The organism is Paenibacillus sp. GCM10027629 (assembly GCF_042676425.1).
Taxonomy (GTDB): Bacteria; Bacillota; Bacilli; order Paenibacillales; family Paenibacillaceae; genus Paenibacillus_K; species Paenibacillus_K terrigena.
This window is the reverse complement of record NZ_JBHTGZ010000003.1, coordinates 681,527-739,197: the sequence shown is the minus strand read 5'-3', so window position 1 is coordinate 739,197 and position 57,671 is coordinate 681,527. Positions and strand designations below refer to the sequence as shown.

Genomic DNA, 57,671 nt, shown 5'->3' with positions numbered 1-57,671 from the left:
AAAAACGTATTGAACATATATCGCGAAATCGGAACCCATGAGTTAGCAAAAATGTTAAACAAATCGAAAAAGTTGTTCAACGTCGGATTTCGTACGAGAATGGTCGGCGGGAACAGAAACATCTCATCAAGCGGCTTGAGGGCCATGCCGATCATATAGACGAAGGGTATCGCCATAAATGTCCCTAGGCCAGCCAGGATGATGATCAGTATCATATCAACAGGCAATGAACGGTTCACTTTCTTCTGTCTGCGCAATTGTATGGCAAGCTTCATTTTATCTAGTCACCCACTTTCTTGAGAAGCTTCTGTACGAGCTGATTTGCACCAAGCATGATGATGAACAGTACAGTTGCAATCGCGCAAGCGTATCCCATTTCAAAGCGGAGCGTTCCGTAGTCGATCAAATGGTTGACAATCGTATGCGCCGCATATTGCGGACTCGGAAATCCGACCAATTGTGTCGCAATATCGGCGACGGCAAACGATCCCGTAATTTGCATAACAGCACCGAACATGAGCTGCGGCCGCATGGAAGGCAACGTGATAAACCACAACTCCTGCCAACGATTCTTGATCCCGTCGATTGCACCGGCTTCAATCAACGTTCTATCCATGCTCTGCAGACCAGCGATAAACGCCAGGAAAGCCGTACCGAGACTGAGCCATAGCTGCACGAGCATCAAGACAGCAAGCATGTATTTGGGATCCGTCAGCCACTGAACTGGTTTAAGAATAAATCCCCATTTGAGCAAGAAGGCGTTAATATAACCAAAAGAGTCTCCAGAAAACGCAATTTTCCAAATCAAATACGCATTGCCCGAAAGCGAGGGTGCGTAGAAGAGCAGCGTGACAACAGCGCGAACTTTCGGCGACAGCTCGTTGATTAGCCAGGCTAGTAGCAAACAAGCGATATAACTTAACGGTCCGGTAATAACCGCAAACAGGATGGTATTCTTCACCGCAATTAAAAATATTTCATCCTTGATGAATAGATTGGCATAATTATCCCATCCGATCCACTTCGGCGGCTCCAATATGTTGTAATACGTGAAGCTAAGTACAAAGGCCATGGCGACAGGCAAAACAGTAAATACGAAAAACAATATGAAAAATGGAGTAAGCAGCACGTACGCTTGTTTTTGCTGTTTCAAGGATATGACGAGTTCCGCCAGCTTACCGGTCCGTTTGTTACGGACCGGCGATGGAGCAACCTGGTTTTTTTCCGGTAGACCAGCGTTTAATTTGATCGAATCAGAAATGGATTCCGCCCCCTTTGTCTAGTTTGGCAAACCAAACTCATTACGTTTTTTCTTAATTTCATCGTTAATAAATCGGGTAAACTTGACAATCGCCTCGCGTGGATCCTCATGTGAGACGGCAACGCTTTTGAAAGCATTATCGATATGACGCGCGGCGAAATATCCGCCGGGTACTTCCGGTATGCCCTTCACCCATTTCCATTGCTCCATCAACGTTTTATAATCATTTATTTGCCATGGAAGTTGGGCCATTGCATCTAGGTTACCCATTGCCAATCGACCCGCTGTGCCAAGAATCGCTTCGTTCTCCAGACCGAATCTAGCTTGAGCATCCGTGCTTGCCCACCATTTCATAAAATCCCACGCATCGGACTTATGCTCGCTTCCCTTCAGCATTACGGTGGCGGTTCCCGCACCTGGGGCGTCGTGGCGAACAGTGCCGTCCGGCAACTTCTTGCCTGGGACCTGCGCAAATTCCCACAGTCCTCTCAATTCGGGGGCGGTCACGCTAATCGTTTGAAAAACCGTATAATCGGCAATTCCGATTGGCATTTCTCCGCTGCGGAATCGGTTCGTAAAATCGATTGTGAGAGGAAGCTGATAGGATGTATATAGATCCGTCCACTGAATAAAGGATTTAATCGATTTCTCTGAATTCAGCGCGATCGTCTTGCCGCCGTCATTGTATATCTCTCCATCATCCTGGTAAAGTAACATTGCTAACATAGAGAATGATGTAGCGGATGATTCAGGAAAACCGAACAGCAGATTTTGCTTCTGGAGCTCAGGGAGAATCGCATAAACATCATCCCAAGTTTCAGGCACCTTCAACTTCAATTCATCCAATATATCTTTGCGGTAGAAAAGAACCGGAAAGGATTGTTCCATAGGCAGCGCATAATACCCGCCGTTAAAGGCATACGGCACTAGTGCGCTTTCGTGAAACTCTTTCTTCACTTCTTCAAAACCAGGGTATTTGGATATATCTTCAACACCACTGCGCAAGGCATAATTGACTGGTCTATCGTTAGGAACGGAGAAAGCGACATCAGGTCCGCGTCCCGCAAGCATCGCTTGCAGCAATATACCCTCGCTAACAACTTGAAAATCGACGGCAATCCCTGTCTCGGGCGTAAAGGATTCTTCGACCATTCGCTTTAAGATTTTCGCTTGATCCATCCCCAGCGTGATCCAGACCGTGATCTTCTTGTCAGTTTTTGCCGAAGAACCAAGCTGATTGTAGTCTGTAAAGAACGATAAGAAAAACGTACCGACTTGATGTTCGACAGATTGCCATAAAGTCGCACTAGCGCTTGGCATTTCCACCTCCGGCGAGGCTACGGCAATATAATCAATCGACAGCGGCATATTATTGGTTTGATAAATCCAAGTGCCAAGCGAGCTGATATTGGTTTTAAACGATTCCATCAAGCTCGGCACAGTGCCGGGATTATTGGCCATTTCGCGAAGCTGAATAGCAAGCCGGTCTAACGTCGCCGTACGGTCGCTGTTTCCTCCTGTCGCTTGCGCGAGCAGACTGGATATCGTCTCAATCACAGTTGCCTGTTTCGTCATCGTTCCAACCATTTCCGGCAATTTCAACTCAAGCTGATAATCGCGGTTTGTGTCTGGTACCGTGCCGGTAACCATGACAATACGACGGTACAGCGTATTCAGATCTAAAATGCTGGATTCTATCGTTCGTACATAGTCCGACATTTCACCTAGTGATACTTCCATCCGAAGCTCATGCTTGCCTTTCGTCAAGTAAAACTGATAAGGTTCTTCTCCATCTCCGAGTTCCTTCAGATCCCATCCGTTTGAAAATTCAAATGCGACCGTCTCCATCTCTTCAAAAGGCACCTTGCCGTCAATCGTCAACTTCCGATACGACGTAATGCCGCGTGCAAAATTTTGATTAAACTTCACGCCGATTTTATACAATCCGTCTTCGGGTACGTCGATGTCCCAAGCGAGCCATTGCCCCGCTTTGGACCAGTTGGTAGATCCAATCGTGTTCATTCGGATTTTGGATATATCGTATGGTTCTGTTGCCGCGCTGCTGCGGTCCATCACGGGATAAAGCGAAGAATTCGACTTCCTCGAGGCAGCCTCGCCTTGAACTTTGATGAACACGCCACTCGCCGCCGCCTTGTAGCCTTGTTCCTTATATTGCGCCGCTACTTCCTGATAATTTAAAACTTTGTCCACTTGACCCAGCTTTATATAATCAATCATCATCGGTTCTTTATCGGAAACGAGTGATATGGAGTGTTTTCCCTTTGAAAAATAAAACGAATACGGATCTACATGACTTCCGTCAGAGCTTTGTAGAAACGCTTCCTGCCACATCGGATCTTCGATCTGCGGCGTATACGAGTCGTTCCCCTTCTCATCGCGAATGGTCTCGCCTTTATTTTTCCACACCCTGTTAAATGTGAAACTATTCGCCTCAGCAAATGGCAGCTTGCCATCAATTAACAATTTCCGGTCAATACTCGAATGCTTGCCCTCCATTTGATAATATCGAATCGCGATATTATACAAACCATCCACTGGTATATCGAGTTCCCATGTTATTGTACCCGTTTCTCCCGTCTCTGCCGCCTTGCCGCTGGCTCCGGGAAAATCACTGACTGCACGAGCATCCATCCCTTCCGCCTTAGCAAACGCTCCGCCTTGGATTAACAATTCGCTAGCCGGTCGGGACACATTACTATATTGAGCAATATATCTGTCGTATCCATCCTTTTTGGTCGAACCCATTTCGATCTTAGCAAGCTCTGGGGCAGACGATCCATTCTTAGAAGCGCTTACAATAGGACTATTGAGAAAATGAACAGGCTGCGCAAAAGTAACACATAATACGGTTACAACAAGTACTAGCGCTATAAAGATTTTTTTATACTGCGTCACAACATCCCCCTCCTCCTGCCATCTATCACGAAATGCATATGCTAAAGTCAACAGCGGCATCCTAATCAAGGGGACATTTTCCTTAGCAAATGCCCATTGACAGCGTTTCCGTGTTCGACTTTTTTGCAACTACTATAGCGTAACCTATGACATGTTCATAACGGTATTCACTAGAAGTGTCTTTTTAGTACATAAGAAAGCGTTCTATCCGCCTCGCGGCGGATAGAACAGCTAAAAAAATTCCAAACAATCTCATATAAATGTACTATACATCCTTATGAGATTATTTTTTCAGTGTTACATCGATCGCCGCTTGAGCCATTGGCTTGATTCTCGCCAATTCGGCTGTTGCTGTCGCTTTACCGGACATAATATTTTTGATCGCTTCGTCAAAAACACCTCTAAATCCAATATAGGATCCATATTTAATCGCAGTTACGTTGCCCAACATCTTTCTTAACGTGTCTAACGATTCTTTGTTTCTAAAGTTAGCTTCTTCACCCTTGATTACACCATCATAACCCTTTTCAGCATCCATCTCGTACAATTCTTTCCATACGGCCATAACTGCTTTCGGACTCTTCACGCTGCTGGACAGGTGCCAGAGGTTGATTTCAGAAGGAACGACGTAGTCTGTACCCTTAGGTCCTTTCGGGAAGAATACATAGCCCCAATCGTCCGCCATGCTAGGGTTAAAGTCATACGCACTCCAGCGGTAGCCAGGATAGAACAAAGCGGTTCCCTTAGCAAAGTTGCCTCCAGCCACTTTGTGGACATTGAACAGGTCGGATACAAATTGAATCGCTTCCATCGAATTCGGGCTGTCGAATCCGATTTGATTATCGGCAGTCGTAACCGATCCGCCATTCGCATAAATAAAGGCAATCGCCAAGTCGAGTTGATTGTCCGTAACACCAAACTTGTCATCCTTCGTCGCTGCCTTTGCCATCTCAAGGAATTTATCCCAAGTCCATTCGCCTTTCTCCTGAAGAGCATAAGGATCCTCTAGTCCTAACTTTTGCAACATCGTCTTGTTGTAGAATAATCCGTTTCCGTTATTGTCCTTATCTGTAAAGCTATACTGCTTGCCGTCATAGACACCGTTTGATTTCATTACTTTGTTCCAGATCGGCTCATTCAAGTCCACGAGGTCGTCGATCGGACGGATGTAACCATCGACCGCGAGCTTCGGAAGCGCATCGACCAGCGGAATCATGATCACGTCAGCGAACGGTTGGCCAGCAACAGTCGAAGTGATAAGTCTAGGAACAATTTGATCGAGCCCAACAGTTACGTATTCGATCTTCACGTTGAATTTTTCTTCTGCCTTCTTCTGACGTTCCTTTTCTTCTTCCGACAGATAGTTCTCCATTCCCCACCATTGACCGATACGAATTGACTCTCCTTTGAAATCGATTTTTCCATCCGCACCCATAGCAGGTTCGGTAGGAGTATCTTCTTTTTTCGGTTCTGTTGTCGTTGTCGTTGTCGTCGTGTCCGTCGTCGCAGCCGTATCCGCTGGCTTCGTCGTATCTTGCGTCTGTTCCGTTGCTTTGTTCGCGCCTGAACATCCGACGATGGTGATGATCATCGACAGGATGAGGATCATGGACCATGCTTTAAACTTTTTCAATTCATTTCCCCCTCGTACTAGATTTACAAAACCTCGACAACTTGTAATCGCTTACAATTTACTTGTATTAACTATAGATTAATTTCCGTACATCGTGTATTCACACAATCTCGTTGTTTTTATACATAGGAAGACATGAAAAAACAGGGAATGCCTGTCTCCCTGTCACAACATCTAATATTCATCCATAGGAATGCTAAGATTTGTACATACCGAATGGATGGCAAGATCGGGTATATATCCCTACCTGACCATTTGTTCACGGAATTGCGTAGGCGTGTGGCCTGTAATCTTTTTGAACATGCGCGTGAAATAAAAATAATCCTGGTAACCCACCTTCTCGGCAATTTCAGTGATCCTCAAATTCGTATTCTCCAGCAACCCGCATGCGCTCGTTATTCGAAGCCGCGTCATATAGGAGGTGAACGTCTCGCCCACTTCTTTTTTGAACAATTGACTCAAGTAATTCGGGTTAATGTAATATTTCTGTGTCAAGCTCTGGATCGTAATCGGACTGCGGAAATTCTCATGCACATCATGCAAGATCGATAGGAAGGTCTCGTTGGTCGTCTCGATCGTCTCGTATTCCGGTTGCCTGCGGATCAACTTGATGGATAGCGACTTCAGGCTGGAGATCATATCCGTAACATGCTCGAAGGTATCGATCAATTGCTCATAGCTCATCACCATTCGCTCCTGCTCATCCTCATCAAGGATATAGAGGAAGGATAACGTCACATTGTACAGACGCAGCGCATCCTTGATCGTATAACCTTCTTGCAGGAACAATCCCTTCACTTCATCATAGAGCTGATTCAGCGCATTGAAATCCTGGTTCGCGATCGCTTGCCCGATTCGCTTAATCGCTTCCTTCAGCGGTCCCCGTGAAGCGTTGCTCCAGGCATATATCCCTGGCGTACCTGTAATAAAATATTGGTTCGTGAGCAGATTGGCATGTTCGAGTTCCTCGGCAATCTTAGAATAGTGATCGATTCTTCCGCTGATGCCGATACCTCTCACCTCTGTCGGCCAATGCACCGCAAGCTCTTGCACGATGTGCTCCAGTTGATCGTAGGTCATCACGTACAGCATTTTGGATTTGCCGATGTTGATCCGAATCGCATCCTTCGATAGGAATGGATCGTCCTCCCCCTCTAAGGTGCACACCATCAGCCCACCGCCTTGCTGTTCATCCATGTGCAGTCCCCGATGCTCGAATGCCTGCCGGATCATGTCCGGACTTCCTCCCGGCTTCTCCGCAAGCAGCTGAATGAGATGTGTCTCCGTCCGATCCCGCTCCATATCCAGCGTTTTCTTCAATCGCTTCAATAAACCTGAAATTTCCTCATCATCATAGGGCTTGAGGCAATACGCTGTCGCGCCATAATTCAATGCCCGTTGCGCATAAGCAAATTCCGCGTAACCACTCACAACGACAAACTTAGGAAGGACGGGGAGCTCAGATCCCTTCTTGATTAATTCAAGCCCGCTCATCCCCGGCATCCGAATATCGGTAAAGACGACATCCGGCTTCAGATCCCGCATGAGTTGCAGCGCCTCCAGCCCGTTATAGGCCTCTCCGACCACCTCGAAGCCGTACTTTTTCCAATCCACGCTTACCTTCAGACTCTCAACGACCCAGCTCTCGTCATCGACGATGAACACGCTATATCTGTCCATGTTCTCTCCCCCTCGTTGGCATCAGCAATTGAATCTGTGTTCCTTCCCCATACGTGCTATGGATCGACAACCCATATGGATGGCCATAAGTCAGCTTAATACGATTATTGACATTGGCAAGACCTATACTGGAAATCTGGGGTTCTTCCGGATCACGCTCCGTATTCTCATATTGATTCAGCGCATTCTGAACCTGACGCAGCCGCCCGGGCGCAATGCCGAGCCCATTATCTTCAACGGTAATGACTAATTCCTGCCGTTCGTTCATGACACTTCTAACCGTCAACATCCCTTGATCTTCCTTCAATTCTAGACCATGAAATACGGCATTCTCGACCAGCGGCTGGAGAATCATCTTTGGAATTTGACACATCAATGTGTCTTCTTCGATCGCATAGTGTACCTGGAATCGATCACCAAATCGAATTTGTTGGATTTGAATGTACGACTCGACGATCCCCATCTCTGTCTTGAGGGACACCGTGTCTCCCCCTTTAATGCTGTATCTGAAAATCTGCCCCAGTGCTTTGGCGATTTCTCGAATTTCATGGGCACCATTGACAGCGGCCATCCCTTTGACCATTTCGAGCGTGTTATATAGGAAATGCGGATTGATCTGACTGCGTAAGAACAATAACTCGGATTTCTTCTTCTCCAGCTCCGCTTCATAGAGCATCGCATTCGTCTCCAGGAGCTGCCGCGTTAACGTATCCACCTCATCCAGCATATTGTTAAGCCCGTTCGACATCACCGTTATTTCGGCGTAACCCTGCAGATGAACGCGATTTTTCAATGTATCCAGATCCCCGCGTTTGATGTTATTAATGAAAGCCATGAGCTTCTTGAGTGGGTGCAGAATATTACTGATGATCAACCTGAACAAGATGAACATCATAATGGCACCAATGATACAAATGATCAGTTCTAACTTGCGTACTTTGGAAATATCGCGCAGAAGCTCATCTTCGGGCATAATGCTGATGATTGCGCTGTTGATTTCCGGCAAATCTTCCGTTTGCACGATATATCTGGTCCCGTTCAATTCCACATTCCTCGGTTTCCCAGACGGGGCATCACTCGTAATCATCGCATTAAGTACACTGCCGACCTCCTCTGGATCATTACTACTTGAGAAGATTTTATTATCCCGATCTACCAAATACGATTGCATCGCATATTGCTTCGAGATCGAACTAGAGGCGACGATTAATGCTTTCGGATCAATCACGAAGAATAGGGTTCCGATCACTGATGTAAATCGATCCCCCGATTGGAAGGACTTGATCTTCATCCCGACGAGCAGGCTGTTCTCCACCTGATAGGCACCTTCAAAATGCTGCAATCCGTAATAATGAATCGAATCCTGCGGAGAAATTTTATCAGTAAAAGGTGCCGTCCATCTTCCCCCCCCGAATAGGTCGTACCAACGCCCATTCTCGCCGTGAATCACAATATCCAGAATGCCTTCCTTCAACGTGGTCGTGTTAATGAGCAGACTATTTATACGCTTGGAATATCCATACACTTGCACGTTATTCTGTTCAATTAGAAAATTCTGCACATCTTGGTTGTACGCAATATTGGTCATTAGACGATCAATGACATCCCTGTTCGCTTGCACCGTCTCCTTGATCTGCGCGCTCATATCTTTCGTGTACTGTTCGTTATAATTGCTGATAATGCTAGACATTTGAACGTACGTCATCATAATAATGAATAACAACACAGCTGTAATCAGTAGTGCGATGAACAGCAGCTGCGAGCGAATCGATAGTTTACGATAAAAAACCACTGCTTGTCCCCCCAAGCGTTACACGAATGCGAATGGTAGCATCAATTATGGATATCTTATCATAAATATTGCCATTTGCTTATCGAAACTCTTTACTCTAGCAAACTTTTCCATTACTATTTTTTTAATAGAATGTATGCAGGGAGTGATGGAATGGTCCGTATCAAAGCTTACGTCATACTACTATTCACAACCCTATTCATCATGACAGCCGCCGGATGCGAGAAGACAGACGTCGACGAGGCGGCATCGCCAGAACCAACGTCTGATATCGGCAACCACCTCACCATTTCTATCTCCTTCTGGGACATTGGCAGGGATTTCGAGAAGAAGGATGCCGTGCTGCAGAAGCTCGAACACGACTTCAATATTACCTTCAAACCCATTCAAGTGAGTCAGACAGACTATGAGGAGAAATTCAAGATATGGGCCGCTCTAGGTCAATTCCCCGACTTATTCGCCCACTCCCTCGTCATCAATTCACCTGGCATTTACGCAGACTGGATCAAACAAAATCTTATTCGGCCGCTGCCGAGCGACTTATCCAAATACCCAAATGTCTATAAAGTTGCACAAATCCCCGATACGCTCGCACTCCGTCGAGAGAAGAAATCGTATATGCTGCCGCGCATTGCTTATCCGACCAACGATCTATGGATGATGGAACGTGTCGTATTTGTCCGCAAAGACTGGATGGATCAATTGCATCGCATCGACCCACGAAATTTCGAAGAGTTCTCCACTCTACTCGAATCGTTCACCAAAGATGATCCTGATGGCAATGGTCTGCAAGATACCGTCGGTCTGACAGCAGCAAGCATTAACTATCTCTCTTGGGTGTTCAGTCCGACATTCCCGCAATTTGCAGCCAATCAATGGGTGCAGGAAGACAACCAATGGATCCCTTACTATGCCTCGCAGAAAATGGAGCAGGTTGCATCGCAGTTCCGTCAATTGTACGAGAGCGGCGGGCTGGACCCGAATTTCTTCCTCATGAAGGAAGATGATGCGTTGATCAAATTTGCGCAAGGGAAGGCTGGCGCATTCGCGTATAAGGGGACGCCGGAGAGCATGAGCAAGGTGGTTGCGCTGTGGAACAAATATCATCCGAACCAAGATTTCTATGATGCGGTGAAAATCTTGCATTTGTGGCCCGCGGAGGACGGAAATCGATATTTCTATGTCGCACCAACCTACTGGACTGAAAGTTACTTCAGCGCAAAAATGAGTGATGAGAAGATGGATCGCATCTTACAGCTCTATGACTACCTCCTCTCACCCGAAGGAAAAAAATTAATGCAGTACGGCATTGAGGGCAAAGATTACGTGGAAAGCAGCGATCAGATCGTCATTACACGCCCTCGCGAAGCATCAGGACAACCAGTCAGCATTCAGAAGCTGTATCCATCAACGAACACCCTGCATTCCCTCGCTTCCTGGGGATTGGAACGAACCTACCGTCTCGATGAAATGAACAAAATCAATTATGGGGAACGCAATATTCTCGCTTGTCTGGAGGAAATGCGATGGCTGCTCAACAATGCACGGGCAACCCCTTTCAAATATCCAATCATCTCGCTCTCTACGCCTCACAAGGACATCATCAGTGCTGCGATCAATCCGCTGGAGGATTTGACGGAAGTCGTGCTTAGTAAGGACGATCCGATCAAGCTGTGGCGAGAGAACGTCAAAACATACAATCAAATGGGCTTACAACAAGCGATCAAGGAAGTGAATGATAAGCTACTCCACCCGGATTCTTGAGAACATCCCGCAAAGGAAAGTAAATACAAAAAAACCACCCCGCGAACCTCTCAAGGAGAGATCCGGGGTGGTTGTCATACTTTCGCGTAGTTAATTGTAAGGTTCAGCTTTCAAAAACCACATGAAGATGCAGCATACCTTTCTCTTCGAGGCTTATCATCAAAGTGTTATTTTGAATGCCGGTTATCTCAGATTGGACTTCTTCCAAAGCATTCGTCCTATACGCAGTTTTTATCATTCTATTCGGAAATTGGAGCTGAGCGCTAGCTTGCTTGGTCGTGCAATTGCTTAAACGCACAACAATACCTGATCCATCTCCAGATGGCATAACATCAAACGCCTGAATCCCGCTACCGATGATCTGAATAAATTGTCCAGTCTCCTCTTCCTTACACGCAACGACCGGGACTGTGAAAACTGGCGATACAGCCTGAACAGCCGTTGGCATCACTACTTCGGGCTCAAAGGATTGAATGCTGGACAGTAAATAGGTAAACGAAGAATAACCCGGTTGACGAGCCTGAAAATTAGTGTCCCAGTAATTATTCATCGGCCATGCCAAAAGAAGAGGATTTGGACTTCTAGCGATGCTTTTTTGCTCTTTTCCGAAATTAAAGCCTCCTACCTGCACTAGGGGTGCATCGGGACAAACCAGGGTGATTCCATGCAAATCATCGTAGACCGAAACACTTTTATCTACTGTGATATAGTCTCTGCAAACACCCGGCAACTGCTGTGAATCAAGTTCAACGAATTGTCCGGCCGTATCGTAATGACAGCGCCATTCCTTCACATTCAGAGGAATTGCGAAATATATTGCCTCCGGTGTAGTAATGTCCTGCTTATGATAAGAGACCTTCATTTCAATATCTGTACGGTAGTTAAAAAAGGTAAACTTCTGTTCCAGATCGTCCACACCGGGCGCATCCCAACATACGAATAATGAAGCTGAATGTGCGTTACGCTCCACACGACATGATTTCATTCGTGAATAAGACTGCCTTCTGGCCTGCCAATCGTGATTCCAAACACTAATGCTATTATTCCCTTTCTCCACATCTCTTGGAAAAATAGTACTGCGGTGATTCGATTGATAGGTTGGGTCGATCGTTTCTTGCACATATTGGAACAAACTCCAGGGACTTGACTGATCAAGCACTTCCCAATTCGTTATTTTGTCGAACAAGCTTGTGATGCGGCCCGTCGATGGATCGAAGGAACATTTGTGGAAAGGCGTTTCTATACTTCCTTCAGTAATTGTAATATCTTTGGACCACTCCGCTTCCTGCAGCGTGTGCAGCGGAATCTTCCGCCAGCTGAAAGGGGGGAGTTCAATGACCCCATAACTCGTCGCTTCATGCTTCAATTCAATATTCGTAAGTGCTTGACGCATACGATCTGCGCTGAGATGTCTACCTTGCGTAGTGAAGCTTGCAGGAATATGAATGTCATGCATTACTGTTGCGGATGATGAATTCAGTATCATTATCCCTTCGGGTTCTTCCGATTGCAGCGGGTTATTCGCCAACTTCTCCATTTGAACTCCTAACAAATAACTCGTCAAGCTGTTGGCCAAATATGCATAATGCGCTTTATGCATCCACTGGATACGCACATCCAAATGGTCAGGATCAGTGACAGAATTGAAAGCCCCCCATGTATGCTCATCGTATAAGTGAATTTGTTCCCACGCTTGCTTCTCGACTTGAATATAGGACGGATCATTCTCCTTTTGAAAAGCGTTTAACAAGTCTACAGCTTTCATTCCCTGCTTGGTGTGGCGATTCAACTTGGTTTCTTTTGCCGAGCTGCCTGAACCGAAGTTCCAATAATCCGTCCAATCACCTGAGTGAACACTTAACTGAGCCTCATGCTTTTTGACTCTTGTATATAATTGCTCTGGTGTTACGAACGAAATTGTCTGTTCCCGGCTCTCCTCATTCCAACGCTTGATTAATCCGGCAAGCTCGCGGTCGGGAGGATTGTTATCATAAAGCGGTAGATTTGTCGCCGTCAAATAGACAAAATCAAACGGATAATCTGGATTTGAATCGATTTTCTCAAGATACTTCGCGAGACCCTCGGCCATAATGTTCGTATCCTTAGCATTTACATTACAGATTTGGCTAAACAGTGAATAATGCTCGCCATTAAACGTAAGCAGCTTTCTGGCATCCGGTGTTTGCCAATGAAATGCGCTTGGCCGAGTCAGAGGAATTCCCCCGAAGTGAATATTGATACCCATAATAAAAAATTCTACACCGGCATCCAACAACAGTTGGCTATAAGGCCAAGGTTGGCCATTTACGTCATGATGTATTGCTGTTTTGATGTCAATACCGAACTGGTTACGTAAAGTTTTAATAGGATACAGCATCTTGGCGAGCTGCTCAGCTGTTACAAGAGGTGTAGTATGCATGAACGAAGCTGAGATGCTCATTTGACCGCCCCGCAAGTAACGGCCAAATTTTTCAATCTGCTCCTCATTCGCAGTTTCTAACCAGCGTATAACAGGATAACTAGATTCGCAGGTCCATCGGAATTTATTTTCCTCCGCCCAATCCTCGGTTAATTCGCACATATGTATCGCTTGATCGATATATTTCTTTTGCATTTCTAGTAAGACAGGCTGAGGATGTGTGTAACCGACATCCAAGTGACTATGATGGAGCACAAGCACTTCTTTAATTCGAGACATCAACCTTCACCCTTATTGGTTATGATTTTGCATATTACAGCTTAGGGTATAACACTTGCCTGCTTCAGTTGAAAAAGATATAACGTTATCAATGAACTGCCAATCGATTTGCATTTGACGTTCTCCGTCTGATTCTGTTATAGTGATTTCCCCATTGACCCATGGGTTTATTATGCGGCACGTTCTGCCTTTTTCACTTCGAATCGTGACGTAGGTAATATTTTCGTTGGATAGCTCACTCGATACAACGAATGCCCCGACGGCTCTCAGGTTTACAAAGCTAGCATCTTTTTGCCTTGGCCATACAGGGAACAATCGAATGACATGCTCATGACTTTGCAACAGCATCTCATTAATTGCCGAAGGTACGCCGCTGCAGCATTCAATGCCACCGCCTCCGAAGAAGATGAATAAATTAGGATAGCTGTGTTCAAAGCACTGACGACGCAGCTCGCGCAAGATGATTTCAGGATCATATCCGACTCGCGCCGCAGCAGTAAATATCGTTGGAAACCCATTGTAATCCGTCCAGCGGTTTAGAACGGTAATTGTATTTTGGGCAATTTCAAGAAGCTTGGGATCAGAATCAAGTCCGATCGCTCCCGCAGGCCAAATATGCTGAATGGCTAGAGTATTATCCGGCCACCAATCTCGACCCTGCTCCGTTAATCGAAATATCGTCTTCCCGTCTCGTTCATACGTTGGAAGATCGCTTATATGTTCCAGAATATGTAACCACTTTTCACGTCGCTCGGAATTGAGACCCAATTCTTTTGACATATCGAGCAGCCCTTTGAACACTGCCCGGACAACGCCTAATGAAAGAAGTGGATTCATGTCCTCGAATTCCTGCAGCCATTCATCATCGGGATGTGAATCTGCCCACGTTGGGACTTCATGAATCGCATCACGATAAATGACGTAACGGTTGCCTTCGAAAGTTAAATAGTCTTCCCAAAAATTAGCTACCTCAATGAGGTACGGGTACGCAACTTGACTGGCATATTGCAAATCATAAGTATAGTAGTAACGCATCAGCATATTCACGGCACTTAGGGCCGTATTGCTCTTCTGCCCTAGGAACAAATGACCGTGTTCATAGGTAAGACTTGCATTCGTATTGGACAGGACAGTGGGAAGTCCTTTGGGTCCGATACCAACATCGTAGTAGATCCCGCTGCATTCTAAGTATTGTTCAGCATACTTTCTACCGTTCGACATATATTCGAGCAGCGGCGTGTCATACGGCTCACTCAATTCGATATGATTGGATGTATAAACTCCCCACCATGGAGCTTGATAATTGTAATTCAAGTGATAATCTCCGGCCCATGCGGGGGTATCTGTCGTTATCCAGTTGCCAAATAAGCCGGGAGCAAACGCTTTGTTACGACTGCAGCAGGCCATGATGTAATGAGAGCCATACCAAAATTTCTCAAGCAACTCGTCACCGATCTCAACCGAAGACTTCGCCCAAAATTGATTCCACCAGTTCTCATGCTCAGAATGAAGCGTACCGACACGACTCTCGTCGATAAGCTTTACTCTTCCTCTCGACACTTGTGCGTAATCTTGGACATCGTGATTCGTGAGCACATAGGCAACGATCGTTGTCTTATCACCAGGCTTCAATTCGAATGAATTTTTTAATTGACCTAAGCATCTCATGGCTACGATTCCCTCTGTTGGCCAGTCCAGATCATCGCCGTTAAATTTCCTCGTAACCCAAGATACATCGCCATCTTGACCAATTTCCGTTTCCGATTCATGTCCAGGTTGCACCCATAAATCCACTTTAACCGAAATGTCTTCCTGGCTTTCACTAATGAGCTCAACAATTACTGCATTCTCCTCAGCTGCGACCCAGGAGGTCATCGTGACTGCTATGGAATCCCCGCGAAATGTCGACACGACTTTCGCATCATGCAAATGTTGTTCAGCACCGTAAGAAGCTTCCTTCAAAGCTGGCATTTGAATATCAATTCCCCCGAGTAAACACGGGCTGCCATTGGGGTAGAAACGCTTCGCTTTCCAAAAATCAACCTTCGAGATCCATAGGCGCTGCTGTTCAGGCAATCCGCTAATCACGACGCCGACATCACCGTTCCCAATGATGGGTCCATCAACCACTTTATCCGAAGGCACATTTCTTGGCGGCTCCTTGAATATCCCATTATACTTTGCCATCTTCTCTTTCCAGTCTGCCGGTTTCATTCTATCATCCTCCTGGTTTGCCTTGATCTTAGCTCCCAATTGAACTCAACTCGCTATTTCACTTTGGGAATGATAGCGAGTTGAGTCATTTCATTATTTAGATGTCCCGCTTCTTTCTTGATAGCGTTTCAGTGCATCATTATAGATTTGAAGTACTCGATCTAGATCGCCTGTCTTTTTAATTTTCTCTTGGAAAGCCGACCAGTTGTCGAAGCTCTCTTTGCCATTAATGAATTTATTTTGCATTTCAGCGACGTAAGTTTTAATAGGTGACATATTCGAAGTCATCTGTTCTTTTTCATCATCTGTAAATTCTAGAAATGGTTCATTTGTCCAAGCTGGCGTATAATCATTCGGGTACGGCATGTCTGAAAAAGCGGTTTCCCACGGTTTTTCGTTTAGCTTCCCATCAATGAAGCCAGGATCAGTTGGCGCAAAATCAACGAACGCCCATGTATCAATCGCCATTTGCAATCCAGGACGATAAGAGCTGCTCGACCTCATTCCATATTTATCGCCTTCCGTCCATGGATTAGCCGCTTTTTTAATTGAATCGACGAAGGTCGGTCTGCCGCTTGAATCGCGTGTAAATGTGGTACCTTCAATCCCCCAAGTAACCAATTCCATAATCTCTGGTTTGTACTGCAAATCTAATAGCTTTATCAGTTCTTTCACATTTTCCGCCTTCGGATTAACGACCATTACCGCACCTTGGTTAATGCCTACGGAATTGAAGTCAGTCACACTTTGCCACGCTTTTCCGTATTTCGGATTGTCAGGAAATAGAGAGATAACAAACTTTTCTCCTCCTGATGCAGTGCGGTTCCAATCTCCGGCAAAGTTAAACCAGTTTTGCAGCAAAATAAAATTCGTCCCGTTCATTACTTTTTTCTTAATCGCATCGTCGTTGTCCGAAAATACTTCAGGGTCTAGCAGCTTCTCAGAGAAAAGCTTGTTCGCAAATTGCAGCGCTTCCTTATAGGATTCTTCCGTTGGTCCATAGATATATTTTTCGCCGTTCCAATAGATATTCGGCCCTTGAGTGTGGTTAGCCAGGAAGAGCGAATCAAAAGCATTCCACTGCGTATTGATTGGGAATGACTTAGGATACAGTTCTTTTAACTTTTTTGCTGCGCTGTACAGTTCATCCAATGTCTTAGGAATCTCGATGCCGTTCTTTTCCAATATATCATAGCGATATGCAGCCGGGGTATACACGCCCATTCCTTTATCTTTCTCCTGTCTTGGGAGATCGACATTCCATAATCCATAGAACTTTCCATCCGATCTTATCGCCTTTATTTTGCCATCCTTCGCTTGATTTACCAAGCCCATATAATTGGGAAGAAGATCTTTATACTCGCTTAAATCTAGAAATGAGTCTTCGCCTTCATACTGGCTATAAATATCTTTACTCATGATCATGAATAAATCCGTCGTTTCACCACTAGCTAGCAATAGCTTGCTCTTATCACCATACTCACTGATTGGAATATAATTATATTTGATGTCAAGCTTCTTGCCCATCAGGGACTCCATTTGTTTAAGCCATTCTTTATGTACCATGGAGTCTTCCATTTTGGCGCCAAATGAAGGTAATGTAACCGAGAAACTGAGTGTATCGTTTGCTTGTGTAGAGTCTTCGTTGTCCGTGGTTTCTGCTGTCTTGGCGTCTGAACATGCCGTAATAATAATCCCCATCATTAAAATAACCGAGAGTATTAGTGATGTTAATTTGAGGCGATATTTCATTTTTTCCCCTCCATAAAATGTAATGAACTACTTTTGACCACCACAAAAAATCTTTCTTGTCTATATCGCTCTAAATGTAGGGCCTCACACCCCTTCTCACACGCTTGTGTTTACCGACTAGCCTTTAATCGCTCCGATCATGACGCCTTTGACAAAATACTTTTGGAGAAATGGATATATGATCATGATTGGAAACATCGCAATAACGACAATCGCCATTTGGATATTTTTTGGATCTAATTTCATTTGCATGAGCATCGCCTGCATCGCGGCCGTTCCAGATCCTGAGTCAAAGGACATGGTGAACAAATATTTTCTGAGAATTAACTGTAACGGATATTTGTTCTCGTCACTCAAGTAGATCAGCGCTTCAAACCAACTGTTCCAGCTCCCGACGATCCCAAAGAGCGCAAATGTTGCGAGAAGAGGCTTTGAAAGCGGCAAATAGATCTTAAACAAAATTTGAATTTCATTTGCGCCATCGATAACTGCGGATTCACGTAAATCGGAAGGGATAGACTGGTAAAATGATCTAAACATGAAAACATTGAAAGCGGATACACAGCCAGGAATAACCATGACCCAGTAAGTATCAAGTAAGTGAAGGCTTCGCATTAATAAATACGTAGGAATTAACCCGCCGCCAAAAAACATCGTAATGACTAAGAACACGGAAAGAAATTTTTTGCCCATGAAACCCGGAATTATTAGCGGAAACGCCATGAGCGATGTAAATGTGAGCATAAAAGCGGTGGATCCAACCGCATAAATGATCGAATGTAAGTAGCCCGAATATAAAAATGAATCTTTTAACACATAACTATAAGCACTTAAGTTAAATCCTTTTGGAAAAATCGTAATATCGCCTTTAAGAATATGTTCTGTATTACTTAAAGAAACCGCAATAACATTTAAAAATGGGTATAACATAATCACGCATAGCAGCAACATGATGAAAATATTTACGAGGTCAAATAATCTTGAGCCAAGACTCTCTCTACCTACCATATTCGGCACCCCCTACCAGATACTTGTTTCAGACACTTTACGACTAATCATGTTCGCACCGACAAGGAGAATAAAAGCAACAATTGACATAAAGAGACCAATCGCCGTGGTATATTCAAACCTTGCTCCCATAATGCCTTCACGGTATAGATATGTACCGATCACATCAGCAACCTCGTAAGTATCTGGATTGTACAGTAATAGAACTTTTTGAAAATCAGTACCCAATATGCCGCTAATCGAAAAAATAAGTAAAATAATCGTCGTTGGCTTGATATGAGGCCAATTGATATGCAGTACTTTCTTCCAACGACTTGCTCCATCAATGCTCGCAACGTCATGTAAGGTCGGATCAACACCGCTCAATGCCGCCAAATATAATATGGTTCCGAATCCGATACCCTGCCATATCCCTGAACCAATGAATATCGTCCTGAACCAGCTTGGCTCCGAGAGGAACACGATGGGATCGACGCCAAACCAGGAGGCAATTTTATTGAACACGCCTTCTCTCTCTGCAAAGGTTCGAATCATCCCCACAATAATGACGGTTGATATAAAATGCGGTAAATAAGAAATGGTCTGAACCACTTTTTTGAAAACGGAATTTTTAAGTTCATTGAATAGCAATGCAAGAATGATCGGAGCCGGGAAACTCCAGAGCAAAGAATAGAGGCCCAGCAACAAGGTATTCTTGAGAACTCTCAATGCTGTCGGATCTTTAAAAAATTGTACGAAGTACTTAAACCCTACCCAATTGCTGTCCCAAATCCCTCGTGCCGCACTATATTTTTTGAATGCAATCTGGATGCCGTACATTGGAAAATAACTGAATACTAACACAATTAAAAAACCGGGCAATACCATGAGAAATAAAAATCGTTGATTCCAAAATTTCGCTGAAAACCGGCGTAAATTTATCATCTTGCACACTCCCCCTCCAATTCATAAAAATAGTAGCTGATTGACCTCCCCAAAAAGATAACGGTTACATTTTATCGTTTTAGGTACATGGAATTTATAAACAAACAATACAGCAAACGAATTTATTGTGTCAATATTTTTTCGTTATATTTTATAATTTTTGATACAAATAATAATACAAAATACTTTTTTAGATCACAAAAAAACTCGTATCAACTAGAAGGCGTTCATTCGCACCGCGAATTGACAGCTTTCTAGTTGACACGAGCTGTTATGAATAAATAAAGAACTTAGTTTGAAACAGGAATAACGGACTCTCCTAAATAAATGGTAGATTTGCATACTTGCCCGAAATTATGATGATCGTCATCACCTTCCATCATACTGAGCAATTTTTTGGCGGCACAATGTCCCATTTCATAAAAGGGTTGAGATATTCCGGTTATATTCCGATATACTTTACGATTTAAATTTTCTGCATCGTATGTGACAAGCGATACATCCTCAGGGATTCTATATTTCAACTTTTCGAATGAACGGATAGCCGCTTCAGCGATCTGATCGTTTGCCGTAAATATAGCCGTAAAGTTTTTTTGTCTTATTTTCTGCTCAAAAAGATTGCAATACGCTTCGAATTCATTCGAGAAATCTTCCGATTCGGTTGAGATGAGAACATCGTACTCGTCTGAATATTCTAGACCGTAATCCATAATTGCCTGTTTAAATCCAAAAAGACGCTCATTCATCGTGCTTACATTCGTATTTCTGATAAATAATATACGCCGATGTCCCTGATCAAGCAGCAACTTCGTCAGATTATAGGCTCCCTCCATATTATCGCTGGTTACGTAAGGAATCTCGGTGTTTGATACAATCCGATCTAAAAACACGATTTTAATGCCGTTATCCTGAAGCAAGGAGATGAGCCTATTATTTAATTCTTCATGCCCTTGGCTCATAATCGGACTTAAAATTACCCCTTCGACTTTCCTTTCGACGGCCCCTCTAACTAGAATTTCTAACTTCTCGTAATTTCGATCATCACTTGAAATTAATAGGTGATAACCCTGTTTATACAAGGCATCTTCAGCCCCTCTTAATGCGGCAGACCATAAAGGATTTTCAATCCCCATGACAAAAGCAGCCACTAGATGCGTTCGGCCTGCATGGTTCGTCTTCCTTTTATCCATGAAAGTTCCTCTGCGGCCATCTCGGATTAACCACCCTTCCCGCTCCAATTCTTTAATCGCTTTCTCCACCGTATTTACACTGGAATCATAATATTGTGAAAACTCTCTGCTGGTCGGGAGTCGATGACCTTCGACCCACTCCCCAATTGTTAATCTTCTCTTAATGTCAGTCTTAATTACTGTATATTTGCTCGCCAATTTGTATACTCCTCAACTCTCTCTAGAGATTATACATTAACTTTAACTTTATGCATTTTTTGTGTCAACTTTTTTTGATACAAACGGAGTATTGTGTTAGAAAATTCTATTGAGGAGGTTTGTCCAAAAGAAATAAAAAACCACCCTGCGAACCTGTCTAAGAGAGATTCGGGGTGGTTGGTCATGTACGTTAGTTCCTTGCAGCGATGGATACGGAATTCTTCGAGAATCCGTACGTGGCGATCCACGTAATCATCTTGCCTGCGATACTCACAGCCAGAATCGTATACATGGTCTCTGCAATCGGTAAGTATACAAGTGATAATAATAGCACAACAGCATCCAATATAAAGAACATGGTTCCGACCGTAAAACCTGACCATTTACTTAAGAATAACGCGAGAATATCATCCCCGCCTGTTGCTCCGCCGAATCGAATGACGATCCCGGCTCCGAACCCGGTCATAACCCCGGCAAGTACCGCAGCTACGAGCATATACTCCTTCAGGTCAATCACTAACGGTGAAAACTGCTCAAAAATGTCATAAAACACCGAAAGGGAAACTGCCGCAATTACTGTATTCAGTAAGAACTTGCGCCCTTTCACGAACATGGCGACGATGAGTATCGGAATATCGAGCACAATCATCGTAACCGCAGGTGACCAGTCAAATGCATACTTCCCGAGCAGCGCTAGACCTACAAATCCACCTTCCGCCAAATTGTTCTGAAAATTAATGTGATAATAACAAAATGCCATTAAAAACGTACCGACTAACATCATAGCGACTTGTTGCAACTGTTGAATCCGTTCTTCTTTTCTCCTCATTGTCGTTCCCTCTTAACATCATTGGTTTGGGTTTAGCTTTCCAACCAACGATGAGGGAGCTCGCCTGAGGCTTCGTCCTTCGCACCATCATACGTTACACGCTTCTTTCATAGTTGGTTGGTCATTCGAACTTGTCGACTTGTAAACTTCCAACTATGACGCTAAGTGTAGGAGAGATCATAACGTTTCCAGACTGTCCTTTGGGAATTCGTCCTTCGGGGACACATGGTATCCTGATCCTTTCTTATTTAGATTTTAAAGCTCATCTGTCATCATTATACCACAGATCCCTTCATCCAGGAAAGTCGTAATTGTCAGATAATTCTGAATTATAATTGTTCACAATACGTTCTATTTTCGTGTGCGCCAAATCACATTTTCCGGTATAGTTGCGACCTATACTTAGAATAATTAATGTGACATATATCACGAAAAGAGGTTATCACCATGTTAAATCCATCTACGATTGCCATTATTAAATCGACCGTTCCTGTCCTTGAAGTCCATGGGACAGCGATTACCTCGCGATTCTATGAACTGCTATTTACCAATCATCCTGAACTGCTAAATATTTTCAATCATGCGAATCAACGTCAAGGAAAACAATCTGGTGCGCTCGCCAACGCGGTCTATGCGGCTGCAGCTAACATCGATCGGCTTGAGCAGATCATTCCCGTCGTCAAGCAAATTGGGCATAAACACCGTGCGCTCGGCATCAAGCCTGAACACTACCCGATCGTAGGCGAACACCTCTTGATCGCTATCAAAGACGTGCTCGGCGATGCGGCAACGGATGAGATTATCGGTGCTTGGGCTGAAGCTTACGGCGTGATCGCCGATGCGTTCATTGGCGTCGAAGCCGAGATGTATGCACAGGCAGAGGAACAGCCCGGCGGCTGGGAAGGATTCCGCAAGTTCATCGTTACACGCAAAGTGCAAGAAAGCAGCGTCATTTCGTCGTTCTACTTGAGACCTGCGGATGGTCAAGCCATCGCCTCCTTCTTACCGGGACAATACATTACTGTTCGTGTGAATGTACCGGGGAGTGCGAACACACATCTGCGTCACTATAGCCTATCGGATGCGCCGGGACAGGATTACTATCGAATTACGGTTAAACAAGAAGCTGGCAGCGATTCACAGCCTGCTGGCATTGTCTCGAGCTACCTGCATAACCATGTTCACGTTGGAGATGCACTTGAAATCAGTGCCCCAGCCGGCGATTTCACACTCGATCCGACTGCTGGCAGCGAAGCACCTGTCGTACTCATCAGTGGCGGTGTTGGATTGACACCGATGGTAAGTATGTTGAATACGATTGTAGCGCAGCAGCCTGAGCGTCCTGTAACATACATCCATGCCGCGTTGAATAGCGAATTGCATGCGATGCAGGGCCATATTGCGGAACTAACGGAACAGCATGCGCCCCTGACGTCTTATGTCATCTATGAATCACCGAGCACTGGCGATCACTACGACCATCAAGGCTTCATTGATCTTGCATGGCTGAAGTCGGTACTCCCTACAGCGACAGTGAACACCGGTGAATTCTACTTCTGCGGTCCAACACCATTCATGAAAGCCATCAATCTTGCGTTGAAACAACTAGGTGTGAGCACGGATCGTATTCACTACGAGTTCTTCGGCCCAGCTGGCAGTTTAGAAGCATAGTATTTATTGAATGCAAAAGGAGGCCACTTGTCTATTCGGACAATGAGGCCTCCTTTTTTGCGTTGTATGTGTGAGTGTTTTCAACTCTGATTGCGTAATAAGCGATTGATCGTCTCTCGGCGAACGCCAATGAGCTGTCCAATCTCCTCTTGCGTCAACAAATCCGTTAGCGTCTCATTCTTAGCATAGCTGGACATCCATTCTTCCAACAGCTTCAATCGTTCTCCTGGCGAACCAATCGTCAGATGATCAATACGCTGCTGCATGAATCGCAATTTCTCCTGCAGCATTTTGGCGATGGATAAGGCTTTATCTGGGTTCTCTTCTAGCTCCTTATACCACGCCTCTGCCGGAATCAGCTTCACCTCACTAGTCGTAATTGCCGTTGCCGTACCATGGAAATCCTTCGGCGTAATTAACGAATGGTGCGGAACAATTTCTCCCGGATACAAGATGTTAAATAACACCAGATTCCCATTCGGATGAACCCTTGTTACTTTGAAAATGCCACGCTTAATATGATACAAATATTCCCCTGAGTCACCTTGCCGGAACAAGATATCTCCTTTATGTACGATCATGCAGCTCTCTCCCGCCTTCATTATCATTCTCCCTATGATAACCAATGACAAGCCAACCAGCAAACAACTTCCACGCAGCTGCCAAAAATTGTTGTTGTCATACGAATATTTGTTCGCTATTATGAATATAATAAGAACATGTGTTCGAAATATGAATTAAACATTCTAAGCATAGGAAGTGTTCGCGATGAAATCTGTCCCCCTCCAGACCGAGGTTGATTTCACACTCGTTAAGCAGTATATTCTCCTCCCGATCGTACTGGATGTATTGGAACGAGATATGCAGACCCTGGGAATGGCGCCGCTCAAGATGCCGTCCATCTATGTTCGCAATTTGCAGCAAGTACAACGCCAAGTGCATGAAGACCTCGTACGGATTCGGAAGCAGCTCCGCTCTCATGGCCTCAAGGTCTACGAAGAGAAACGAACGAAGTCCGGCGTCGAGGTCCTCTATGTATGTCGTGGATACCACCATACGTTCTCCATGTTATGGAGCTTAATCAAGGCCGAGATTGAGCGTTATTTGAGCGAATACATGAATGTGGATTTGGATATGGAGATGTGAGTGCAGAATTCAGGATAATTCCATTCTAATCGGGAAAAGATAATTCATGATGAACATCACCATACTAATGCATCGAGGTGTTGACACATGAAAAAATATATTGCCTTAACCGCATTATTGCTGGCGGCAGGATGTACTTCCCCGAACGGAAATATGTCGACTAAGCAAGTAGCACCGGGAACACGTATTGAGACGCATTCCCACACGAAAATCCCGAAGACGCTGAAGACACAAGCTTCATCCACAGCTACTCCTGGCGCTCGGAAACCGGTTAGAATTCAACAGTCGCCTGGAGCACCGATGAAATGGATTGTTGTCGGGGAATCGCCGTCACAGTATCCGGCCAATCAGAATCCTGCGACGCCAAATCCGGTACAAACTCCAGTACAGAACCCAACAGCACCAACGACGCCAACGCCAGTTCAGAATCCAACGCAAAATCCTAACAAAAGTCCAAATAATCAGACTCCATCTGACTCTCAGCAGTTCGATCAAGAGGTTCTGCGGCTTGTGAATGAACAACGCGCCAGCGCGGGGTTAAATGCCCTAACGATGGATGCGAATTTATCAAAAATGGCGCTCGTGAAAGCGCAAGACATGATTCAGAACAATTATTTCGATCACAATTCACCAACGTATGGATCCCCCTTCGATATGATGAAAAAATTCGGGATCACGTATAATGCTGCTGGCGAAAATATTGCCAAAGGCCAGACGACACCAACTCAAGTTATGAACGACTGGATGAACAGCGAAGGCCATAGAGCGAATATTTTAAGCAGTAACTTCACCAAGCTCGGGGTCGGATTTTACAACAATGCATGGGTCCAAGAATTCACCGGATGACAGAACATGCTGCCTGAGTAGGCAGCATGTTTTTTTATTTATTCAGTTCACCATCTTGCGTAAAGACAAGGACATGTTCTGAATGATTGGACTGCGCATCATCAAATAGAGTCACGCGCCACAACTTCTCACTGGAGAGATATTCAACTGCTTTTACGACAGGAACAGAACTGTCTTTAAAGTGATTCAATGCTCTTGCTACGATATATTCTGCCGTGATATCAGCGCCTTGCGGTGAATCTGCCTTTATCATTTCAATGCTCTTCGCAGCAGCTTGACCTGGATATGAAGTTTCAATTTCCCCGCTAATTTCGACTTCAACCTTCGTTCCCAGTCCGTATTGTTTTTGCGTTCTCACCCAAATCGCTTCGCTCTGAGATGATGCATTGGACGAGAAAGCTGTGACTAGAAGCTGATCTGGCTTATTTTTGACGACATATCCTATATATTTATAAACAACATCTGGGGATTCCCTGTCACTGCTCTTGTCTGGATGGACGCAACCCGATAAAAGTAAAAATAGCACGAACAATAATGCCATAGACTTTCGTTTCATATCGTCCTCCCTTTCATCATCCAATCAACTTGCACAACCTAGATCTGGTAGTTATACTTTACTAAATAATTTGCAATGACTTGTTTGTCTTCATGCCACCATAAAATTGGTACTTCTCCAACTTTATTAAATCCTAATTTATTAGCTAATTGATTAGAGGCCTCATTGCCAGAATCACAATCCCAATAGGGAATTAACTTGCGTTGTCTACTTTGTATAATAAATTCCTGGCACAGTGTAAAAGCTAGACCTTGATTCCTATACTCTGAAAGTGTAATTATGTCTGGTTCAATATATCCCCCACCCAAATAAAAGGTGTTACATGCACTTACAAAACCTGATTCATTCAGATAACAGTAGCCAATTGCTCTTTCAAGATACATCTCCGCAGAATCCCAAAGCAAAGAATACGAATGATCCATTTCCTGTACATATTTATCATACAACTGTGTATTCATTCTTGTTAATTGAAACTTTCCAGATTGGACATGATGTTTATCAGGAATGATTGCCGTGTCACTTAAAATATAATGAGATCTTTTTAACTCAACCACATTATCATGTAATGGGACTTGAATCATCGAGATCCAAGAATTTGAAGAGAAATATAAATCATAAAAATGAGCGTGATTATCGGGATTAGCTAAGAAATCAAGCAAGTAACGATTGAACGATAGATCTTGTTCGTCTCCAAATAGATAATACTTTCCGCCACGGCTAGCTACTAACCCAGCTGTTGGATTATCCATATTATTAATAAATATCCTTCCTGGTTGATTACGATCAATAACAGATTGAACAAATACAAAAATGAAATCATGTTCTTTATGAGCTATAAGAGGAGTTATTTTATCGTACTCATTCGCTTTTAGTTCTATCATTTTTTATTATTCCTCTCCTCCAGCTATTTCGCCACTCAACACCTGTAATTCTAGGTTTATTACAAATTCCTTCAAAACTCCATATCGGTTCATCATATCCAGGCTGCTTCTTCTAGATACTCTCTATATCTCTTGTATGTTATGAACCCTTCTTGTCTCTTTTATTTGCTCAATGTGGTGATATGAATGATTGATATCATGATTTAATGCATCCCTTACTGTTGCTTTTCCATTTTGATGTACTAAGATTCGATCCAATGAATCAGGTATGACCTCGCACAAATACGAAATGTATCCCCGAAGTATGCTGAACAATTGTACCTCGTTCTTTATGGCTCTCTGGCTATGATTCATGGTTTGATTCCATACATCCGCGTCGAATTCATTAAAAATATACTTTTCGCCAGTGTTAGCAAGTGCATATCGATTAATTTGAAAATAGTTTAGATCACATTCTACTATGTGATGCACTATTTCTCGTATGGTCCACTTTCCTTCTCCTCTGGATAAATCTAGTTCTCTCTCACCTAAGCCGTTTAATACTTCCATGAGTACCTTTGGTGCATCATTATAAAGTTGAATAATTTTTATGTCTTCGTCTTTCATCTTTATATAGTCTCCAATCTTGATTAATTTTTATGGGTTCACTTCTGACTTCATATAATGTTGTTACATTTACGTTCAAATCTTTTCATGAACTCCCAACCTCATAATTTCTTTTACAGTTTCTGATTCAATCTATACTTTGTAAAAAACTTCTTATTCTAACCCTAAGTTTAGACCACATAGCTTGAATTCCTTTCATTTCTTACTTGTGTTTCGTCTAACGTTATTGCATTAACGACGTTCAATCAAAACTCCAAGCGACCGCAATGTAGTTAGGTTATTCAATTAATTCAATTTCAAAAAAAATTTATAATTATCGAATAGATAATATATCCAAAAAATGTTGAAACATATAATATTATCGCCCATCGAATTATTTGTCTTATAGACCTTGGGAACTGATTGAGTTGTTTTGGGTTTTGGAATCCATTAACTGCATCATAATGCTTTATCACATCATTAAATCCTTGTCGATCGGAGTCATCAGAAATATTACCAGGCTGAGTTGTATGAATGGTTTTATCTTCAAATGGGTTATATTTATATTCCATGTCATACCTCCAGAAAAATATTTGGTTTACGATCTAGTCTGCCTGATTCAACTTCTTCGAAATTCCCTCTCTTGGCGACCGAGGGTCTCGTTAGAGACCCGATGCTTGAATGCAGTGTTTATCGGATGGGCACGCCTTCTTTGAAAAACTGATCTATCCCTTATTTATTTAAAATATAATTCTCGAAATATTGTATTGGACTTGAGGTATTATCGGATAAGATACTTGTAAATACGGTAACTAATCGTCTTTCTTGATTAACAAATATATATTGCCCTCTCATGCCTCCCATACCCATAGCATAGTATGTCTTATCTTCTTCACAGTCTACATTCTTACTATTCATTATCCACCAATGATATCCATACAAGGATTCTGCAACAGAATTATTATTTGTTGATTTTTCAATCCATCCAGCAGGAATCAGTTGTTTCGAGTTCCATTCTCCATTTTGTGAATACAACACCCCAAATTTCAACATATCTTCTATCTTCATTCTCAAACCAAATCCACCTACTGCAATCCCTTGAGCATCCTGATACCAATTGAAATCGTGAATACCTAAAGGTAAAAATAAGTTCTTTTTTGCAAAATCCATTGTGTTCATTTTGGTTGCCTTCTGCAATATAGCGCTAAGTAAATGTGAATTACCACAACTATATTTCATTTGCTTTCCTGGTTCTGATTCAACAGGTTGTTCTAGAATGAATTTCACCCAATTCTTTGTTGGAATCATAGCTTCATTTCCAGACCATCTCAAACCCGAGGACATCGTTAATAGATGTCTAATTGTAATTCCGTTTTTTGTATCATCGATTTCGCTGAAATAATTTGAAATTGGAACGTCCTCATTCTCAATATACCCCTGTTGAATTGCAATTCCATACAATGCAGATAGAACACTCTTTGTAATTGAATTTACTTTGTGTTGTTTATCTTTCGTTTTTCGATTTCTAAAATATTCAAATAAAGTTGAGTTCTCTTCGTATACAACACAACTTTCAATTTTATCTTTCTTTATCGCTCTTTCGAGTTCATATAAGTTAATAATGATGATATCCCCCTTTCAGCTAACGTTACCCCATTCCCTAAGATACTCTTATCTAAGAGGAATGGCTGTGTCTACCTGATTCTGCTTCTTGAAATCTCGGAAGTACCCTCTTCATCGAAATATCATATCCGTGTCTTTGTTTCTTATTATCAATTCAATGCTTCCCTGAGTAGACCATTCGTCAAAATGTGTATGTCCTTCATCAGTATCACTTAGTTCCATACAGACCAATTCTGCTAGTCGAAGCCCTAATGAATTTGTACTCATTGAAATCAACTACCCGCTAGATCGAATTGAATAAATATTTTTAAACTTCCATGCCTCATGCATACGATCATCTTTTCTTTCTTGTGATGTCTTTAAGTCATAATTGCCTACAATATTTGCTTTATATATTCTTTTTCTAATATCTGCAAAGTCACTAAAACTTAATGGGTTGCTTGTACCATGAAAGAAAGCAAAATCAGATCCTTCTTCAGCATTTCTGAAAAGGTAAACGATCATGCTCTTTTCTCTTTGCACTAAATTAAATAAGCCAGCAAGAGTAATCAAAGACTTACTGTCTCCATAGAGATTCATCTGTGTATCGGGATATATTGAGTTCTCTAATCCGATTTCTTCCTGGGACAGATAGATTATGCTTAGACTTTTTTGATTAATCGTTAGCTTTTTAACGAGGACTTCTATGCGTATCCCTCCATTAAAATGGTATTTAGGGGATTTCTTATTACGTTCCCGTGTTCACGATGTCCCACCGACTTAAGCGAACGAACGTGAGCGGCCGCGATGCGGTTAGTCGGTGTGGATGTGTCCCGGATATCACTTCCTCGACTTATCTTCCGGGACCGAGGGGACTTGTCCCCCGATGCGTGAACACATTGTTACCTGATGCAACATGACATCTTCGAATCAACTTTCAGAGAGCACTTGGTTAACTATATCCTTAATTTTTTCCGTTACCTCAGAAGGAGAAATTGAACTTGTATTAATTAAAGGCATACTAGGATTAAAAGCCGTTGCTGCATTATTCAATATCCAGTCGTTAAATTCTTTATGGTCATTTATGAGCTCGTCAGACCAACCTCTTGCTTGCAACCTTAATTCTCTCGTTCTATCATCACAATATAGACCAATGAAGTAAGGTTTAAAGTAATCTTTCAAGTCCACTTCATCGTACTCTCCAGGCATAAAAGTCCCACATAAAATTGTAGTCCGACCATTCAAGCTTATTTGTTTGGCAAGATGGATCCAAACATTTTTAATTAACGTCCATTCATTTAATGGGCCATATATTGCGTCCAAATCCAGTGTTATGTATTCAGCACACTGTTTAAGAAGTTCGGGGATAATAGTAGTTTTTCCTGATCCACTTGCACCTGTAATTAAGAATATTGGTTTTCTCTCAGTCATTGATATTAGTCTCCAATCGGAATAATTAATGGTTTTAATAGTGATTCATATTGTTTTAGATAACGTTGTTGTGTTCCCGAACCCGAAAGGCTTAAAGTAGCTTGCTGCCGGGTGGCTCTGCCACTTAGCCTTGCAGGGTTGTCTGCTGAATTCGCTTCCTCGAATACCCTCGGCAGACCAAGGGGGCTCGCCCCCCCGCGCGTAGATACGTTGTTATATGAAGCAATCGTCATCTTAAACTTACGATCAAGTCGTTTCTTTACTAATCTTTATAGTTCTTTCTGGGAGCCATTTAATCATGCTATTAATAATTTCTTTTGACTCTTCAGAACTATCCCATCCTTGATTATCTATCATCATCTTTACGATATAAGGTGTAAATACTTTTTGAATCCTCCAGTTTGTAATGTATTTTGAAGAGGTTATTACGATTGAATAATTCTTACGTCCCCTTGTTCTGCCTATTACTTGTATTTCTTCATATCCATCTCCCCATTGAGCTGGGAAACAATATACTTTCGATTTAGGTTTAAACTTTTTTGTTCCTTTTCTTATTTCTTTATTTTCTCCGTAGCAACGTTCTTCTACTATGTTCCCAACTAAACACCAAACAAAAGGTAATTCTCTTCTTGAATCTTGACTATAAGGATCAAGTTCTTCGTCCATGAAACCACCTCTGTTCTGGAAATTATTCAGATTAGCACTTACGATTATTTCCTATAACGTTTCTGTGTTCACGACGCCTTACCACCTTAAGGACCTTTAGGTCCGGTCGCGATGCGGTTAGGTGGTTGGTGCAGGTGTATCCCGGAAATCGCTTCTTCGTGGTTACTTCCGGGACCGAGGGGGCTTTTCCCCCGATGCGTTATGAAGGATCGGCCTTCTTGGTATACCGACGCTTTCATTTACATCCCTTCTTTTCTTTCCAAGTTCAATACGTGACTTGCTTTTTGTATTCCTTCTGCTCTTGAGAACCCAATATTTCTGTACAACTTATCAGCAATTGGATTCTCAGTATATAAAGTTACTGTCCGAAAATACTTCTTTGCTTCCTCAATGATCATCCCTAAGAGTTTCTTTCCTACGCCACTACTTCTGTGCCTCGGTAAAACATATAAGTGTCTCACTCGACCTACATCAATAAGATCCAGATAAGGATCAATATTCAAACCACCTATCCCAATGACTTCCTCATCAATTATTGCTACAAATAAAGATTCTCCGAATCTATTAAATCTGTTACTTCCATCCGTGTATTCATCCTGTAATTTCTGAACCATTTTATATCCTTCAGATATGCTATCGTCTAACAACAAATTCAAATTGTACTGTTCGAGATAAGTAACTCTTTCAATAAGCATCAACGTATTCACCCTCATTTGATACATGATTTGCCGTTCTTTCATATAACGTTCTTGTGTTCCTGAGCCCGAAAGGCTTAAAGGAGCGAAACAGTGTTATACGTCGGAACTTTGAGATACTCTCAAAAGCTTACTTCTCTGTATTATCAAATCGAAAAATCAGTTTATGTCCGTCAAAAGTATCTCCATACAATTCAGCATAATTCTTTTTACTATAATTAGAAACGGTCTTCCGCCAAAATCTTTGCCCTATAATGTTTCTTTCAGATGGGTTGGTAAACAATTCCCATCTCCCTTTAAATTGTTCAAACACTTTAATAGCTGCCTGTTCTGCTATACCTTGACCTCTATAAGGGCGGAGTAAAAAGAATTCATTAACAAAATAATCAATTCCCTCTGCACAATGTGGGGGTGTAGCAATGAGAATAAATCCCGCTGGTTTATCTTCTACTAAAATTAAATAGGGGTATAAACAATCTGGTTTTTCCCACCAAATATTCTGAACCTCATATTGATCACTCAATTTTCTAAAGTCATCACTATCTTCGTAAATTCCATGAGCATTTGGAAATCTGACATAATGTTCTGATAAATCGTATAAATAGAGAGGGTATAAGTTTTTTATTATATATGCTTCGTTTTTACTGGTTAGTTGCACCTTAATCTTCATAAATTAGCTCCTTTGAAAATAATCACTTCGTTCTGTCGTATAACGTTTTTGTATCTACGAACCCGAGAGGCTTAAGGCGCATCGCGCCGGGTCCGATGGACTTAGCCTCGCAGGGTTGTGATCTGAATCCACTTCTCCGCTCGCCTCATCTTGCGAACCAAGGGCCGAACGGCCCGCAGCGTAGATACGATGTTATCTGATGCCACACACTTCACTGACATACTTAAACCATTTTAATAATTTCTTCTAACAATGCTCCTTTATTTGTTTCAACATAATAAATCAAATTATCAAATATGTTCTCTTCATTGCGATAGAGGTATAATTCACCAGCTTTATTTTCTATTTCCATTAGTACATCTGTAAACTTTTCTCCATGTTTTTCAGTAGAGTTTGATATTTGATATAGTACTTGACTATTTACATGTATTCTTAGCTCTTCAATAGTAATAGCGTTTTCTAGTAACATATTGTTTATTGTCACCATAATATTCATATCCCTAAAACAGCTTGTTTTTCTTAATACATCTATTGTCTCATTCAAGTAAAGACCACTCGAATTTTCTAGAAAACCTATTATTCCATTCATGTTTAATTCAGTATCAAAATCAATAAGAAGTATTATATTTTTTAGAACTTCAGGGATGAAATCAAGTTGATCCCGTATTTCTATAAATTCATTCTTATAGATGTTTAAAGCAATATGACCGATTAGTTCCTCGCTAGACATATAAGGAAGATTATTGATCGGTAACAATAACTCTATTGTTTCTTTCAGATTTCCCTTCATCTTAGCACCTTACCTTCGAATAAGTATTTTTTGATTTTGTGAGATTTCTCATAACGTCTTTTTCACGAACTTCGCATTATACACAATCTACGCTGTACTAGCGAACCCCCTCCAGCATTCACCATAAAAACCTCATCTTGGTTCTGTTCCTACGCCATACCATCATACTCAACAAGCAGAACTGTTTTTCCTACCTGAATCTCACCTAACATATACCGAATAAACTCACTCAACTCCGATAGCTCCACTTCACTTCGATCGATTTTCCCGTTATATTCGTTAAGGCATTGCTGAACCAAAACTTGATAAGGCTGAGGTAGTACTTGTACGCCCCACGCTCCACCTTCACGCTTCGATGTGATGATGCCTTCTTGGATAAAATAGAGCACTCTGCACAAATTCAATGTCACGTACATTGGCGTTAGATACGCTGGCGGGTTATGGATGATATCTTCCGCTGCTTCTTCGACATCATGCAGGATGGACATAAGGTACAGCTCCCGATCGATCGGCTCATACAACTCATGTAAAGGAGTGCCGTACAATGTAACCCCTCGATGGTAGGCAACCATCAGCTGTGCAGCCACATCCTTATCTTCATAACCTCCGCACAGATAGTTCTCATCTGTCAGATAGCGCTCCCGGTGGTAGTCCGAGTAATGAAATTCGACAGGCGTCGGATAGGCAAAGGTTTTCAGGTAATCTTCCAATAGGATACTGAACTCGAATCCTCGTGCATTCGGCAGCCCATCGTGCACAGATAGCGCCAATTGGGCGATTCGCTTGTTATTTTCCAATGTCAATTTTTCTCTAGCTACCAGAAGGCAATCGACATCGCTTTGAGACGGATTGAAGCAGCCCATCGCCAGCGATCCATGCAAATAAATACCCGCTAGATTATCCTTCAACTCGTCCCGAAACAATGCAACGATGTTGTCCAAATAGACTTGCATATTCAGTTCATCCAGCGATACACGCATGACTTGGTTATCTCGATATTCGCCATCGAACAATTCATGTGCATAGAGCACTTTGACCTTTTTGAACCCGCATTTCTCATAGCTTCGAATGGCCCTTGTATTCCATGTCTGAGGATCGATATAAACGTCAGCAGCACCCTTCTCCGTTAATAAATACCGAACAACCGATTTTAATGCCGTCGTCCCGATCCCCTGGTCCCAATAATCGCTCTCACCGATAAATAGATCTATGCCGTACGGAGATTGGTCTGAAGTCGATGTCACTTCGTATAATTTTATTTCATCCTCTTGTAGCGGATAGAATTGTACATACCCAATCGCTTCATGATCCCATTCCATGATCCAAGGCGTAACGTCATGCTCACCTCTCGCCCGCGAGCCGTATTTGGCAATAATCTGTTCCATCGTATACCGCGTACTGGGCCCTTCGATATAGCGCAGCAATTTCTCATCATTCAACCATTTGAACATGAACGCATAATCTTCCTCGTGATGCCGCATTCTCCGAATGGAAAGTTGCCCCTCCGCTATAAACATCGATTTCACCTCTTCTCGAAGACATTATTGATCGCCGAATACCCCAAAATCCTTCTTCAAATAATAGTGCGTATGCCTTCCTGCGTTCTCAATCACCCCATAGACTTCAAAGCCCTGCTTCTTGTAAAAGTCCAACGCCTGAAAGCTTAACGTATCCAGCTTCATAAATTCGCACCGTTTCTCTCTCGCCAGCTTCTCAGCCTCCGCGAGCAGCTTCTTCCCATACCCCGCTCCACGACAGGCAGCATCGACAAAAAGGTATTGGATCTCCATCCAGTTCCAGCAAATCTCGCCGATGATCCCGCCATAGATTTGACCTGCGTCATCCTTCAGGAACAGGTTCACCTCTTGGTACCTCCCCTTCAGATCGTCCGGGAAATGCATCATGTTAAATTCGAACATTTTGTCTCGTACATAAGCTTTATCGTTCATGTTCGACGCATTCGTAATCGTTAATTCCATCTGTATCTTCCTCTCATTGCTCTACTACTCGCTTAACCCTTCCTCCGGATACAAGCGCAGCAGCAGATTTCTTGCCGTCAAAGGGCTGTCTTCGCCTTCTTTATTTTTGACCGGCGCAAACTCCTTCTCCCGCTCCACCCGAAGCACCGTCATCTCTTCCGCAAGCGGGAAAAAATCAAAAATAAACCGTTCCAGCTTGTAAGCATTCGGCACCTCAGGAACGATGATTTCTCTAGCAGAATTCATATGCGGGATTGCCTTGGATGCTACGTGAAATGGGATCTGTGTATCCGCATGCTGCGAGATAAAATCATAACGGAACATATGAATCGAGCTATTCGCCAGCGCGTAAGCCAGATCCCCTCGATCATTACGCTCGTTCAATACATGTTCAGGAAACTCCGTATATTCTAAAATAGCTGGACGCTGATTCCTCAAACAGACCATTCCGACCTTCTCCTCAGGCCGTTCCTTGAATACCACCTTGGATGCAATCGGATGATGCTGGAGGTCCGCCATCCCAATAAATACTGGGTCTGCAACTTGTATGAGCGCATTATCCACGTTGTAGTAGAAGAGCCACGTCAATCCTCTCTTCCCCATATCCTCTAATGCACCCGAACGCTTGAGTGAGGCAAAACATTCTCCATTCCCACTCGGGGCAAAATGAAGCTCTGAAGGTGACGCGAGCAGCAGCTTGCCCTCATGGTCCATTGCAGGCATCGTATTCTGCTCCAAGAAGAAGCATTCTTCCGCAGGATAGCCAAAATACTGATGCGATTCAAAGAATTGAACCGTGTCCTCATGATTCTCCGGACTTGTCATGAGGTACCATGGAATAATACGGCCAACCCGCAGCGATAGCTGCAGCAGCCGTTCAGCTTGAAGCTGGAACAGTGACTTATGCGACGGCAAGCCGATATCGAACGTTCCTTTGGGTCCTGCATGTCCAAGCCTGCTCCCTTGGCCCCCCGCTACCACAATAACGCCAATTTTGCCGTCTCGAAGCAATTCTAAGCCGCGCTCCTCATACTGCTCATTTGCTTCTTTGGATAACGTATCCACGTCAAAATAAGGGATAGGCGAGATATGCTCTCCCTGCCCCATACTCGACGTCGATCGATTTCGATAGGCTTGCGCAAGCTGATCAAAATCAACACGCAGCACTTGTGCTGCAAGCTTTTGCTTTTCTTCGACGGATAACTCCTTCATACATCGTACAACATGGTCTTGCTGATAGGCATGAAGAAGACTTTCGGCTTGATTCAGGAGATTCTCCATCGCTTCACGCTCACTTGTCATTGTTCAAAACCCCCGTCATCCCACACGTGGACATGTAAGTGAGTTGCCATTATCCTTCGTCGTAAGTCGCAATATATAAGGAACTGCAGCACGAGACCACGCCTCCGGTGTTGGAGAACTGGACATATACTGCGGCCCGCAAGCCGCTAGCATGGGCGTCTGAATACCGCCGCCGGGATCTAAGGCGACAACACCTATCGATTCAGGCAATTCCATAGCCATCGACTGCGTCAGCCCTTCAATGGCAAATTTGGATGCACAATACGGCGCAAGCTCGGCTTCGCCTTCTCTCCCCCAGCCGGAGCTCATATTGATGATCATTCCCCGCTGCGCATCAATCATCGCAGGCACGAAGGATCGAATAACATTCACAGTACCGTTCACATTAATACGCATCACATCCGCGAATTCTTCGTCCGAAATCGACCAGATCGGTGCATTCCTGTTCACGATGGACGCATTATTGATCAGCAGATCTGGTGCACCGAACGCATTTAGCATTTGATCCGCCCATCGCGATACCGCTTGCGCATCCCCAACATCAACCGCTTCAAAATTATGATTCGCGAACTCCGATCGAAGTTCCACTACTTTATTTATCGAACGCCCACAACCATGGACGGTCCAACCCAGCTCATCGAACCGATCGACCATGGCCCGACCTAATCCTTGCGTCACACCCGTAATAACGACTCTTTTGGCTATATTCATAACTTCATCTCCTATTTCCTATTCCGATAACGGCGGGATCTCCATTTTCTGCACTTCCAGCAGACCTGGCACAAATCCCAGCTTCACATACACCGACTCCGCATCATTTCCCTGCATCACATATAACCGGAGCAGAGGATACGAGCCTTTCAGTTCCGATAGCGCCCGCTGGAGCATTAAGCTAGCAAGCCCGCGTCCCCGATACGCTGGAATGACACCGATCGAATACACGGCGGCATAATCCCCCTGTAACCCGATACGGCAATTCGCAACCAGTTCATTCGTCTGCTTATCGTAGACGAGCGTCGAGGCGTTCATCAACACTTCATTCGTATAATTCGGGTCTACGGACGGCGTATGATCTTCCTTCGCCAGTTGCCCTCTCCGTGTTGCATCAAGACCGTGAGCGAAGCTAGCGTACTCGCACGCCGTAATCTCCTGTTCATTCACATAGCGATAGGATCCATCACTTTTCTCTTCCCGCTGCAGCGTTTCGATCCGAAATTCTTCCCCCCACACCACGTCAAAATGTTCCGTCGGTCGCTGCATCCAGCGGCATCGAAACGCATCCGGCCAGAAGCCCACACGGGCGAACAGATCGACTTGATCCGGGAGCACTTCAAAAGCTTTTATCGGTTGACTTCGATCCGACCATGCAAGTAATAACTGCTTAAGCCCTTTCATCACTTGAGGTGCATCATTGAACGGCGGGATGAAGAACAAATAGTAAATCCGATTCGGACCCATCCGTACCCCACCAATTCTGGCATCCCCTTTACAAATCCAATAAGCAGGACTTCCCGAGGCAACATACGTCTCCTCTCTAAAAAAGCCATTATACGCCATGTTATAATATACGGAGCAAAAAACCCCCCATTCCTCAGGGTCCGCACTCTGAATGGAATAATCGCTTGATAATGTATATATTTTGATATTTTCAGACACCATGGTATGTATTCCTCCCTCAATATCTCACCATTCGAGCCATTCGAATGATGAAATTCTATGAAATCATGGTAAAATAGAACCGTTAGAACCAGAAAGGCGGAGAAAACGAATGGAAATGACATTTATCATTAAGCCCACTACATATACAGCCTTCGAGAATGAAATCGAACACATGGACAAATGCAAAGAATGGGGCCTTTTATCCGACAAAGCCGTGAAAACCAAGACCTTCTACTACAAAGGAAGCGGCATGAATCACCCTTGTGACATTATCGGTTACGTCGATGACTTGACTGCCGTCATTCAACTAGGCCCAGAGCAGCTGCACTGCATTCACCCCTCCTATCTAAAAGAGATGCAGGCTTCCACCTTCGGATCGAGAGTCACAGCAGCAACGGACAAATCCAATGAACCCGAACAAGAGACAGTCTCCGAACAAGCCGAACCAGAACAGCAGTCGCAAGAACCTGTTGCACAGGTAGAGCCCGAAGCAGAAGCAGACGAAGCACCTCAAGTCGAGGTAGCTGCAACCAAGACCAAGGCTAAAAAGGGTAAGGCACCTAAGCTAGAACTCCCGGAAGAGAAAGTAAAAATGACCGCTACCGTCCAAGAATTCACCACGGTACCGAATAACTTCTCCGATACGGAAGATGAAGTTATCATTTATGAAGCGGTAGCCATTATCGATCCACCACTCGAAGTCGGCGTTGCCTGGTCAAGTCATAGTGCAACACTGAAGAAATTCGAGCTGGAAGTTGGGGACACGATTACGTTTGATGCAAAAATCGTTGCCAAGAAGCTAACTAAACACCCTGTACCGTACAAAATCAACAATCCCGCGAAAATCCAGAAAACCACATCATAGAAATCAAGAGAGTATGCGTTCGCATGCTCTCTTTTTCTTTTACCTAGAGATACTTCCATTCTAAACCTAATGAACACACGCTCATAAGGAAAAAATAAATATAATCAACTCTACACATCATACCGTTAGCAAAAACGGCCCCTTCCCGTTCACAACGAGAAGAAGCCGCCCTATACTTTCCTATATCCTAATTACTCATCCATCACGCCATATGCCCGATTTTACTCTTTGAATCGATCATTTTTTTATACAAATTCAAGAAAGGCTATCTCTTCCGGCCAATATAAAGCAAATGCGATGAGATGCCAAGGATAGATGGGTCTGCGGCGTATTGATAGAGAAGCTCCATCATCTGATTAAACTCCTCTTCCCCACGGCTGCGCCAGTCGTTCCAGTTCTCCTCGGTGAACCGTCCGCCAATGCTGGACGACCCTATCAGCTCGATCGTCTCGAACCCGCTAGATTCCATGAACGGCTTAATCTCTTCCAAGGGATAGAAATATGCACCTGTGAAGCGCCCCTCATCTTGGTGGTTAAAAATCCCTGTCTCCATAAAAGACTTGATCGAATCCATATGGTCGAGCGGCTTCCACATGTCTGGGTACAATAACGCCGTCTGCAGCTTGCGAATTCGTGTCATCAAGGCGATGAATACCACACCACCAGGTTTGGTTACACGATATAACTCCTTCATCGCTGCTATTCGGTCTGCATCCGTCTGCAAATGATATAATGGGCCGAGCATAAGCACTGCATCATAATATTCTGACGGGATATCCTCCAGATGTCTCGCATCGCGTACATGGAATCCGTCGAATTGGTCATGAAGTTCGAATTCCCTCGCCTTCGCTTCAGCTTGCTCTACAACCCGCGGCGTCAAATCCGTTAATGTCACTTGATAGCCCTGCCGTGCGAGTGCCATGGCATATTTGCCCGGGCCTGCTCCGTTATCCAATATTGTGCCGGTCTGCGGAAGATACTTCTGGATATAATGCCAATTCACCAAATATTCGAGGGGCTCACGATCCAATCTTCCCCACTCGTCAAAAGCCGAATAATACCGAATAATTTCATTCATCGCAAGTCCTCCTTATTTGGAAATTTTATCTATTATATCTTCAGCGCCGCCCAACGACAACCTGAATTTCACTAATTTCAAAAAATATAGCTCGAATCTGACATTCCAACTTCATTCTCCTTTCATGAGCGAAAAGCCCGTTGTTAAGCCAAATTTCTGCTGATAAATTTATGATTGACATCCTGCATCTGGAAATGATAATATCTTCTTCCTGTCACTTGACCAAGAATGGAGGGTTATGGAAGTGATCACATTAAACGGAATCAGTAAATCGTTCCTGGTGGCGAAGCGCCCATCAGGCATCAAGCATGCGGTTAAATCGTTATTCCACCGAGAATACACGACCGTGGAAGCACTGCGTGACATCTCATTTTCTATTGCTCCCGGTGAAATCGTCGGTTATATCGGGCCTAACGGCGCCGGCAAATCGACCACCATCAAAATTATGAGCGGCATTCTAGTACCAGACAGTGGAACCTGCACAATTCATGGGTATACCCCATGGCTAGAACGCGTGCCGTATGTCAAGAACATTGGGGTCGTATTCGGACAACGCTCGCAGTTGTGGTGGGATGTCCCTGTCATGGATTCGTTCGAGCTGCTGCGCGATATCTACAATATTCCGCAGGCAGAATATCGCGACAATCTTACACTGCTCGTCGACACTCTGGATCTTGGCAGCATCATTCACACCCCGGTGCGGCAGCTCAGTCTTGGACAACGTATGCGATGCGAGATTGCCGCTTCACTCCTGCACAGTCCGAGCATTTTGTTCCTCGACGAACCAACGATCGGCCTCGATGCCGTCTCGAAGATCGCCGTACGCCATTTTATCAAGACCATCAATAAAGAAAAAGGCGTCACCGTCATCCTTACCACGCATGATATGAATGATATCGAAGCCCTTGCAGATCGCATCCTGCTCATCGGCAAAGGAACGCTCCTCTATGACGGCAGCGTCCAAGGTCTTCGCGGTCAATTCGGTACACGAAGGACCATCACGGCAGAATATCGCGAAAATGCGAACCCACTCGATATTCCCGGTGCATCGCTCCTCTCATGGACCCCCGATCGTGCAATCCTTAGTGTAGATACGGAACAAATTCTGATCTCAGATGCTATTACTCGTCTATCCTCACAAGTCGAACTGCTAGATGTCACCATCGATACCCAGCCAATTGAGGATATCATCGTACAGATGTACAAGGAGTATGAGCTATGATGAAGCCCTATCTCTCCGTATTCCGTTTACGAATTAGCAACGGTTTACAGTACCGTGCAGCAGCTCTTGCCGGTGTCGGCACGCAATTTTTCTTCGGTTTTATATTCATCATGATCTTTCAAGCCTTCTATGCCCATGCCAGTGAAGCCCCGTCGATGACACTCTCTCAAGTCATTACGTATACGTGGCTCAAACAAGCTTTTCTCGCATTAATTGTGCTATGGCTTCGAGATAACGAGTTATTCCAGCTGATTACGAGCGGCAATATTGCCTATGAGCTATGCAGACCTAGTGAGATTTACGGACTCTGGTACGCGAAGTTGCTGGCACAACGACTGTCCAGTGCCTTGCTCAGATGCTTCCCCATTCTTATCGTCGTCGCCTTTCTACCTGAACCCTATCGGCTTCAATTGCCCCCGGATATCGTCTCCGGCCTGCTGTTTCTCGCTACGCTCTTGATTGGACTGCTCATGATCGTCGCGCTCTCAATGCTTATCTATATTTCCGTCTTCGTGACGATGTCTCCTGCCGGGTCGCTCTTGTTGTTCAGTATATTCGGGGAATTTTTCGCAGGGCTGATTATTCCTGTACCGCTAATGCCTGATTGGATGCAGAAAATTGTGTACATACTGCCTTTTCATTGGACCGCTGATTTTCCGTTCCGTGTATTCACAGGAAATATATCGAAGGCCGAGGCCTTAACCGGAATCCTCGCACAGTGCCTCTGGTTAGCAGCCCTCATCCTATTCGGCAAATTCACCATGAACAGAGCGCTGAAGCGCGTTGTTGTGCAGGGAGGTTAATCGATATGAGACTTTTCTTCAAATATATGGGACTCGAGCTTAAATCACAGATGCAATACCGTACCTCGTTCTTGCTCCTGATGCTAGGACAGTGCTTGACTCCCTTCACCTCATTCGCGGCGTTGTACTTCTTGTTCGAACGGTTCGGGCAAATTCAAGGGTGGAGCTTCTACGAGGTGACTCTTTGCTTCGCAGTAACATATGTGGCCTTCTCGGTTACGGAATGCTTCGCGCGGGGATTCGATACGTTCTCCAGTCTTGTCGTGAGTGGCAATTTCGACCGATTACTCGTCCGTCCGCGCAATACCGTCGTACAGGTACTCGGCACACGCTTCGAATTCGCTCGTATCGGACGATTCGTACTTAGCATTGTTGTGCTCATCTGGGCTGCGATACATATCGAGATCGATTGGACATTGCTCAAGATCCTGACCCTCATATTGATGTGTGTTAGCGGGGTGTTCATCTTCACCGGGATATTCATTCTCGCGGCATCGATCAGTTTCTGGACCGTGCAAGGCCTTGAGATCGCCAACATCTTCACCGACGGCGGGCGTGAAATGACGCAATATCCGCTGAGTATTTATCAGACATGGGTCAAGCGCTTCTTCACCTTTGTGATCCCTTTTGCCTGCTTCAATTACTTGCCGCTCACCTACATTGTCGGTCGTGAAGGCAGTGACAGTCCGATCTATGCACTGATCCCGCTCGTAGGGATTCTGTTCCTGATTCCGTGCTTATTCGTCTGGCGGATTGGGGTTCGGCATTACCGTTCGACGGGGTCTTGAGGCGATTCCAGTATATAAATAAACACTCCCCAAGCCTATAGCTTTGGGGAGTGTATTTGATAATAGACGAATTATGACATCATTGCCCGCCACCATTTATCAACAACACAGGCTGATAAGCAGCATTCGTATGCTCTTTGGAAGCATAATTCGTCCCCGTATCCTCATCGCCTCCGACGAGGCGGAAGCTCACAGCGCCATCGTTTTGGCCGTTAACAAGCGCAGTTACATCAAAACTTACATATGTGCCTGCTGCACTCACCGTTTCGGATCCAAGTACAGTACCTGCCTCCGTCGGTTGATTGCTGGCATTTAGCGTGACCAAGAAGGACAGAACGACTCGTTCTGCCCCTGTAAAATTTCTCTATCCATTTGTATTTCTTCACACCCAATTTTCATATTGTTCATGCAGCGATTCCGCGGACACTTTCCGTTTCTGGAATAGACTGCTCGGGACGAGTTGATTATATTTGCCGATCTTTTGGTTAATCTTATCCACTCGCTCGTTCATATTCATCAGCGTTTGCTCATCTTGTTGCTCCAGAAGCAACCGTATTTCTTCACGAATTTCATGCTGCAATTCTAGCCACGCAGGCAGAACATGCGCCGTCTTAAGGACCGAATGCAGGACATCACCCTGGGAGACCTCGAGCGGTTTGTTTTTACCCGGTAAATCTTGAAATCCACCTTTTCGCTCATAATCTCGAATCGCTAGCTCTGTCACGGACATGTATCCAATCTCCTCACGAACCTCTTCATTCGCAATCGACTCGGTGTTCGATTCACTCGATAGGCTCTGCTTATTCCCCTCTTGGATCACTGGCGTTGTCGAGGGTTCTTGACGCGACTTCCACCTTTTCCAGAACATGAATTCACACTCCCTATAAAAATCAAACTCGCACACCAATTCCATATTATGGTATATGGTATCTATTATACGGTGCGATGGATCTTCAGTGAGATTGGGCCCAAAAGATTATATGGCAATCCAATGACAATTGAAACTAGCCATGCATATACATTAAATAACCTTCAGCAGCTCCTGCAATTCGTTAACAACATACTTCGGCTGATATGCACTCGTCATCTGAATATCGTCGCGATTGTAGAAGCAGAAGTCGATCCCTGCATTTTTCGCCCCATGATAGTCATCCGACAAAGAGTCGCCAATGAACAATACTTCGTGATTGAATAATTCGAGCTCATTCAGCGAAAGCTCGAAAATTTCCTTTCTAGGCTTCCTTACGCCAACTTCATCTGACACAATGACTGACTCGAACATGTCACGGACGTTCCCTACGGTTAGCCTTTTCCGCTGTGCATCACCAATACCATTCGAGATAATCCCCAGCTTATATTGGGACTTCAAGGAGTGCAGCACTTCCTCCGCCCCGCCTTCAAAATAACAGGTATTGCAAAAATGATTCCAATACGTATACGATAACATCTCATGCTGAGATGGATTCATGTTCAAGGTGTCTCGGAAAGAACTAATCAGGACATCTTCGATCGATTGATGCGTGCCAGTTTTATTGACGAAGTCCATCCAATGCCTAAAGTTATGCTTGGTATAGGTCGCCCAAAACGCCCCCCATTCCATCTCTTCATCGGCTAATAATTGGTGATCGCGAACGGTTCTTTTCATCGAATCCAGCTCGCTTAATGAATAATTTAAGAGAGTATTATCCAAATCAAATATAATGGCTTTGTACATGATTTCTTCCTCCACTCTTGTTACTTGTTGAACCAATCTTCGATTTTAACAAAAGGATTGCGAATCCTGTTCCCGCTCATATCTTCTTCATAACCGCTAAATACCGTCTACCCGGTAACCTTTTCATCTCTCGGGAGTATGTTCCGATTCCCTCCTATCCTATCTGGATGGAGAATCTTCATACGCATAGATCTTAAAAAGTTTAATATAAAGAGCGATACTCATGAGTGCACAAACAAGGATGAAGGTAAAAACACCCATTGGAGGCACCCATGCCGATAAAAAAACGGTCAAGGGTGCTGCGAATCTTCCAATCGTGAATTGCAACCTAGATGCCCCCATATATTGCCCTCTAGCGTTCACAGGGGCATACTGGCTTACAAAGTTGTTGGTCACCGGAGAACGTATAATTTCTCCGAATGTAAACACAATTGTGATGAGGAACAATAACCAAATGTTCGTTGTCAATCCAATGGCGAACATTCCCACCCCAGCCAAAGCCGATGACAGAATGAACACGTCGCGATCTCTTAAGCGATTTAACCATTTGGTAGCGGGTAAGACAAATAGAACGAACAGCAGCCCATTTAACCCCAGAATCCATCCCAATACTTCGGTACTCGTAAGCCGGAGCGACCAATCATGCCAATGGAATAGGGATTGCGATGGGACTTCTTGGGTGATATATACCGCTAAATACAGATCCAATTGCATGATAGTTATAATGGAGAAGACGCCTGCCAGAATATAAAGGACAAATATTTTATCCCGAAAGATGATTCCATAGCCTTTCCATTGTTCTTGTATCGAAGTTAAAATTGCATTGGATGGAACCTTCTGGGTGGTATCCGGCTTACTCTCGCGAATCCTCAGAAAAATTGCAATAGCGTAGAGCAGCATCACAATTGTACAAGTCCATAGCAGTTCACTACGATAATGAAAGAAAAAATATGCCCCCAATGCGGGTCCTAATACAGCACCAATATTATTCGCTGTCGTAAACGTGGCAAACACCTGCCGTCGGTCCTTCTCGGGTATAAGATCCGCTACCATTGCATCGCTGGCTGGTCCATAGAGGGCACCACCTAATCCAACGCCAATAAATGCGAAATAATTAACCCAATGCGAACTGGAACTGGACAGCGCAAACAATGCGAACATAACCGCTTTAAGGGAAGCACCTGCCAACATCGTGGGACGACGTCCCAACCTATCGGCTAGACTCCCTCCAACCATGCTACCAAGTATACCAACGAGTGGCGGAATCGTCATCAACATCCCTGCTGTCTGATTACCTAACGCTTCGCTAAAGTAGACCGTAATGAAAGGAAAGTACATCCAATACAACAAATTGAACAGCGCCTCGCCGATTAGGCGAATTTTCAAATTAACATCCCATACATGCAACTTCAATAAATCGCCTCTTCTCCACATTCTCCCCGGCCAGGTATTCCTATAATAAGGCACCAAAAAAATTAAATATAGACTTATAATTTTTTCCAAGTTATACTAATAATATGGAAATCGAGGTAACCTATTTTTAATTAAACTGCTCCACAAAACGAACGTTTGTTCGAAATCATAAAAAGACGCTCTTATGTGAGAGCGTCTTTGTTCGTATTGTATAGATTATTTCATGAAATCTACCCCTGCTTATTTAGCTACTTTGCTTTCGTAACGCCACCAACTGCCGCAGCTTCTCATCGCTCCAATCATACATCGCTAACAAAGCCGCATAGGGATCTCCGTCAAGGTTCAACCATTTCGCAAAAGCAGGCTCTGTCTTCAAGCCATTTTGCTTAAGTTCCCGGATCTCCCGCTTCCCCTCCGTACCGATCACTTGCAGAATTCGATGCTCTACGATCATATGGCAGGACTTTCTATCAGATTTTTCTCCATTTCAATCGCCACAATGCTCTTCCCCTCGTGATTCAAGACGATTTTAGAACCGCAGGGTCTAAAGCCTAGCTTGCTATACAGAAGTAATGCTTTTGTATTCGTATTGTGGCAGTAGAGCTTCATTCTCGTACAACCATGTTCATCCCTAGCTCTCTTCATCATGACTTCAACTAAAAAGGATGCGACAGCTTTCCCCCGATAGGCAGGTGAGACGAGCACATTTCCAAGCCAGCAGCAGCCTTCTTCCAGTTCAAAATCATATAAGTTCGAATAAGCGATCGTCTTATCCTCAGAATCTACGACAACCGTTGGGCTTCGGCGTTGTTCTACGACTTTCATCACTTGATCGGGGGTCCAAGGATAACGAAACTTGGGACTTGCGTAGAACGATTCAACCGCATTTTGTGGAAAGGTACATATGCGCGCAACATCTTTGTCCAGAAGATCTCTATGCGTGACCATTTTTTAGTTCACCGCCCTTCAGCTTCCAAATCTCTCTAATAAAAATTATCAACCAACTTAGTCGCGAAACAGTTCATCCAGCATCCGCTCTCTGTTATTCATGAACTGCTTCATAATGATAAAATGCTCCGTCTCTTCCAGCGTTGTCCGCTCAATCCCCTCCGGGGTTAAATTGTAGATCACGCTATCTGGATACGCCATGAGAATCGGGGAGTGCGTCGCAATGATAAATTGAGAGTTGGCTTGCACCAGCTCATGCATGCGGGACAACATCGACATCTGCCGAAGCGGAGACAACGCTGCCTCTGGCTCGTCTAAGATATATAATCCGTACCCGCCAAAACGATGAATAAACGTCGCGAAGAACGATTCACCGTGCGATTGCTCGTGCAGTGATTTTCCTCCATACGAATCTTTGATAGGAGGAGCTGAGGATCTTTCCGCATCCAGCTCGTCAATGTTCGTCGCCAGATTATAATAACTCTCCGCTCGGAAAAAGAAACCGTCACGCGGCCTACGCACCCCTCGTACGGGGCGGATATATTCATACAAATTCGAATGGGTTGCACGGGTAGAGAACGTGAAGTTCAGCGTCCCCCCTTCGGGATTGAAGCCGAGCGCAACCGCAATCGCCTCCATTAAGGTTGATTTGCCCATGCCGTTCTCACCGACAATATACGTGACCTTCGGATGAAAAGGGAGCCCCTCCAGTCCCTTCAGCACAGGCAGGTTGAATGGATAATGATCCATGGAGGGCACACCTTGTCGATGAAATACAATATCTCTGAGATAAGCGTCTCGCGAAGAACTACGCATCGGCTCCCCCTCCCTCTTGTTCCCTCTATCATATCACACTGAATTTTCCCCACAAAGTGATGCATGAGCTTTGCGGGGATCCCGAACTTTTAACGTATAACCAAATGAAAAAAACCAAGCACTGTCGCACTTGGTCTTTGGCATACCAATTAAATTAATCCGAACTCGCGTCCTACACGCTCCAACACATCTGCCGCAAACTTCAAGTCTTCCTCCGTATGCTGCGCCGTTACGATCAGTCGCACGCGGCCTTTGTCCATCGCCACCGTTGGATAGACGATACCCTGCGCACATACACCTTCCTCCAGCAATCGCTTCGAGAAAGCAAGCGCCCGCGCGGATTCCCCGACGATGATCGGGATAATCGGAGTCTCGCTATCGCCCGTATCAAATCCAAGCTGCTGCAGCTTCGTACGGAACCCATTGGCATTTAGCCACAAGCGCTCGGTTAGCTCAGGCTCGCCTTGCAGCACCTCGATCGCCGCGATACAGCTGGCCGCGACAGACGGTGGTAGTGCCGTACTGAACAGGAAAGCACGCGCACTATTGATCATATAATCCTTCGCGACTTGCGCCGTCGCAACGTAACCTCCTACAGCGCCAATCGCCTTCGACAAAGTTCCTATTTGGAAATGTACGCGCCCGTTCAGACCGAAGTGATCGGTCGAGCCTTTGCCATGCTTCCCTAATACACCGCTCGCATGCGCATCATCCACATAGACAAGCGCGCCGTAACGTTCCGCTAGTTCCACAATCGCAGGCAATGGCGCAATATCCCCATCCATACTGAATACGCCGTCGGTCACAACAACCTTTTGACGGAAGGATCCGCATTCTTTCAATACCGCTTCTAGCTGGTTCATATCTTTATGGGCGAAGATACGGCGACTTGCCTTCGTCAAACGAATACCATCAATAATGCTCGCATGATTGAGTTCATCGCTAATGACGACATCATCTGCACCAAGAATCGTTCCTAATACCCCTTGGTTCGTCGTAAATCCGGATTGGAAGACCAGCGCTGCTTCCGTTCCTTTGAAAGCCGCGAGCTTCTGCTCCAATTCATCATGTATCGCGAGCGTGCCCGTGATCGTGCGAACCGAGCCTGCGCCTACCCCATATTTCTCCGTCGCCGCAATAGCAGCTTGTATTAATTTCGGATGATGTGTAAGTCCCAAATAATTGTTGGAAGACATCTGCAGCACGCGCTTGCCGCCCTGTAATGTCATCCATGCATCCGACCCATCCTCCCATACCGTCAATGGGCGATAGCGTCCCGCTTCGTTCAAGCTCTGCAACTGCTGTGCAATCACTTCAAATCCGTTCATCTGAAGTACCTCCTCATTTATGTTCAAATATGCAGCGTCTTACAATTCAGGATCATGCTTGAATACAATTTTCCCGCATTTGCCAGACATCATCAATTCAAATGCCTCTTCATATTGGTCGAGTGTAAAGTAATGTGTGATAAGCGGCTTCAAATCGATGCGTCCGCACTCCAGCAAGCCTTTGACCTGATACCATGTATCATACATCCGACGGCCTGTGATGCCATGCACCTGTAGCCCCTTAAATATAATATCCTCTGCCAAATCAATGGACACTTCTCTCGTAGGAATTCCTAACAGAGATACACGTGCCGCAGGTGAAGCCGCTTTCAGAGCATCCCGAATCGCCTGCGGATGACCTGACATCTCCAGAATCACCTCGACTCCTTCGCCGTGCGTCGCTTCCATAATCGCCTCAATGGATGATGCTTCACTGCTGTTAACAATCACATCCGCACCCATCGTCTTGGCCATTTCCAAGCGGTACGGATTAATATCTACAGCAATAATCGTACCACTGCCGCACGCTTTTGCAACAGCAACCGCCATGAGCCCAATCGGCCCTACGCCGATAATCGCCACACTCTTCCCTACAATATCACCACTAAGGACCGTCTGTACGGCATTACCCAGTGGATCTTGCAGACATGCAATCTCATAAGGCAGCTTCGGATCATTATGAATAATGTTGCTTGCACGTACGATCGCGTATTCCGCGAAGCAGCCTGGTATCGTAATCCCGAAACTCTTCGTATGCTTACATACATGCGCATTTCCGGTACGACATGCCTTACAGAGACCGCATACCACATGCCCCTCACCCGATACGTAATCTCCGATTTTCACATTCGTGACTTCTTCCCCGACCGCTTCCACGATCCCTGCGAATTCATGCCCGAATACATTCGGCGTTACAACCGTTTTCGATGCCCATTCATCCCATTTGTAAATGTGGACGTCTGTCCCACAGATGGACGATGTCTTAACACGAACAAGCACATCATGGGGGCCACAGGTAGGAATAGGTACTTCTTTATACACGGCACCGGGCTTTCGCTCATCTTTTACTAACCCCATCATATTTCCGCTCAACATTTGATTGCCCCTCTCCATCTTTTCTCATAAAATAGAGTAAATACAGCTTCACCGATTCATCCTATATTCATCAACTTCAATCTTCCTATGTATAATATATTACACATTTGTGCGTTATTTTGCACTATTATTTTTGCATGTATTTGGATGATTTTTTTAAAAGTTCGTGTGAAGAAGCTGAGAGGAGACAACCATGCAGGAACAAATTCACCAGAAAATCGGTAAGAACTTGCAAGATATACGCAAATCACGAAAGCTTAGCCTGGATGCCGTCGCTGAATTAAGCGGGGTCAGCAAGGGAATGCTCGGGCAGATTGAACGCGGGGAGACCAACCCAACGATTTCGATTCTATGGAAAATAGTCAACGGCCTTCGCATCTCCTTCGCCACCTTGATGGAGGACTCCACGCCCCAGGTCACCTTGGTGAAAATGGAGGATACGACACCACTCGTGGAAGAAGACGGCGCATACCGTGCCTATCCGATCTTCCCTTTTGAGCAAGACCGCGGATTTGAAGTCTACAATGTCGTCATTGAACCTGGCAACTCGCATACGTCCGAAGCTCACTATGAGGGCGTTGAGGAGTTCATTATGGTGATGGAAGGCGAACTGCGCGTTGAAGTTGGGGGGGAGACGTATACCTTGAAGCCAAGCCTGGCCATCCGATTCGCTGCGGACCAGCCGCATACGTATTATAACGATACCGATAAGGCGATTCGTTATACGACGCTGATTCACTATCCATCGTCGAATAGAAGATAGCGTGAGATATACATACAAGAAAGGAGCAACCTTTATAACAAGGTCGCTCCTTTTTCTATCGCATACAGTCTGAATACGAATCCTTATACTCTCAATAATATTACGTCTTGTCCCATCTCCCAACACCTGATTTCTTATATACCTTTGTTTAGGACAAAAAGCCAGAACTTCATTTGTTGGTATATTGACCAATTGAAGACTGGCTTTCATTTTGAGTATAAAGCGTCTTATCGAGCTCAAATGGTACCTTTTACTCATAACTAATAAACACATCATGAAATTTCTGGTCATCAATATTTTTTCTTACCTTGATTTGCAAGATGCCGTCTTTGAATTTAGCTCTGCTTTCTCGAAACTTTACGATTTCTGGGAGTTTAATGACATGATGCTGATTTTCCGGTAGTCCCTCAATCATGATCTGGTTAGGACTTACGGATACCTGCAAATCCCTAATATTAACGTTTTGGGGAATGGCGACTTTGATAAATACAAAATTATGAGTTTGAAATATGTCGTGTTTTAACAAGTTGTTTTTTTTAGCTGCTGTTGGGATATTTTTCAATATATCTTGTACATAATTTTCAACCCAATTTTGCGAAGGAACTCCATTTTCCATTTGCATGAAAGGTAATTTTCCACCAAAAAATTCTTCAAAATTTTTCCAATTAAACGTATCTCTCGGTGTCTTTCTCACCCTTGTCACCTCTCTAATCGATATTTTCTATATTGTATGTAAGGTTGAGTCTTTAGGTGTTCACCCATTGTTGTAGTAACAAATAGGCATTTGCCGCATACGTTGTATAATCCGGAATAAACCGTGGAATGAAGGTGGTATCGTATGAATCTTGTTGTCCACCAGAGTATTACAATTCAAAACTTACGCGTGAATTCGATGTCAAATTCTTCCATATTGCAGATTGGCAGTACTGGTGTTATGAATCCACTATCAAATTCATACAACACAAGTGGTTCTCCTCCGGCCGCGGAGAGTCGATCTGAAGAACCTTTAGTCCCTTTGCCACCTCCAGGTTAAAAGCAAATATTTTTTAGGAGGAACCAGCCATGAATCAAGCTTCAAATAATTGGAGCGATTATTTTCGTCAACTTCATACTTATATCAATTGGCAAACAGGTCAGATAAATAAATTGGAAACAAACCTCGAACAATTAAAAAAAGAATTGACAGAGACCAGAAATCAAAAGCAATTTTCAATAGATAAAATCGAGTATCGATTTGATATGCTAAAAATAGAAAATTTAAACGGAACACTAGTAATCGGGGTAACTCCGGATGGAGTCAAATCAATGGAGGAAATGGAAAAAAACGGTTTGAATTGGGTGCAAAGTTCTAAGAATAAACAATCCGACCTTTATAATTCCACATCTAAAATGATGGACCAGTATCTAAAAGATCAAGTTCCGGATACAATTGATTCCTTTACGAAAACACACCAAGTACATGTAGATCAAGAGTATCGACAACTCATGGTAAGTGATTTAAAAAAACAAGTACATGACAGAATTCATCATTATATCCACCAAATGGATGAAGAAACAGCTAAGGATGCGTCAATTGCTAGACAACATATATTGGACCATGTGAAAAGAGACATTCAAATGGCGATTGAACAGCATATCACAAGGATTCAAACTGATTCGAAGGGAGCTTAGCATCATGAAACAAATGACAGTCATTAATAAAGAAATTAATGTAATTTCAATCCGTGTGACGAGTGTGTCCACTTCTTCTGTAGTGATGGTCGGTGATACTGAAGTGATTAAATGTTCATCTATTTCGGATACTCCCCCAGAGTCGTTGATCATCACTCCAGCGGCTCCGTTACCAACACCAGTAAGATCATAAAATGGCAAGAATCTCATTCGTTCCGTGGCTACAGGTTGATAGCATTTCGTCGAGTGCAATTCTAATTGTAGGAGATGCACAAAGGCTGACACCTTATTCAAAAGTTCTCGTCTTTCAAAAAGAGAGATCTACTTATCTTGGAACCGAAGGGGAGTTTAACGATTATCCGATTTTCTCACAAGAAACTCCAGAACCGAGAGCACTAACCCCTTTACAGATGAATATTGTTAACGAGTCGAAATTTATAAAAGTAAGGGGGATAGCAATAAAGGGAGTGGATACTTCTTCCATTATCCAAATTGGTTCAAACTGCTTAATTGAAAGTGAATCGAGGTTCAAACAGATCCGACAGGTACAGAGGAAATAACTTCAGATATTCATCTTGCCTATGAGAAAACCTCTATCGAGGACTTTCGGAGACGTTCGACCGCGATTAGATGTTGGTTTTATCGCCAATAAGAAAGCTGTTTTCGTATACCGAAAACTTATACTTTCTTATGTGGTAAAAAAGGTGTCACTTAGGCGAATGACGGCATAAGATGCATTATCTTGCTTGCCAATAAAGGTGGTATTACGTATATGCCTTCGATAGTTGGAAATATAAAAATCATAAGCGTAGGAACATCTGGAATTGTGCAAATTGGCGATGCGATACAATTATCACCAGAAAGTTCCAACAAAACCTATGCCGGTGCAGGGTCGTTTAATACAAGCGATTTCATGACTAATAATAGTGCTTTCAGTTCTACAAATACGTTGGATCCTGATGTGAATGATGGGAACCTAGCGACCTTTGGTAATAAGGGAGTCGTATAATTCACATATGCCCCATAATGCCCCCCAATTTTCATTGTCCGCTCCGACGCTTGGCCCGCCCTCGTGGCAGACGATGCCCGCATGATTGCAGCACTGCCATATCGTTCCTTAATTCGATCCGTTGCTCGATCGAGCGCCCGCATCCGTTCTTGATCCTCGAACAACGTCAACTGATATGCATCGTCATCCCATTCTTATTTTTCTTCGCCCATAGGTCACAAGAAACTCCACGCGATTTAGTCAATCACTTAGTCGAAATATTTAGGCAGATTGAAGAAGATGATCTCTGTATTGAACAGGGTTCATCTTTTTTATATTCCTGATAGCTGTATTACGCGCATGGACGATGATCGTCACTATTGGAATTTTTTACATGTTGGAATTTGGTAGAAAACGGATTAGACTATGGTGATGATTACAGAATAAAAGGAGAATTCAAATGCGTAACAAATTCACGACCGTATTCATTCTAGTCATTCTTATTCTATCGGTTGTAGCCTGCTCTACACCGGCCAAAGAAGCCGATCCGATGGACAAGCAGATTGCCTATAACGATGCTAGTGTTGCGGTAGATAAAGTCAAAATATTATTCCACAAAAAAACCGCAGCAGACGGCACGCCGATCTTAGATCCGGCAACAGGCGGACGAGATAAGGCGAAAGAACTGCTGCTTGGATACTTCGATGCACCGCTCGTCGATAAAATCATGGCCCATTATGTTACAGACCAGACGGTAGACGACAACGTGGTCTTGAACAAAGGAGAAGACGGCGCTGCGGTTCCATTCTTCAACCCTTCCATAATCGATACGACGTTCGATGCCGTGAAAGTGGAAGGCAGTAAAGAAGAATTTAAAATTACAACACCGGAGAACAAGATCTATACCCTGAAATGGCAAGAGGACAAAGGAAGATATATTGTAACTAATTATGAGTAATCTCCCGTGTCATTCAAAAAAAGTCTAGGCAGATTGAAGAAGATGATCTCTGTATTGCGTATTGCACAGGGGTCATCTTTTTTTAAATTCCATTGATACCTGTAACAGTTGTAGTAGGTCATGTAAATAACTCATTCATTTTTTATTATTAAATTTTACTTAAGTTTATTATAAGACTGTCCGTGTATCGAGCTAATCTCTTGCTTATTTCCGCCTTCATGTATTCTTTTGTTATAATCAAACGATCCTCATAATCACGATAGGCATAATGCAACTCCAATATATCTTCATGCTTTTCTTCATTAAAAACACGAATTTCTTTTTCCATCATTTCTTGTTTCACCTTGGACAAATCTTTGTAAATATTAGCCGCAAGGATTTGTGCTGCTTTGGCATATAGTGACTTTAGCGTCTCAGAAGAGCGTTTCACTTCGGAGATCTTTTTGGTTACCAGCGTATACATAATGGGGAGCAGAATATAATCGCGTATTAATTCAATATCTTCCTTCTTTGGATGGCTTGAACGAAGACTCGGAATTTCATGATGTCTATTTAACAAGGCCTCCCGATGCTGTGGCAGCATCATGCGACTGGACTCCCATAGACCGTTATTTTCCAGCTTCTTACTCATTTATAATGCCCCCCAATTTTCATTGACCGCTCCGACGCTTGACCCGCCTTCGTGGCAGACGATGCCCGCATGATTGCAGCACTGCCATATCGTTCCTTAATACGATCCGTCGCTCGATCGAGCGCCCGCATCCGTTCTTGATCCTCGAACAGCGTCAACTGATACGCATCATCATCCGTTAGTGCGCTCAGCATAACACCGGCACGCCGCACGGGCATCTGATCCCAATATTTGTAGAAGAGCGTCTTCACCGTCTCGAACACTTTGTTCGTATTGTTCGTCGGATCGGCCATCTTCATCTGGCGCGAGAAGCCCGTTGGCGTCTCATAAGGGCTGCACATACAGCTGACCGTCACGACCGAGCCCATATAACCCTTCTGCCGACAGTCGCGGCAGACCTCTTCCGTCAGCTCGAGCAGAATCGTATCGACTTCCGAAGCATCCGCATAGTCCCGCGGCAAGGTCATCATATGACCGACCGATTTGGGCGCTGCATGGAAGGTTCCTGGCGACACGGGGCTGTTATCCAGACCGTTCGCCGTTCGCCACATCACCTCGGCATGAATATCCGACTGCTTGCCGAACCGTGCGCGGAACTTATCCTTAAGCTCCGGCAACGGCGTTCGTGCAATATCCCCGATCGTCATCATGCCTAGCTTCGTGAAGTGTGCGGTCATTCGGGAGCCAACGCCATACATCTTATGGACCGGCTCCTGCCATAGTGTACGCTCAAGATCGGATGGCGACAGAATGAAGATCCCATTCTTATTTTTTTTCGCCCATATGTCGGTTGCAATCTTCGCCAGTATCTTATTCGAGCTGATCCCTACGCGTATGCGTATTCCTGTCTCATGCATTACTTGGTCTTGAATGGCCCGCGCGATGGTGACGGGATTCCCCAGGAGGGACTGACTTGCCGTAATATCTAAGAATTGTTCGTCAATGCTGAACACTTCCACAAGATCCGTAAATTTTTCGTATATCTCCGTTATCTTCAAGGATATATCGATATAATGCTGCATACGAGGGCGCATAATAACAAGATCCGGGCATTTCCTGAGCGCCTCCCCGAGCCGTTCCGCTGTCGTGACACCGAAGCTCTTCGCAATAGGGCAGGCCGCCAGAATGATGCCCGACCTTCGCGCAGGGTCTCCTGCCACAGCTACCGGTTTGTTCTTATATTCTGGATGATCTGCTTTCTCTACGCTCGCATAAAAACTCTGACAGTCCGCTAAAAAGATGACCCTTTCGCTTGGTTGACTCAATTTAACACCCTCCAAGTCATATTCCTAACTCATTTACATATAGCGAACAAACATTCGCATTTGATATTTATTATATACCAAACACACGTTCGATATGCAAGTGAATTTTATGGAAATCGGTGCCTAGATTTAACCTGACTTGCGCAGGATGATAAAACTGGCCGAGGATATCCAACTGAAACCTCCTTCCCACTAAAATCATCCTGTTCTGTATGTTCATAACATTGACGTTATCCATGCACATCCTTTATACTTTAACGCATAAAAGCTAAAAAGTATTTAAGGAGCCCAACATCGTGAATAAACAACTCAGTTTCTCCAAGAGCATGCTGCTCATTGTCTTTATTCTCTCCCTGCTATTCATCTCCATTTTCCTCTTAAAAGCAGAGCCGCATCTCCCGCTTCTCGCGACGACCGTCGGAACCGCCGCCCTCTTGTGGATGTTCGGTATCCCTTGGACAAGCATCGAATCGGCGATCATCCGCGGCATTCAGACTGCGATCATGCCCATTCTGATCCTATCCCTCATCGGGATTCTTATCGCCGTCTGGATGATGAGCGGTACCGTGCCGACCATTCTCTACTACGGCATGGATTATATTCAGCCGAATTATTTTGCCGTGAGCGCGCTTTATGTGACCATCATGATCTCTTTGTTCACAGGCAGTTCGTTCACAACCGTCAGTACGGTTGGGGTAGCCTTCATGGGGATCGCCGCGACGACAGGCGTCTCACCGACATTAGCTGCAGGGGCTGTCATTTGCGGGGCTTGCTTTGGCGATAAAATGTCACCGCTGTCCGATACGACGAACTTCGCGCCCGCTGTAGCAGGTACGACACTATTCACACATATTCGCAATATGCTCTACACCACCGTTCCAGCACTTGTCCTGACGACGATCTTCTTTTTATTCGGGGCGCGAACAGGCACGGTTGATCTAAGCTCTATGGAACAGATTAAGCTTGCGCTGCATGAGGGCTTCAACA

At 44.2% G+C, this 57,671-nt stretch carries 60 protein-coding genes and 1 pseudogene (2 of these 61 running past the window's edge); 16 read left to right on the top strand and 45 right to left on the bottom strand.

What is annotated here, in order from left to right; translation table 11 throughout:
- The 6 genes from ACFQZR_RS03920 to ACFQZR_RS03895 form a co-directional block, all read right to left on the bottom strand.
- Positions 1-275, bottom strand: partial view of a carbohydrate ABC transporter permease gene (locus ACFQZR_RS03920; RefSeq protein WP_379343039.1) — the 5' portion only. 598 nt of this gene lie to the left of the window's left edge; 275 of the gene's 873 nt are visible here — the first part of the coding sequence; its start codon is at positions 273-275; its stop codon lies off the left edge, out of view.
- 5 nt (positions 276-280) lie between these two features.
- Positions 281-1,159, bottom strand: a complete 879-nt coding sequence (locus ACFQZR_RS03915; RefSeq protein WP_379343802.1) for a carbohydrate ABC transporter permease — start codon at positions 1,157-1,159, stop codon at positions 281-283.
- A 120-nt stretch (positions 1,160-1,279) separates the two neighbouring features.
- The gene (locus ACFQZR_RS03910; RefSeq protein WP_379343037.1) at positions 1,280-4,177 is read right to left on the bottom strand and encodes an extracellular solute-binding protein; all 2,898 of its coding nucleotides are present in this window, start codon (positions 4,175-4,177) and stop codon (positions 1,280-1,282) included.
- A gap of 283 nt (positions 4,178-4,460) precedes the next feature.
- Positions 4,461-5,810 (bottom strand): ABC transporter substrate-binding protein, encoded by a 1,350-nt coding sequence (locus ACFQZR_RS03905; protein ID WP_379343035.1) that lies wholly within the window; start codon positions 5,808-5,810, stop codon positions 4,461-4,463.
- A gap of 243 nt (positions 5,811-6,053) precedes the next feature.
- A complete protein-coding gene (locus ACFQZR_RS03900; RefSeq protein WP_379343033.1) occupies positions 6,054-7,490 on the bottom strand; it encodes a response regulator transcription factor in 1,437 nt (478 codons plus the stop codon).
- Positions 7,477-9,282, bottom strand: a complete 1,806-nt coding sequence (locus tag ACFQZR_RS03895; protein WP_379343031.1) for a cache domain-containing sensor histidine kinase — start codon at positions 9,280-9,282, stop codon at positions 7,477-7,479. Before ACFQZR_RS03895 ends, ACFQZR_RS03900 begins: the two co-directional genes overlap by 14 nt.
- A gap of 153 nt (positions 9,283-9,435) precedes the next feature.
- Here ACFQZR_RS03895 and ACFQZR_RS03890 point away from each other — a divergent pair, with 153 nt between their 5' ends.
- The gene (locus tag ACFQZR_RS03890; protein WP_379343029.1) at positions 9,436-11,046 is read left to right on the top strand and encodes a type 2 periplasmic-binding domain-containing protein; all 1,611 of its coding nucleotides are present in this window, start codon (positions 9,436-9,438) and stop codon (positions 11,044-11,046) included.
- Positions 11,047-11,149: 103 nt separating this feature from the next.
- Here the strand turns inward: ACFQZR_RS03890 and ACFQZR_RS03885 are convergent, their stop codons facing one another.
- The 7 genes from ACFQZR_RS03885 to ACFQZR_RS03855 all read right to left on the bottom strand — a co-directional run bounded on the left by ACFQZR_RS03885 (position 11,150) and on the right by ACFQZR_RS03855 (position 21,859).
- A complete protein-coding gene (locus ACFQZR_RS03885; protein ID WP_379343027.1) occupies positions 11,150-13,744 on the bottom strand; it encodes a glycoside hydrolase family 38 N-terminal domain-containing protein in 2,595 nt (864 codons plus the stop codon).
- 12 nt (positions 13,745-13,756) lie between these two features.
- Positions 13,757-15,958, bottom strand: a complete 2,202-nt coding sequence (locus ACFQZR_RS03880) for a glycosyl hydrolase family 95 catalytic domain-containing protein (protein ID WP_379343025.1) — start codon at positions 15,956-15,958, stop codon at positions 13,757-13,759.
- A 93-nt stretch (positions 15,959-16,051) separates the two neighbouring features.
- Entirely contained in the window at positions 16,052-17,710 is a 1,659-nt protein-coding gene (locus tag ACFQZR_RS03875; RefSeq protein ID WP_379343023.1) for a type 2 periplasmic-binding domain-containing protein, read from the bottom strand.
- A 117-nt stretch (positions 17,711-17,827) separates the two neighbouring features.
- Positions 17,828-18,718: a carbohydrate ABC transporter permease gene (locus ACFQZR_RS03870; protein ID WP_379343021.1), complete on the bottom strand. Its 891-nt coding sequence runs from the start codon at positions 18,716-18,718 to the stop codon at positions 17,828-17,830.
- A gap of 12 nt (positions 18,719-18,730) precedes the next feature.
- On the bottom strand, positions 18,731-19,642 hold the full coding sequence (locus tag ACFQZR_RS03865) for an ABC transporter permease (RefSeq protein WP_379343019.1): 912 nt from the start codon (positions 19,640-19,642) through the stop codon (positions 18,731-18,733).
- A gap of 290 nt (positions 19,643-19,932) precedes the next feature.
- Entirely contained in the window at positions 19,933-21,030 is a 1,098-nt protein-coding gene (locus tag ACFQZR_RS03860; RefSeq protein WP_379343017.1) for a GntR family transcriptional regulator, read from the bottom strand.
- A 190-nt stretch (positions 21,031-21,220) separates the two neighbouring features.
- Positions 21,221-21,859: a YitT family protein gene (locus ACFQZR_RS03855; protein ID WP_379343015.1), complete on the bottom strand. Its 639-nt coding sequence runs from the start codon at positions 21,857-21,859 to the stop codon at positions 21,221-21,223.
- A 447-nt stretch (positions 21,860-22,306) separates the two neighbouring features.
- On the opposite strand from ACFQZR_RS03855, the gene hmpA reads away from it, so the two are divergent.
- The gene (gene hmpA, locus ACFQZR_RS03850; protein ID WP_379343013.1) at positions 22,307-23,530 is read left to right on the top strand and encodes an NO-inducible flavohemoprotein; all 1,224 of its coding nucleotides are present in this window, start codon (positions 22,307-22,309) and stop codon (positions 23,528-23,530) included.
- An 80-nt stretch (positions 23,531-23,610) separates the two neighbouring features.
- Here the strand turns inward: hmpA and ACFQZR_RS03845 are convergent, their stop codons facing one another.
- Positions 23,611-24,111: a Crp/Fnr family transcriptional regulator gene (locus tag ACFQZR_RS03845; RefSeq protein WP_379343011.1), complete on the bottom strand. Its 501-nt coding sequence runs from the start codon at positions 24,109-24,111 to the stop codon at positions 23,611-23,613.
- Between the two features lie 187 nt (positions 24,112-24,298).
- On the opposite strand from ACFQZR_RS03845, the gene ACFQZR_RS03840 reads away from it, so the two are divergent.
- Both ACFQZR_RS03840 and ACFQZR_RS03835 read left to right on the top strand, forming a co-directional pair.
- The gene (locus ACFQZR_RS03840; protein ID WP_379343009.1) at positions 24,299-24,676 is read left to right on the top strand and encodes a YhjD family protein; all 378 of its coding nucleotides are present in this window, start codon (positions 24,299-24,301) and stop codon (positions 24,674-24,676) included.
- Positions 24,677-24,763: 87 nt separating this feature from the next.
- Entirely contained in the window at positions 24,764-25,522 is a 759-nt protein-coding gene (locus tag ACFQZR_RS03835; protein WP_379343004.1) for a CAP domain-containing protein, read from the top strand.
- A 34-nt stretch (positions 25,523-25,556) separates the two neighbouring features.
- Here the strand turns inward: ACFQZR_RS03835 and ACFQZR_RS03830 are convergent, their stop codons facing one another.
- The 17 genes from ACFQZR_RS03830 to ACFQZR_RS03750 all read right to left on the bottom strand — a co-directional run bounded on the left by ACFQZR_RS03830 (position 25,557) and on the right by ACFQZR_RS03750 (position 38,338).
- On the bottom strand, positions 25,557-26,078 hold the full coding sequence (locus ACFQZR_RS03830; RefSeq protein ID WP_379343002.1) for a DUF3221 domain-containing protein: 522 nt from the start codon (positions 26,076-26,078) through the stop codon (positions 25,557-25,559).
- 38 nt (positions 26,079-26,116) lie between these two features.
- A complete protein-coding gene (locus tag ACFQZR_RS03825; RefSeq protein ID WP_379343000.1) occupies positions 26,117-26,959 on the bottom strand; it encodes a GNAT family N-acetyltransferase in 843 nt (280 codons plus the stop codon).
- A 123-nt stretch (positions 26,960-27,082) separates the two neighbouring features.
- Entirely contained in the window at positions 27,083-27,565 is a 483-nt protein-coding gene (locus tag ACFQZR_RS03820) for a DinB family protein (protein WP_379342998.1), read from the bottom strand.
- Positions 27,566-27,861: 296 nt separating this feature from the next.
- Complete coding sequence (locus ACFQZR_RS03815) at positions 27,862-28,116, bottom strand: hypothetical protein (protein ID WP_379342996.1); 255 nt, start codon at positions 28,114-28,116, stop codon at positions 27,862-27,864.
- Positions 28,117-28,276: 160 nt separating this feature from the next.
- Entirely contained in the window at positions 28,277-29,122 is an 846-nt protein-coding gene (locus tag ACFQZR_RS03810) for a serine hydrolase domain-containing protein (protein ID WP_379343800.1), read from the bottom strand.
- Between the two features lie 321 nt (positions 29,123-29,443).
- The gene (locus ACFQZR_RS03805) at positions 29,444-29,746 is read right to left on the bottom strand and encodes a hypothetical protein (protein WP_379342994.1); all 303 of its coding nucleotides are present in this window, start codon (positions 29,744-29,746) and stop codon (positions 29,444-29,446) included.
- Between the two features lie 330 nt (positions 29,747-30,076).
- Positions 30,077-30,577 carry a DEAD/DEAH box helicase family protein gene (locus tag ACFQZR_RS03800; protein ID WP_379342992.1) on the bottom strand — a complete coding sequence of 167 codons (501 nt, stop codon included), beginning with the start codon at positions 30,575-30,577 and terminating at the stop codon, positions 30,077-30,079.
- Between the two features lie 5 nt (positions 30,578-30,582).
- Positions 30,583-30,810, bottom strand: coding sequence for a hypothetical protein (locus tag ACFQZR_RS03795; protein ID WP_379342990.1), 228 nt, complete (start codon positions 30,808-30,810; stop codon positions 30,583-30,585).
- Positions 30,811-30,823: 13 nt separating this feature from the next.
- Positions 30,824-31,243 carry a hypothetical protein gene (locus ACFQZR_RS03790; protein ID WP_379342988.1) on the bottom strand — a complete coding sequence of 140 codons (420 nt, stop codon included), beginning with the start codon at positions 31,241-31,243 and terminating at the stop codon, positions 30,824-30,826.
- Positions 31,244-31,482: 239 nt separating this feature from the next.
- Entirely contained in the window at positions 31,483-31,938 is a 456-nt protein-coding gene (locus ACFQZR_RS03785; protein ID WP_379343798.1) for a GNAT family N-acetyltransferase, read from the bottom strand.
- A 130-nt stretch (positions 31,939-32,068) separates the two neighbouring features.
- Positions 32,069-32,608 (bottom strand): GNAT family N-acetyltransferase, encoded by a 540-nt coding sequence (locus tag ACFQZR_RS03780; RefSeq protein ID WP_379342986.1) that lies wholly within the window; start codon positions 32,606-32,608, stop codon positions 32,069-32,071.
- A gap of 223 nt (positions 32,609-32,831) precedes the next feature.
- Entirely contained in the window at positions 32,832-33,398 is a 567-nt protein-coding gene (locus ACFQZR_RS03775; protein WP_379342984.1) for a DMP19 family protein, read from the bottom strand.
- Positions 33,399-33,547: 149 nt separating this feature from the next.
- Complete coding sequence (locus ACFQZR_RS03770) at positions 33,548-34,915, bottom strand: GNAT family N-acetyltransferase (RefSeq protein WP_379342982.1); 1,368 nt, start codon at positions 34,913-34,915, stop codon at positions 33,548-33,550.
- A 24-nt stretch (positions 34,916-34,939) separates the two neighbouring features.
- A complete protein-coding gene (locus ACFQZR_RS03765; protein ID WP_379342980.1) occupies positions 34,940-35,377 on the bottom strand; it encodes a GNAT family N-acetyltransferase in 438 nt (145 codons plus the stop codon).
- 24 nt (positions 35,378-35,401) lie between these two features.
- On the bottom strand, positions 35,402-36,679 hold the full coding sequence (locus ACFQZR_RS03760) for a UTP--glucose-1-phosphate uridylyltransferase (protein WP_379342978.1): 1,278 nt from the start codon (positions 36,677-36,679) through the stop codon (positions 35,402-35,404).
- Between the two features lie 15 nt (positions 36,680-36,694).
- The gene (locus ACFQZR_RS03755) at positions 36,695-37,390 is read right to left on the bottom strand and encodes an SDR family oxidoreductase (RefSeq protein ID WP_379342976.1); all 696 of its coding nucleotides are present in this window, start codon (positions 37,388-37,390) and stop codon (positions 36,695-36,697) included.
- 18 nt (positions 37,391-37,408) lie between these two features.
- Positions 37,409-38,338: a GNAT family N-acetyltransferase gene (locus ACFQZR_RS03750; protein WP_379342974.1), complete on the bottom strand. Its 930-nt coding sequence runs from the start codon at positions 38,336-38,338 to the stop codon at positions 37,409-37,411.
- Between the two features lie 109 nt (positions 38,339-38,447).
- Here ACFQZR_RS03750 and ACFQZR_RS03745 point away from each other — a divergent pair, with 109 nt between their 5' ends.
- The gene (locus ACFQZR_RS03745) at positions 38,448-39,203 is read left to right on the top strand and encodes a hypothetical protein (protein ID WP_379342972.1); all 756 of its coding nucleotides are present in this window, start codon (positions 38,448-38,450) and stop codon (positions 39,201-39,203) included.
- 265 nt (positions 39,204-39,468) lie between these two features.
- Here ACFQZR_RS03745 and ACFQZR_RS03740 read toward each other — a convergent pair whose 3' ends face one another.
- Positions 39,469-40,281, bottom strand: coding sequence for a class I SAM-dependent methyltransferase (locus ACFQZR_RS03740; RefSeq protein WP_379342970.1), 813 nt, complete (start codon positions 40,279-40,281; stop codon positions 39,469-39,471).
- A gap of 238 nt (positions 40,282-40,519) precedes the next feature.
- Between ACFQZR_RS03740 and ACFQZR_RS03735 the strand changes: the two genes are divergently transcribed.
- From ACFQZR_RS03735 to ACFQZR_RS03725, 3 genes are read left to right on the top strand one after another with little or no spacing between them, the layout of a single operon-like run.
- A complete protein-coding gene (locus ACFQZR_RS03735) occupies positions 40,520-41,503 on the top strand; it encodes an ABC transporter ATP-binding protein (RefSeq protein ID WP_379342968.1) in 984 nt (327 codons plus the stop codon).
- Positions 41,500-42,306, top strand: a complete 807-nt coding sequence (locus ACFQZR_RS03730; RefSeq protein ID WP_379342966.1) for an ABC transporter permease — start codon at positions 41,500-41,502, stop codon at positions 42,304-42,306. The genes ACFQZR_RS03735 and ACFQZR_RS03730 overlap by 4 nt, the downstream gene beginning before the upstream one ends.
- 5 nt (positions 42,307-42,311) lie before the next feature.
- A complete protein-coding gene (locus tag ACFQZR_RS03725; protein WP_379342964.1) occupies positions 42,312-43,094 on the top strand; it encodes an ABC transporter permease in 783 nt (260 codons plus the stop codon).
- Positions 43,095-43,173: 79 nt separating this feature from the next.
- On the opposite strand, the gene ACFQZR_RS03720 is transcribed toward ACFQZR_RS03725, so the two are convergent.
- From ACFQZR_RS03720 to tdh, 9 genes are all read right to left on the bottom strand, one after another.
- Positions 43,174-43,419 carry a CBM96 family carbohydrate-binding protein gene (locus ACFQZR_RS03720; RefSeq protein ID WP_379342962.1) on the bottom strand — a complete coding sequence of 82 codons (246 nt, stop codon included), beginning with the start codon at positions 43,417-43,419 and terminating at the stop codon, positions 43,174-43,176.
- A gap of 57 nt (positions 43,420-43,476) precedes the next feature.
- The gene (locus ACFQZR_RS03715) at positions 43,477-43,962 is read right to left on the bottom strand and encodes a DnaJ family domain-containing protein (RefSeq protein WP_379342960.1); all 486 of its coding nucleotides are present in this window, start codon (positions 43,960-43,962) and stop codon (positions 43,477-43,479) included.
- Positions 43,963-44,115: 153 nt separating this feature from the next.
- On the bottom strand, positions 44,116-44,844 hold the full coding sequence (locus tag ACFQZR_RS03710; protein WP_379342958.1) for an HAD family hydrolase: 729 nt from the start codon (positions 44,842-44,844) through the stop codon (positions 44,116-44,118).
- 123 nt (positions 44,845-44,967) lie between these two features.
- Entirely contained in the window at positions 44,968-46,221 is a 1,254-nt protein-coding gene (locus ACFQZR_RS03705) for an MDR family MFS transporter (protein WP_379342956.1), read from the bottom strand.
- A 244-nt stretch (positions 46,222-46,465) separates the two neighbouring features.
- Positions 46,466-46,675: a DUF4269 domain-containing protein gene (locus ACFQZR_RS03700; protein ID WP_379342954.1), complete on the bottom strand. Its 210-nt coding sequence runs from the start codon at positions 46,673-46,675 to the stop codon at positions 46,466-46,468.
- The gene (locus ACFQZR_RS03695) at positions 46,672-47,169 is read right to left on the bottom strand and encodes a GNAT family N-acetyltransferase (RefSeq protein ID WP_379342952.1); all 498 of its coding nucleotides are present in this window, start codon (positions 47,167-47,169) and stop codon (positions 46,672-46,674) included. The genes ACFQZR_RS03700 and ACFQZR_RS03695 overlap by 4 nt, the downstream gene beginning before the upstream one ends.
- Positions 47,170-47,226: 57 nt before the next feature.
- Positions 47,227-47,985, bottom strand: coding sequence for an AAA family ATPase (locus tag ACFQZR_RS03690; protein WP_379342950.1), 759 nt, complete (start codon positions 47,983-47,985; stop codon positions 47,227-47,229).
- A gap of 149 nt (positions 47,986-48,134) precedes the next feature.
- Positions 48,135-49,313, bottom strand: coding sequence for a glycine C-acetyltransferase (locus ACFQZR_RS03685; protein ID WP_018756512.1), 1,179 nt, complete (start codon positions 49,311-49,313; stop codon positions 48,135-48,137).
- 39 nt (positions 49,314-49,352) lie between these two features.
- A complete protein-coding gene (tdh, locus tag ACFQZR_RS03680; RefSeq protein ID WP_379342947.1) occupies positions 49,353-50,393 on the bottom strand; it encodes an L-threonine 3-dehydrogenase in 1,041 nt (346 codons plus the stop codon).
- 208 nt (positions 50,394-50,601) lie between these two features.
- Here tdh and ACFQZR_RS03675 point away from each other — a divergent pair, with 208 nt between their 5' ends.
- Entirely contained in the window at positions 50,602-51,171 is a 570-nt protein-coding gene (locus ACFQZR_RS03675) for a helix-turn-helix domain-containing protein (RefSeq protein ID WP_018756514.1), read from the top strand.
- Between the two features lie 250 nt (positions 51,172-51,421).
- On the opposite strand, the gene ACFQZR_RS03670 is transcribed toward ACFQZR_RS03675, so the two are convergent.
- Positions 51,422-51,865, bottom strand: a complete 444-nt coding sequence (locus tag ACFQZR_RS03670; protein ID WP_379342945.1) for an Hsp20/alpha crystallin family protein — start codon at positions 51,863-51,865, stop codon at positions 51,422-51,424.
- Positions 51,866-52,009: 144 nt separating this feature from the next.
- Between ACFQZR_RS03670 and ACFQZR_RS03665 the strand changes: the two genes are divergently transcribed.
- The 5 genes from ACFQZR_RS03665 to ACFQZR_RS03645 all read left to right on the top strand — a co-directional run bounded on the left by ACFQZR_RS03665 (position 52,010) and on the right by ACFQZR_RS03645 (position 53,851).
- The gene (locus tag ACFQZR_RS03665; protein WP_379342942.1) at positions 52,010-52,204 is read left to right on the top strand and encodes a spore germination protein GerPB; all 195 of its coding nucleotides are present in this window, start codon (positions 52,010-52,012) and stop codon (positions 52,202-52,204) included.
- Positions 52,205-52,233: 29 nt separating this feature from the next.
- The gene (gene gerPC / locus ACFQZR_RS03660) at positions 52,234-52,842 is read left to right on the top strand and encodes a spore germination protein GerPC (RefSeq protein WP_379342940.1); all 609 of its coding nucleotides are present in this window, start codon (positions 52,234-52,236) and stop codon (positions 52,840-52,842) included.
- Positions 52,843-52,855: 13 nt separating this feature from the next.
- Entirely contained in the window at positions 52,856-53,035 is a 180-nt protein-coding gene (locus tag ACFQZR_RS03655; RefSeq protein ID WP_379343796.1) for a spore gernimation protein GerPD, read from the top strand.
- A 1-nt stretch (position 53,036) separates the two neighbouring features.
- Complete coding sequence (locus ACFQZR_RS03650; RefSeq protein WP_379342938.1) at positions 53,037-53,402, top strand: spore germination protein GerPE; 366 nt, start codon at positions 53,037-53,039, stop codon at positions 53,400-53,402.
- Positions 53,403-53,614: 212 nt separating this feature from the next.
- Entirely contained in the window at positions 53,615-53,851 is a 237-nt protein-coding gene (locus ACFQZR_RS03645) for a spore germination protein (protein WP_379343794.1), read from the top strand.
- Between the two features lie 14 nt (positions 53,852-53,865).
- Here ACFQZR_RS03645 and polYB read toward each other — a convergent pair.
- Positions 53,866-54,039: pseudogene (gene polYB / locus ACFQZR_RS03640) on the bottom strand (DNA polymerase IV); the annotation flags it as partial.
- Positions 54,040-54,290: 251 nt separating this feature from the next.
- On the opposite strand from polYB, the gene ACFQZR_RS03635 reads away from it, so the two are divergent.
- Positions 54,291-54,788, top strand: coding sequence for a hypothetical protein (locus ACFQZR_RS03635; RefSeq protein ID WP_018756520.1), 498 nt, complete (start codon positions 54,291-54,293; stop codon positions 54,786-54,788).
- Positions 54,789-54,936: 148 nt separating this feature from the next.
- On the opposite strand, the gene ACFQZR_RS03630 is transcribed toward ACFQZR_RS03635, so the two are convergent.
- On the bottom strand, positions 54,937-55,419 hold the full coding sequence (locus ACFQZR_RS03630) for a YhjD family protein (protein WP_379342935.1): 483 nt from the start codon (positions 55,417-55,419) through the stop codon (positions 54,937-54,939).
- On the bottom strand, positions 55,416-56,684 hold the full coding sequence (locus ACFQZR_RS03625; RefSeq protein ID WP_379342933.1) for a DNA polymerase IV: 1,269 nt from the start codon (positions 56,682-56,684) through the stop codon (positions 55,416-55,418). Before ACFQZR_RS03625 ends, ACFQZR_RS03630 begins: the two co-directional genes overlap by 4 nt.
- Before the next feature lie 296 nt (positions 56,685-56,980).
- Between ACFQZR_RS03625 and nhaC the strand changes: the two genes are divergently transcribed.
- On the top strand, positions 56,981-57,671 hold the 5' portion of the coding sequence (gene nhaC / locus ACFQZR_RS03620; RefSeq protein ID WP_379342931.1) for a Na+/H+ antiporter NhaC. It continues 686 nt past the right edge of the window; only the first 691 of its 1,377 coding nucleotides appear in the window; the start codon lies at positions 56,981-56,983; its stop codon lies beyond the right edge, outside the window.

Coding starts and splice junctions, on each gene's coding strand:
- ACFQZR_RS03900 (WP_379343033.1), bottom strand. CDS start 7,490: ATGGACAGATATAGCGTGTTCATCGTCGATGACGAGAGCTGGGTCGTT.
- ACFQZR_RS03890 (WP_379343029.1), top strand. CDS start 9,436: ATGGTCCGTATCAAAGCTTACGTCATACTACTATTCACAACCCTATTC.
- ACFQZR_RS03885 (WP_379343027.1), bottom strand. CDS start 13,744: ATGTCTCGAATTAAAGAAGTGCTTGTGCTCCATCATAGTCACTTGGAT.
- ACFQZR_RS03880 (WP_379343025.1), bottom strand. CDS start 15,958: ATGAAACCGGCAGACTGGAAAGAGAAGATGGCAAAGTATAATGGGATA.
- ACFQZR_RS03875 (WP_379343023.1), bottom strand. CDS start 17,710: ATGAAATATCGCCTCAAATTAACATCACTAATACTCTCGGTTATTTTA.
- ACFQZR_RS03870 (WP_379343021.1), bottom strand. CDS start 18,718: ATGGTAGGTAGAGAGAGTCTTGGCTCAAGATTATTTGACCTCGTAAAT.
- ACFQZR_RS03865 (WP_379343019.1), bottom strand. CDS start 19,642: ATGATAAATTTACGCCGGTTTTCAGCGAAATTTTGGAATCAACGATTT.
- ACFQZR_RS03855 (WP_379343015.1), bottom strand. CDS start 21,859: ATGAGGAGAAAAGAAGAACGGATTCAACAGTTGCAACAAGTCGCTATG.
- hmpA (WP_379343013.1), top strand. CDS start 22,307: ATGTTAAATCCATCTACGATTGCCATTATTAAATCGACCGTTCCTGTC.
- ACFQZR_RS03845 (WP_379343011.1), bottom strand. CDS start 24,111: ATGATCGTACATAAAGGAGATATCTTGTTCCGGCAAGGTGACTCAGGG.
- ACFQZR_RS03840 (WP_379343009.1), top strand. CDS start 24,299: ATGAAATCTGTCCCCCTCCAGACCGAGGTTGATTTCACACTCGTTAAG.
- ACFQZR_RS03835 (WP_379343004.1), top strand. CDS start 24,764: ATGAAAAAATATATTGCCTTAACCGCATTATTGCTGGCGGCAGGATGT.
- ACFQZR_RS03830 (WP_379343002.1), bottom strand. CDS start 26,078: ATGAAACGAAAGTCTATGGCATTATTGTTCGTGCTATTTTTACTTTTA.
- ACFQZR_RS03825 (WP_379343000.1), bottom strand. CDS start 26,959: ATGATAGAACTAAAAGCGAATGAGTACGATAAAATAACTCCTCTTATA.
- ACFQZR_RS03820 (WP_379342998.1), bottom strand. CDS start 27,565: ATGAAAGACGAAGACATAAAAATTATTCAACTTTATAATGATGCACCA.
- ACFQZR_RS03815 (WP_379342996.1), bottom strand. CDS start 28,116: ATGGAATATAAATATAACCCATTTGAAGATAAAACCATTCATACAACT.
- ACFQZR_RS03805 (WP_379342994.1), bottom strand. CDS start 29,746: ATGAATCTCTATGGAGACAGTAAGTCTTTGATTACTCTTGCTGGCTTA.
- ACFQZR_RS03800 (WP_379342992.1), bottom strand. CDS start 30,577: ATGACTGAGAGAAAACCAATATTCTTAATTACAGGTGCAAGTGGATCA.
- ACFQZR_RS03795 (WP_379342990.1), bottom strand. CDS start 30,810: ATGACGATTGCTTCATATAACAACGTATCTACGCGCGGGGGGGCGAGC.
- ACFQZR_RS03790 (WP_379342988.1), bottom strand. CDS start 31,243: ATGGACGAAGAACTTGATCCTTATAGTCAAGATTCAAGAAGAGAATTA.
- ACFQZR_RS03785 (WP_379343798.1), bottom strand. CDS start 31,938: ATGCTTATTGAAAGAGTTACTTATCTCGAACAGTACAATTTGAATTTG.
- ACFQZR_RS03780 (WP_379342986.1), bottom strand. CDS start 32,608: ATGAAGATTAAGGTGCAACTAACCAGTAAAAACGAAGCATATATAATA.
- ACFQZR_RS03775 (WP_379342984.1), bottom strand. CDS start 33,398: ATGAAGGGAAATCTGAAAGAAACAATAGAGTTATTGTTACCGATCAAT.
- ACFQZR_RS03770 (WP_379342982.1), bottom strand. CDS start 34,915: ATGTTTATAGCGGAGGGGCAACTTTCCATTCGGAGAATGCGGCATCAC.
- ACFQZR_RS03765 (WP_379342980.1), bottom strand. CDS start 35,377: ATGGAATTAACGATTACGAATGCGTCGAACATGAACGATAAAGCTTAT.
- ACFQZR_RS03760 (WP_379342978.1), bottom strand. CDS start 36,679: ATGACAAGTGAGCGTGAAGCGATGGAGAATCTCCTGAATCAAGCCGAA.
- ACFQZR_RS03755 (WP_379342976.1), bottom strand. CDS start 37,390: ATGAATATAGCCAAAAGAGTCGTTATTACGGGTGTGACGCAAGGATTA.
- ACFQZR_RS03750 (WP_379342974.1), bottom strand. CDS start 38,338: ATGGTGTCTGAAAATATCAAAATATATACATTATCAAGCGATTATTCC.
- ACFQZR_RS03745 (WP_379342972.1), top strand. CDS start 38,448: ATGGAAATGACATTTATCATTAAGCCCACTACATATACAGCCTTCGAG.
- ACFQZR_RS03740 (WP_379342970.1), bottom strand. CDS start 40,281: ATGAATGAAATTATTCGGTATTATTCGGCTTTTGACGAGTGGGGAAGA.
- ACFQZR_RS03735 (WP_379342968.1), top strand. CDS start 40,520: ATGGAAGTGATCACATTAAACGGAATCAGTAAATCGTTCCTGGTGGCG.
- ACFQZR_RS03730 (WP_379342966.1), top strand. CDS start 41,500: ATGATGAAGCCCTATCTCTCCGTATTCCGTTTACGAATTAGCAACGGT.
- ACFQZR_RS03725 (WP_379342964.1), top strand. CDS start 42,312: ATGAGACTTTTCTTCAAATATATGGGACTCGAGCTTAAATCACAGATG.
- ACFQZR_RS03715 (WP_379342960.1), bottom strand. CDS start 43,962: ATGTTCTGGAAAAGGTGGAAGTCGCGTCAAGAACCCTCGACAACGCCA.
- ACFQZR_RS03700 (WP_379342954.1), bottom strand. CDS start 46,675: ATGATCGTAGAGCATCGAATTCTGCAAGTGATCGGTACGGAGGGGAAG.
- ACFQZR_RS03695 (WP_379342952.1), bottom strand. CDS start 47,169: ATGGTCACGCATAGAGATCTTCTGGACAAAGATGTTGCGCGCATATGT.
- ACFQZR_RS03690 (WP_379342950.1), bottom strand. CDS start 47,985: ATGCGTAGTTCTTCGCGAGACGCTTATCTCAGAGATATTGTATTTCAT.
- ACFQZR_RS03685 (WP_018756512.1), bottom strand. CDS start 49,313: ATGAACGGATTTGAAGTGATTGCACAGCAGTTGCAGAGCTTGAACGAA.
- tdh (WP_379342947.1), bottom strand. CDS start 50,393: ATGATGGGGTTAGTAAAAGATGAGCGAAAGCCCGGTGCCGTGTATAAA.
- ACFQZR_RS03675 (WP_018756514.1), top strand. CDS start 50,602: ATGCAGGAACAAATTCACCAGAAAATCGGTAAGAACTTGCAAGATATA.
- ACFQZR_RS03665 (WP_379342942.1), top strand. CDS start 52,010: ATGAATCTTGTTGTCCACCAGAGTATTACAATTCAAAACTTACGCGTG.
- gerPC (WP_379342940.1), top strand. CDS start 52,234: ATGAATCAAGCTTCAAATAATTGGAGCGATTATTTTCGTCAACTTCAT.
- ACFQZR_RS03655 (WP_379343796.1), top strand. CDS start 52,856: ATGACAGTCATTAATAAAGAAATTAATGTAATTTCAATCCGTGTGACG.
- ACFQZR_RS03650 (WP_379342938.1), top strand. CDS start 53,037: ATGGCAAGAATCTCATTCGTTCCGTGGCTACAGGTTGATAGCATTTCG.
- ACFQZR_RS03645 (WP_379343794.1), top strand. CDS start 53,615: ATGCCTTCGATAGTTGGAAATATAAAAATCATAAGCGTAGGAACATCT.
- ACFQZR_RS03635 (WP_018756520.1), top strand. CDS start 54,291: ATGCGTAACAAATTCACGACCGTATTCATTCTAGTCATTCTTATTCTA.
- ACFQZR_RS03630 (WP_379342935.1), bottom strand. CDS start 55,419: ATGAGTAAGAAGCTGGAAAATAACGGTCTATGGGAGTCCAGTCGCATG.